This is a genomic window from Flexivirga oryzae (assembly GCF_014190805.1).
Lineage (GTDB): Bacteria > Actinomycetota > Actinomycetes > Actinomycetales > Dermatophilaceae > Flexivirga > Flexivirga oryzae.
In genome coordinates this window covers 57,672-114,984 of sequence record NZ_JACHVQ010000003.1, presented here as the reverse complement: position 1 = coordinate 114,984, position 57,313 = coordinate 57,672, and the positions used below count along the sequence as shown (strand labels likewise).

54 protein-coding genes (2 of these 54 only partly in view) are annotated in these 57,313 nt (G+C 69.7%); 46 read left to right on the top strand and 8 right to left on the bottom strand.

All coding sequences use genetic code 11. The features are described 5' to 3' along the window. The 10 genes from FHU39_RS17500 to FHU39_RS17455 all read left to right on the top strand — a co-directional run. Positions 1–1,022 carry the 3' portion of an acyl-CoA dehydrogenase family protein gene (locus FHU39_RS17500; RefSeq protein WP_183321992.1) on the top strand. It extends 232 nt beyond the left edge of the window, so 1,022 of the gene's 1,254 nt are visible here — the last part of the coding sequence; its start codon lies beyond the left edge, outside the window; the stop codon is at positions 1,020–1,022. 26 nt (positions 1,023–1,048) lie between these two features. After that, positions 1,049–1,789, top strand: coding sequence for an SDR family NAD(P)-dependent oxidoreductase (locus FHU39_RS17495; RefSeq protein WP_183321990.1), 741 nt, complete (start codon positions 1,049–1,051; stop codon positions 1,787–1,789). A 9-nt stretch (positions 1,790–1,798) separates the two neighbouring features. Further along, a complete protein-coding gene (locus FHU39_RS17490) occupies positions 1,799–3,424 on the top strand; it encodes an AMP-binding protein (RefSeq protein ID WP_183321988.1) in 1,626 nt (541 codons plus the stop codon). After that, positions 3,417–4,196 carry an enoyl-CoA hydratase/isomerase family protein gene (locus tag FHU39_RS17485; protein WP_183321986.1) on the top strand — a complete coding sequence of 260 codons (780 nt, stop codon included), beginning with the start codon at positions 3,417–3,419 and terminating at the stop codon, positions 4,194–4,196. The genes FHU39_RS17490 and FHU39_RS17485 overlap by 8 nt, the downstream gene beginning before the upstream one ends. Before the next feature lie 30 nt (positions 4,197–4,226). Beyond that, positions 4,227–5,411 carry an acyl-CoA dehydrogenase family protein gene (locus tag FHU39_RS17480; protein ID WP_183321984.1) on the top strand — a complete coding sequence of 395 codons (1,185 nt, stop codon included), beginning with the start codon at positions 4,227–4,229 and terminating at the stop codon, positions 5,409–5,411. 18 nt (positions 5,412–5,429) lie between these two features. Further along, positions 5,430–6,611, top strand: coding sequence for an acyl-CoA dehydrogenase family protein (locus FHU39_RS17475; protein WP_183321982.1), 1,182 nt, complete (start codon positions 5,430–5,432; stop codon positions 6,609–6,611). 177 nt (positions 6,612–6,788) lie between these two features. Continuing rightward, positions 6,789–7,502 (top strand): YcnI family copper-binding membrane protein, encoded by a 714-nt coding sequence (locus FHU39_RS17470; protein WP_183321980.1) that lies wholly within the window; start codon positions 6,789–6,791, stop codon positions 7,500–7,502. Between the two features lie 4 nt (positions 7,503–7,506). Then, positions 7,507–8,094, top strand: coding sequence for a copper resistance CopC family protein (locus FHU39_RS17465; RefSeq protein ID WP_246336696.1), 588 nt, complete (start codon positions 7,507–7,509; stop codon positions 8,092–8,094). 10 nt (positions 8,095–8,104) lie between these two features. Then, positions 8,105–9,154, top strand: coding sequence for a zinc-dependent alcohol dehydrogenase family protein (locus FHU39_RS17460; protein WP_183322309.1), 1,050 nt, complete (start codon positions 8,105–8,107; stop codon positions 9,152–9,154). 140 nt (positions 9,155–9,294) lie between these two features. Further along, on the top strand, positions 9,295–10,500 hold the full coding sequence (locus FHU39_RS17455) for an NAD(P)/FAD-dependent oxidoreductase (protein ID WP_183321976.1): 1,206 nt from the start codon (positions 9,295–9,297) through the stop codon (positions 10,498–10,500). A gap of 26 nt (positions 10,501–10,526) precedes the next feature. On the opposite strand, the gene FHU39_RS17450 is transcribed toward FHU39_RS17455, so the two are convergent. Next, positions 10,527–11,144 carry a TetR family transcriptional regulator gene (locus FHU39_RS17450; RefSeq protein ID WP_183321974.1) on the bottom strand — a complete coding sequence of 206 codons (618 nt, stop codon included), beginning with the start codon at positions 11,142–11,144 and terminating at the stop codon, positions 10,527–10,529. Positions 11,145–11,303: 159 nt separating this feature from the next. Here FHU39_RS17450 and FHU39_RS17445 point away from each other — a divergent pair, with 159 nt between their 5' ends. From FHU39_RS17445 to FHU39_RS17435, 3 genes are all read left to right on the top strand, one after another. Next, on the top strand, positions 11,304–11,834 hold the full coding sequence (locus FHU39_RS17445) for a helix-turn-helix transcriptional regulator (RefSeq protein ID WP_183321972.1): 531 nt from the start codon (positions 11,304–11,306) through the stop codon (positions 11,832–11,834). A 73-nt stretch (positions 11,835–11,907) separates the two neighbouring features. Then, positions 11,908–12,873, top strand: coding sequence for an extracellular solute-binding protein (locus FHU39_RS17440; RefSeq protein WP_183321970.1), 966 nt, complete (start codon positions 11,908–11,910; stop codon positions 12,871–12,873). Then, positions 12,873–14,762, top strand: coding sequence for an ATP-binding cassette domain-containing protein (locus FHU39_RS17435; RefSeq protein WP_183321968.1), 1,890 nt, complete (start codon positions 12,873–12,875; stop codon positions 14,760–14,762). The genes FHU39_RS17440 and FHU39_RS17435 overlap by 1 nt, the downstream gene beginning before the upstream one ends. Here FHU39_RS17435 and FHU39_RS17430 read toward each other — a convergent pair. Then, positions 14,694–15,362 (bottom strand): class I SAM-dependent methyltransferase, encoded by a 669-nt coding sequence (locus FHU39_RS17430; RefSeq protein ID WP_183321966.1) that lies wholly within the window; start codon positions 15,360–15,362, stop codon positions 14,694–14,696. The two genes, FHU39_RS17435 and FHU39_RS17430, sit on opposite strands and share 69 nt — an antisense overlap. A gap of 126 nt (positions 15,363–15,488) precedes the next feature. Here FHU39_RS17430 and FHU39_RS17425 point away from each other — a divergent pair, with 126 nt between their 5' ends. After that, positions 15,489–16,319: a TrmH family RNA methyltransferase gene (locus tag FHU39_RS17425; protein ID WP_343065968.1), complete on the top strand. Its 831-nt coding sequence runs from the start codon at positions 15,489–15,491 to the stop codon at positions 16,317–16,319. A 117-nt stretch (positions 16,320–16,436) separates the two neighbouring features. On the opposite strand, the gene FHU39_RS17420 is transcribed toward FHU39_RS17425, so the two are convergent. Further along, complete coding sequence (locus FHU39_RS17420; RefSeq protein WP_183321962.1) at positions 16,437–17,036, bottom strand: hypothetical protein; 600 nt, start codon at positions 17,034–17,036, stop codon at positions 16,437–16,439. 54 nt (positions 17,037–17,090) lie between these two features. Between FHU39_RS17420 and FHU39_RS25055 the strand changes: the two genes are divergently transcribed. Both FHU39_RS25055 and FHU39_RS17410 read left to right on the top strand, forming a co-directional pair. Continuing rightward, positions 17,091–19,016 carry an ATP-binding cassette domain-containing protein gene (locus FHU39_RS25055; protein WP_183321960.1) on the top strand — a complete coding sequence of 642 codons (1,926 nt, stop codon included), beginning with the start codon at positions 17,091–17,093 and terminating at the stop codon, positions 19,014–19,016. Continuing rightward, a complete protein-coding gene (locus FHU39_RS17410) occupies positions 19,016–20,851 on the top strand; it encodes an ABC transporter ATP-binding protein (RefSeq protein WP_183321958.1) in 1,836 nt (611 codons plus the stop codon). Before FHU39_RS25055 ends, FHU39_RS17410 begins: the two co-directional genes overlap by 1 nt. Before the next feature lie 120 nt (positions 20,852–20,971). Here FHU39_RS17410 and FHU39_RS17405 read toward each other — a convergent pair whose 3' ends face one another. After that, positions 20,972–21,586: a TetR/AcrR family transcriptional regulator gene (locus tag FHU39_RS17405; protein ID WP_183321956.1), complete on the bottom strand. Its 615-nt coding sequence runs from the start codon at positions 21,584–21,586 to the stop codon at positions 20,972–20,974. Positions 21,587–21,700: 114 nt separating this feature from the next. Between FHU39_RS17405 and FHU39_RS17400 the strand changes: the two genes are divergently transcribed. Together FHU39_RS17400 and FHU39_RS17395 are read left to right on the top strand one after the other, a co-directional pair. Further along, positions 21,701–23,254, top strand: coding sequence for an MFS transporter (locus FHU39_RS17400; protein WP_183321954.1), 1,554 nt, complete (start codon positions 21,701–21,703; stop codon positions 23,252–23,254). Positions 23,255–23,289: 35 nt separating this feature from the next. Continuing rightward, positions 23,290–24,375 (top strand): DmpA family aminopeptidase, encoded by a 1,086-nt coding sequence (locus tag FHU39_RS17395; protein WP_183321952.1) that lies wholly within the window; start codon positions 23,290–23,292, stop codon positions 24,373–24,375. Here FHU39_RS17395 and FHU39_RS17390 read toward each other — a convergent pair. After that, positions 24,365–24,943: an NAD(P)H-dependent oxidoreductase gene (locus FHU39_RS17390; protein ID WP_183321950.1), complete on the bottom strand. Its 579-nt coding sequence runs from the start codon at positions 24,941–24,943 to the stop codon at positions 24,365–24,367. The genes FHU39_RS17395 and FHU39_RS17390 overlap by 11 nt on opposite strands. Positions 24,944–25,128: 185 nt before the next feature. Between FHU39_RS17390 and FHU39_RS17385 the strand changes: the two genes are divergently transcribed. From FHU39_RS17385 to FHU39_RS17335, 11 genes are all read left to right on the top strand, one after another. After that, positions 25,129–26,532 carry a toxic anion resistance protein gene (locus FHU39_RS17385; RefSeq protein WP_246336695.1) on the top strand — a complete coding sequence of 468 codons (1,404 nt, stop codon included), beginning with the start codon at positions 25,129–25,131 and terminating at the stop codon, positions 26,530–26,532. A 2-nt stretch (positions 26,533–26,534) separates the two neighbouring features. Continuing rightward, the gene (locus FHU39_RS17380; protein WP_183321948.1) at positions 26,535–27,062 is read left to right on the top strand and encodes a hypothetical protein; all 528 of its coding nucleotides are present in this window, start codon (positions 26,535–26,537) and stop codon (positions 27,060–27,062) included. A gap of 179 nt (positions 27,063–27,241) precedes the next feature. Then, positions 27,242–27,796, top strand: coding sequence for a TerD family protein (locus FHU39_RS17375; RefSeq protein ID WP_183322307.1), 555 nt, complete (start codon positions 27,242–27,244; stop codon positions 27,794–27,796). A gap of 73 nt (positions 27,797–27,869) precedes the next feature. Continuing rightward, positions 27,870–28,862 carry a hypothetical protein gene (locus tag FHU39_RS17370; protein WP_183321946.1) on the top strand — a complete coding sequence of 331 codons (993 nt, stop codon included), beginning with the start codon at positions 27,870–27,872 and terminating at the stop codon, positions 28,860–28,862. 27 nt (positions 28,863–28,889) lie between these two features. After that, positions 28,890–29,477, top strand: a complete 588-nt coding sequence (locus FHU39_RS17365) for a TerD family protein (protein ID WP_183321944.1) — start codon at positions 28,890–28,892, stop codon at positions 29,475–29,477. Positions 29,478–29,613: 136 nt separating this feature from the next. After that, positions 29,614–30,747: a DUF475 domain-containing protein gene (locus FHU39_RS17360; protein WP_183321942.1), complete on the top strand. Its 1,134-nt coding sequence runs from the start codon at positions 29,614–29,616 to the stop codon at positions 30,745–30,747. After that, positions 30,744–31,334 (top strand): TerD family protein, encoded by a 591-nt coding sequence (locus tag FHU39_RS17355; RefSeq protein ID WP_183321940.1) that lies wholly within the window; start codon positions 30,744–30,746, stop codon positions 31,332–31,334. The genes FHU39_RS17360 and FHU39_RS17355 overlap by 4 nt, the downstream gene beginning before the upstream one ends. Positions 31,335–31,359: 25 nt before the next feature. Next, positions 31,360–32,049 carry an HAD family hydrolase gene (locus FHU39_RS17350; protein WP_183321937.1) on the top strand — a complete coding sequence of 230 codons (690 nt, stop codon included), beginning with the start codon at positions 31,360–31,362 and terminating at the stop codon, positions 32,047–32,049. Continuing rightward, the gene (locus tag FHU39_RS17345; RefSeq protein WP_183321935.1) at positions 32,046–32,900 is read left to right on the top strand and encodes a phosphoribosyltransferase family protein; all 855 of its coding nucleotides are present in this window, start codon (positions 32,046–32,048) and stop codon (positions 32,898–32,900) included. Before FHU39_RS17350 ends, FHU39_RS17345 begins: the two co-directional genes overlap by 4 nt. Then, positions 32,897–33,772 (top strand): phosphoribosyltransferase family protein, encoded by an 876-nt coding sequence (locus FHU39_RS17340; RefSeq protein ID WP_183321933.1) that lies wholly within the window; start codon positions 32,897–32,899, stop codon positions 33,770–33,772. Before FHU39_RS17345 ends, FHU39_RS17340 begins: the two co-directional genes overlap by 4 nt. A gap of 252 nt (positions 33,773–34,024) precedes the next feature. Beyond that, a complete protein-coding gene (locus FHU39_RS17335; protein ID WP_183321931.1) occupies positions 34,025–35,800 on the top strand; it encodes an ABC transporter substrate-binding protein in 1,776 nt (591 codons plus the stop codon). A gap of 168 nt (positions 35,801–35,968) precedes the next feature. Here the strand turns inward: FHU39_RS17335 and FHU39_RS17330 are convergent, their stop codons facing one another. Then, complete coding sequence (locus tag FHU39_RS17330) at positions 35,969–36,745, bottom strand: ABC transporter ATP-binding protein (protein ID WP_183321929.1); 777 nt, start codon at positions 36,743–36,745, stop codon at positions 35,969–35,971. A gap of 122 nt (positions 36,746–36,867) precedes the next feature. Here FHU39_RS17330 and FHU39_RS17325 point away from each other — a divergent pair, with 122 nt between their 5' ends. Then, entirely contained in the window at positions 36,868–38,289 is a 1,422-nt protein-coding gene (locus FHU39_RS17325; RefSeq protein WP_183321927.1) for an amidase, read from the top strand. Positions 38,290–38,299: 10 nt separating this feature from the next. Here FHU39_RS17325 and FHU39_RS17320 read toward each other — a convergent pair whose 3' ends face one another. Further along, positions 38,300–38,818, bottom strand: coding sequence for a hypothetical protein (locus FHU39_RS17320; RefSeq protein WP_183321925.1), 519 nt, complete (start codon positions 38,816–38,818; stop codon positions 38,300–38,302). Positions 38,819–39,040: 222 nt separating this feature from the next. Here FHU39_RS17320 and FHU39_RS17315 point away from each other — a divergent pair, with 222 nt between their 5' ends. Beyond that, positions 39,041–40,174: a sensor histidine kinase gene (locus FHU39_RS17315; protein ID WP_183321923.1), complete on the top strand. Its 1,134-nt coding sequence runs from the start codon at positions 39,041–39,043 to the stop codon at positions 40,172–40,174. Further along, positions 40,171–40,866, top strand: a complete 696-nt coding sequence (locus tag FHU39_RS17310; RefSeq protein ID WP_343065966.1) for a response regulator — start codon at positions 40,171–40,173, stop codon at positions 40,864–40,866. Before FHU39_RS17315 ends, FHU39_RS17310 begins: the two co-directional genes overlap by 4 nt. Before the next feature lie 177 nt (positions 40,867–41,043). On the opposite strand, the gene FHU39_RS17305 is transcribed toward FHU39_RS17310, so the two are convergent. Next, positions 41,044–42,633: an amidohydrolase gene (locus FHU39_RS17305; RefSeq protein ID WP_343065964.1), complete on the bottom strand. Its 1,590-nt coding sequence runs from the start codon at positions 42,631–42,633 to the stop codon at positions 41,044–41,046. 140 nt (positions 42,634–42,773) lie between these two features. Between FHU39_RS17305 and FHU39_RS17300 the strand changes: the two genes are divergently transcribed. The 14 genes from FHU39_RS17300 to FHU39_RS17235 all read left to right on the top strand — a co-directional run. Next, complete coding sequence (locus FHU39_RS17300) at positions 42,774–43,955, top strand: sunset domain-containing protein (protein WP_183321919.1); 1,182 nt, start codon at positions 42,774–42,776, stop codon at positions 43,953–43,955. A gap of 158 nt (positions 43,956–44,113) precedes the next feature. Beyond that, positions 44,114–44,917: a CPBP family intramembrane glutamic endopeptidase gene (locus FHU39_RS17295; RefSeq protein ID WP_343065963.1), complete on the top strand. Its 804-nt coding sequence runs from the start codon at positions 44,114–44,116 to the stop codon at positions 44,915–44,917. Between the two features lie 37 nt (positions 44,918–44,954). Beyond that, entirely contained in the window at positions 44,955–45,680 is a 726-nt protein-coding gene (locus FHU39_RS17290; protein ID WP_246336694.1) for an ABC transporter ATP-binding protein, read from the top strand. Further along, positions 45,680–47,014: a hypothetical protein gene (locus FHU39_RS17285; RefSeq protein WP_183321917.1), complete on the top strand. Its 1,335-nt coding sequence runs from the start codon at positions 45,680–45,682 to the stop codon at positions 47,012–47,014. Before FHU39_RS17290 ends, FHU39_RS17285 begins: the two co-directional genes overlap by 1 nt. An 84-nt stretch (positions 47,015–47,098) precedes the next feature. Continuing rightward, positions 47,099–47,779 carry an acetate uptake transporter gene (locus FHU39_RS17280; protein WP_343065962.1) on the top strand — a complete coding sequence of 227 codons (681 nt, stop codon included), beginning with the start codon at positions 47,099–47,101 and terminating at the stop codon, positions 47,777–47,779. 24 nt (positions 47,780–47,803) lie between these two features. Continuing rightward, positions 47,804–48,952, top strand: coding sequence for a GAF domain-containing protein (locus tag FHU39_RS17275; RefSeq protein WP_183321913.1), 1,149 nt, complete (start codon positions 47,804–47,806; stop codon positions 48,950–48,952). Then, positions 48,931–49,584 (top strand): response regulator, encoded by a 654-nt coding sequence (locus FHU39_RS17270; RefSeq protein WP_221185658.1) that lies wholly within the window; start codon positions 48,931–48,933, stop codon positions 49,582–49,584. Before FHU39_RS17275 ends, FHU39_RS17270 begins: the two co-directional genes overlap by 22 nt. 81 nt (positions 49,585–49,665) lie before the next feature. Further along, the gene (locus tag FHU39_RS17265) at positions 49,666–51,198 is read left to right on the top strand and encodes an AMP-binding protein (protein ID WP_183321911.1); all 1,533 of its coding nucleotides are present in this window, start codon (positions 49,666–49,668) and stop codon (positions 51,196–51,198) included. A gap of 423 nt (positions 51,199–51,621) precedes the next feature. After that, entirely contained in the window at positions 51,622–52,551 is a 930-nt protein-coding gene (locus FHU39_RS17260; protein WP_221185656.1) for a MurR/RpiR family transcriptional regulator, read from the top strand. Positions 52,552–52,553: 2 nt separating this feature from the next. Next, the gene (gene murQ, locus FHU39_RS17255) at positions 52,554–53,456 is read left to right on the top strand and encodes an N-acetylmuramic acid 6-phosphate etherase (RefSeq protein WP_183321907.1); all 903 of its coding nucleotides are present in this window, start codon (positions 52,554–52,556) and stop codon (positions 53,454–53,456) included. Positions 53,457–53,518: 62 nt separating this feature from the next. Then, entirely contained in the window at positions 53,519–55,006 is a 1,488-nt protein-coding gene (locus FHU39_RS17250; protein WP_183321905.1) for a long-chain-fatty-acid--CoA ligase, read from the top strand. A gap of 37 nt (positions 55,007–55,043) precedes the next feature. Continuing rightward, positions 55,044–55,484 (top strand): MarR family winged helix-turn-helix transcriptional regulator, encoded by a 441-nt coding sequence (locus FHU39_RS17245; protein ID WP_183321903.1) that lies wholly within the window; start codon positions 55,044–55,046, stop codon positions 55,482–55,484. A gap of 27 nt (positions 55,485–55,511) precedes the next feature. After that, positions 55,512–56,564 carry an App1 family protein phosphatidate phosphatase gene (locus FHU39_RS17240; protein WP_183321901.1) on the top strand — a complete coding sequence of 351 codons (1,053 nt, stop codon included), beginning with the start codon at positions 55,512–55,514 and terminating at the stop codon, positions 56,562–56,564. Beyond that, positions 56,557–57,313 carry the 5' portion of a DNA-formamidopyrimidine glycosylase family protein gene (locus tag FHU39_RS17235; protein WP_183321900.1) on the top strand. The gene runs 98 nt beyond the window's last position, so only the first 757 of its 855 coding nucleotides appear in the window; its start codon is at positions 56,557–56,559; the stop codon falls past the right edge of the window. Before FHU39_RS17240 ends, FHU39_RS17235 begins: the two co-directional genes overlap by 8 nt.

Genomic DNA, 57,313 nt, shown 5'->3' with positions numbered 1-57,313 from the left:
GGGCCGATTTCAACGCCGGGTATCTCATCATCAACACGGCGCTGATCAGCGACATCCTGGTCCGCAACTGCACCGACGAGCAGAAACAGGCGTGGTTGCCCGGCATCGCCGACGGCACCACCGTTCCGTGCATCATGATCACCGAGCCGGGCGCCGGCACCGACGCAGCGGCGTTGGCGCTCAAGGCGACCCCGGACACCTCGACAAGCTCGGCGAACGCCGGGGGGACAAGCTCGGCGAACGCCGGGGGGACAAGCTCGGCGACCGCGACAAGCTCGGCGAACTCCGGGGGGACAAGCTCGGCGGACACGGGTTGGCGGCTGGACGGCGAGAAGACCTCCATCACCCTTGGTATGGCGGCCGACCACGCCGTCGTGCTGGCCCGCACCGGCGGCCCCGGTGCACGCGGCGTCAGCGCGTTCTGGGTCGACCTGTCCGACCCGGGCATCACCCGATCGGCGTTCGACGATCTGGGCAGCCGGGCCATCGGCAGGGCATCGATCCACTTCGACGGCGTGCGGGTCGGTCCCGACGACCTCATCGGTGCCGAGGGCGCCGGATTCGTCTCGGTCATGCAGGGTTTCGACTACTCGCGAGCGATCATCGGTCTGCTGTGCCTGGGCGCCGCCGAGGAGTCGCTGGATGAGGCGGCCCAGTGGGCGCGCGACCGCAAGGCGTTCGATCGGCCGATCGGCACCTACCAGGGCGTGTCGTTCCCGCTGGCCGAATGCGCGACCTACATCACGGGTGCGAAACACGTGTGTTACGAGTCGCTTTGGCGCAATGACAACGGATTGGAGCACAACGCCGAAGCGGCGATGGCGAAGTTCTGGGCGCCGAAGCTGGCAGTTGACGTCATACATCAGTGCCTGCTGACCCTCGGACACGTCGGCTATTCGACCGAGCACAAGGTCGGGCAGCGTCTGCGTGACGTCATCGGGCTGGAGATCGGCGACGGCACCGCGCAGGTCTCGAAGCTCGTCATCTCCCGAAATCTGCTGGGCCGCGAATACGCGCCCTGACTCACCCGTTCGGACAAGGAGCAACCATGGGAAAGCTGGACGACAAGATCGCGTTCGTCACCGGTGCCGGTCAGGGCATCGGCGCGGGCATCGCCACCAAACTCGCCGCGGAGGGCGCGAGCGTGATCGTCACCGACCTCAACGGCGACACCGCGGCACAGACCGCTGCCGGTCTCGGCAACGACTCGATCGGGTTACAGGTCGACGTGACGGATCGTGAATCCGTCCGTGCCGCAGCCAATCACGTCATCGACAAGTTCGGACGCATCGACGTGTTGGTCAACAACGCCGGCTGGGACAAGGTGGAGCCGTTCCTCGACTCCGAGCCGGACACCTGGGACCGGGTGATGGCGATCAACCTCTACGGCGTCTTCAACACCTGCAAGACGATCCTGCCGCTCATGGTCGAGCGCGAGTCCGGCTCGGTCGTCAACCTCGGGTCCGATGCCGGGCGCGTCGGGTCGACCGGGGAAGCCGTCTACTCCGCGGCCAAGGGCGGTGTCATCTCCTTCAGCAAGACACTGGCCCGAGAGCTGGCTCGCGCGTCCATCAACGTCAACTGCGTCTGCCCGGGCCCGACCGACACACCGCTGTTCGCGTCGATCGGCGGCGAGAAGCTGCGCGGTGCGCTGCAGAAGGCCATCCCGATGCGCCGGCTGGGCCGCCCGGAGGACCTGGCCAACCTCGTCGCATTCCTCGCCTCCGACGAGGCGGCATTCATCACCGGACAGACCGTCAGCGTCAGCGGCGGCCTCACGATGAGCTGAGGAACAGCCATGTTCGAGACCCTGCTCGACGACGAGCGCATCGCCCGGGAGACCGGTGCGGGCTACTGGACCGGCCGGTTGATCACCGACTTCCTGGACGACTATGCGCAGCGCACCCCCGACAAGATCGCCTTCGTCGACGCCCACCGGGAGATCACGTTCGCACAGTTGCGGGTCGAGGTGGATCGGCTGGCCGCCGGATTCCTCGAGCACGGCATCCGCTCCGGCGACGTCGTCGCGTTCCAACTGCCGAACTGCATCGAATGGATCGTGATCCATTACGCGTTGACGCGGATCGGCGCGATCAGCACGCCGCTCATCCCGATCTACCGGGAGCGTGAGGTCGGCTTCATGGTCGGGCTCGCGAAGGCGGCGATGATCATCGTCCCCAAGGGGTTCCGCGGATACGACTACCCCGCGATGATCGAGCGGCTGCGTCCGCAATGGGGGCACGACCCACAGGTCGTCGTTGTCGGAGAGCAGTCCTGGGACGATCTCGCCGGTGCCGGGCAGCCGGACGCGGACGCGCTCACGCAGCACCGTCCCGACGCCGACGAGGTGACCCTGCTGATCTTCACCTCCGGCACCACCGGCGAACCCAAGGGCGTGATGCACACGCACAACACCATGTGCGCCGCGAACGCGCCGTTGCCGCAGCGGCTCGGGATCACCTCCGACAGCGTCATCCACATGGCGTCGACGCTGGCGCACCTGACGGGTTTCCTCTACGGCGCCCGCCTCAACGTCCAGAACGGTGCCACGTGTGTGCTCCAGGACGTCTGGGATTCCTCGCGATTCGTCGAGCTCGTCGAGCAGTACGGCATCACCTACACTTCGGCCGCGACGCCGTTCCTGCACGACCTGCTGACCGCTCCCAACCTGGCCGAGCACGACACCAGCTCACTGGTGCGGTTCTGCTGCATGGGTGCTCCGATTCCGCGCGTGATGGTGCGGCAGGCCAAGGACGAGCTGCCGCAGCTGTCGGTGCTCGGCGGTTGGGGACAGACCGAGGAGGGCCTGGTGACGCTCGGCATACCGGGCGATCCCGAGGACAAGATCATCGAAACCGACGGGTACCCCTGGCCGGGCATGGAGATCCGTGCGGTCGACCCGGCCACCGGTGAGCCGCTGCCGCCGAACGCCGAGGGCGCCCTGCAGGTCCGTGGCCCGTTCCTCTTCGTCGGGTATGCCGAGCGCCTCGGGCTGACCCGGCAGCAGATGCGTCCGGCCGACGACGGGAAGGGCGACTGGTTCGACACCGGCGACCTGGCGTACGTCGACGAGGACGGTTACCTGCGCATCTCCGGACGCACGAAGGACGTCATCATCCGCGGCGGCGAGAACATCCCGGTCGTGTATGTCGAGAACGTCCTCTACGAGCACCCGGACCTGGATCTGGTTGCGCTGGTGGCGATCCCGGACGATCGGCTGCAGGAGCGTGCGTGCGCGTGTGTGGTGATGCGCGACGGTGCCGAGGAGATCACCCTCACCGGCATGCAGGAGTTCCTCGCCGCCAAGGGCGTTGCCAAGCAGTACTGGCCGGAGAAGCTCATCGTGCTCGACGACTTCCCCAAGACGCCGAGCGGCAAGATCCAGAAGTTCCAGCTGCGCGCCACGGCGGCGGACGATGAGTGACTTCGACACCCTCGAGCTGGAGGTCGACGACCGCATCGCGCTCGTGCGGATCAACCGTCCCGAGGTGCGCAACGCGATCAACGCCCAGGTCCAGGCCGACCTGCGGGCGGTCCTGGGCCGGCTGCGCGAGGACGACTCGGTCGGGGTCGTGGTCCTGACCGGTGCGGGTGACAAGGCGTTCGCGGCCGGTGCGGACATCGGTCAGCTGCGCGGCTACGACCTGCACACGGGCCTCGCGGCACAGATGCAGCGGCTCTATGACGAGGTCGAGGCGTTCGAGAAGCCGACGATCGCCGCGGTCGGCGGTTATGCGCTCGGTGGCGGGTGCGAGCTGGCCATGGCGTGCGACATCCGGATCGCCTCCGACGACGCCCGGATCAGGCTGCCGGAGACGACGTTGTCGGTGCTGCCCGGCGCGGGCGGCACCCAGCGGATGGCACGGCTGGTCGGCGTCGGCCGGGCGATCGAGCTGATCCTCACCGGCCGGATGATGACGGCCGACGAGGCGCTGCGGGCCGGCTGGGCCACCGATGTCGTGCCGCGCGCGGAGTTGCTCGACCGGGCGCGTCATACCGCCGGGCAGATCCTGGCCAAGGGGCCGCTCGCGGTGCGACTGGCGAAGCTGGTCGTGCGCAGCGGCCTGGACGCCGACCAGCGGACCGGGCTGGTGATCGAGCAGCTCGCACAGTCGCTGCTCTACACGACCGAAGACAAGACCGAAGGCGCGGAAGCCTTTCTGGGCAAACGCGATCCGCAGTGGCGCGGCCGCTGACCTGCCGCCGCCCGACCGAAAGGCTGACCCATGGATTTCACACTGACCGAGGAGCAACGCTCCTTCCGCCAGGTTGCCCGCGACTTCCTCGACGCCGAGGTGGTGCCGCACCGCGCCGAGTGGGACCGGCGCGAGTCGGTGGACACCGCGATCATCCCCAAGCTCGGTGAGCTCGGCTTCTTCGGGCTGACCATCCCCGAGGAGTACGGCGGTCTCGGCGGCGACTACATCACCTACTGCATCGGAATGGAGGAGCTGGGCCGCGCCGACTCCGCGGTCCGCGGCATCGTCTCGGTGTCGATGGGGCTGTTCGGCAAGATCGTGCTGTCGCACGGCACCGAGGAGCAGAAGCAGCGCTGGCTGCCGGGTATCGCGAGCGGCCAACTGCTCGGCTGCTTCGGGCTCACCGAGCCGGACAACGGCTCGGACCCGGCGCACCTGAAGACCCGGGCCGTGCGGCGCACCTCGACAGGCTCGGCGGGCTCGGGCTCGGCGGACGCCGGCTGGGTGATCAACGGCAGCAAGATCTTCATCACCAACGGGACGTGGGCCGACGTGTGCGTCGTGTTCGCGCGCACCGGTGACGCCGGCGCCAAGGGGATCTCCGCGTTCCTGGTGCCGACCGACACCCCCGGCTTCGAGCGCACCGAGATCCACGGCAAGCTCGGTCTGCGCGGCCAGGCAACGGCCGAGCTGACCTTCACCGACGTGGAGGTCCCGGCCGACGCGATGCTCGGCGAGGAAGGTGACGGGTTCTCGATCGCGATGCATTCGCTGGACAAGGGCCGGGTCTCGGTCGGCGCCGGCTGCGTCGGCATCATCCAGGGCTGCCTGGAAGCTGCCGTCGAATACAGCACGCAGCGCAAGCAGTTCGGGCGGCAGATCGCGTCATACCAGCTCGTGCAGGACATGATCGCCGAGATCAGCACCGACTGCGACGCGGCACGCATGCTCACCTGGCGGGCCGCCGACCTGATCGAGCGCGGCCAGCAGTATGGCGTCGAGGCATCCAAGGCGAAGCTCTTCGCGTCCGAGGCGGCCGTCAGGGCGGCCAACCTCGCCGTCCAGGTCTTCGGCGGCTACGGCTACATCGACGAATATCCGGTGCAGAAGTACCTCCGGGACGCTCGGGTGATGACACTCTACCAAGGAACCAGTCAGATCCAGAAGCTGCTCATCGGGCGGGCCGAGACCGGCGTCTCTGCCTTCCTGTGACGAAGAACCGAGGAAGCCATGACCCAGACACCACTGGAACTGTTCGCCACCGACACCCTGATCGGTGAGGACGACCGCGAGCTGCGCGACGCGGTGCGGACCTTCGTCGAGGCGCAGATCAAGCCGCACATCGCCGACTGGTACGAGACCGGCGACATTCCGGGCCGCGAACTCGCGCGCCAGCTGGGCGAACTCGGCGTGCTCGGCATGCACCTGGAGGGTTACGGGTGCGCCGGCACGTCGGCGACGGCATACGGGCTGGCCTGTATGGAGCTGGAGGCGGCCGACTCCGGGCTGCGCTCGCTGGTCTCGGTGCAGGGGTCCCTCGCGATGTTCGCGATCCACCACTGGGGCAGCGAGGAGCAGAAGAACGAGTGGCTCCCGCGGATGGCCGCCGGTGAGGCGATCGGCTGCTTCGGGCTGACCGAGCCCGACTTCGGGTCCAACCCGGCCGGGATGCGCACCCGGGCCCGCCGCGATGGCGACGACTGGGTGCTGACCGGCAACAAGATGTGGATCACCAACGGCTCGATCGCCGACGTCGCCGTCGTCTGGGCGCAGACCGACGAAGCCGAGAACGGCCGTGGCATCAGAGGTTTCGTGGTGCCGACCGACACACCCGGGTTCTCCGCACCGAAGATCCAGCACAAGGTCTCGCTGCGCGCATCGGTGACCAGTGAGCTGGTGCTGGACGAGGTGCGGCTGCCCGAATCGGCGGTGTTCCCGGAGATCCGCGGGCTGCGCGGGCCGCTGTCCTGCCTGGACGAGGCGCGTTTCGGGATCGTCTTCGGTGTCCTCGGCGCTGCCCGGGACTGCCTGGAGACGACGATCGCGTATGCCGCGGACCGGCAGATCTTCGACAAGGCGCTGTCGTCATACCAACTCACCCAGGCCAAGCTCGCCGACATGACGCTCGAGCTCGGCAAGGGCATGCTCCTCGCGTTGCAGCTCGGCTGGCTGAAGGACGAGGGAACGCTGAAGGCACAACAGGTTTCGCTCGGCAAGCTCAACAACGTGCGCGAAGCGATCGCGATCGCCCGCGAGTGCCGCACCATCCTCGGCGCCGCCGGCATCACCCTGGAGTTCCCGGTCATGCGGCACGCCAACAACCTGGAGTCGGTGCTGACCTACGAGGGCACCAGCGAGGTGCACCAGCTGATCATCGGGCAGACGCTGACCGGCGAGTCGGCCTTCCGCTGACGGCGACGGTCGACTCGCCCTCACTCCTGTGCCCGCGACTCTGACGGCCGGATTCACGAATGACGGCCGAATTCGGCCGTCAGCGGTGAATCGGACCGTCAGAGTCGACTCCGGCGGCTGTCCCGGGCGCACGGGCTGCCAGGAAGCGCCAATACTACGTACCGTAGTGTTTGCCCCATGAGTCGTAATCGACTATCCCTCGTGCGTCGTGGCGCCGCCGTGGCCGCCGTCACCGGCCTGCTGCTGGCGGTCCCGGTCGCCGCGCAGGCCCACGTGACGGTCAACCCGAACACCGCGGTGGCCGGGTCCTACGCCACGCTGGTCTTCAAGGTGCCGACCGAGAAGGCGGACGCCTCCACGACCAAGCTCGAGGTCGACCTGCCGACCGATCACCCGTTCACCGCGGTGTCCTACCAGCCGGTCGCCGGCTGGACGGCGAAGGTCACCACGTCGAAGTTGGCGAAGCCGGTCAAGACCGAGGACGGCACCGTCACCGAGGCCCCGACCAAGATCGTCTGGACGGCGTCGAAGGGCGCCGAGATCGAACCCGGCCAGTTCCAGCAGTTCCCCGTGTCGGTCGGGGTCGTCCCCGACGTCCCATCGGTGAGTTTCAAGGCGATCCAGACCTATTCGGACGGCTCGGTCGTCAAGTGGGTGCAGCCGACCAAGGCTGGCCAGCCCGAGCCGGAGCACCCGGCGCCGGTGCTGACCATCGGCGCCGCCGCCCCCACGTCCGCTGCTGCGAACGACGCACCCTCGGTCGCCGCGGCACCGCAGCCGTCGAACGACAGCGATTCCAGCAGCGGGATCTGGTTCGGCGTCGGTGGCATCGCGGTGGGCGTGGTCGCGCTGCTGGTCGCGTTGTATGCCGTCACCCGGCGGACCCGGTGACCGGATGACGCTCCGCCGTGTGCTCCTCGCCGCCATCGCGTTCCTGGTCGCGGTGTGTGGCGTCATAGCCGCTGCGTGGGCGCACGACTACCTGGTGAGCAGCAACCCGACGGCGAACGGCACCGTCTCGGCCGCCCCGAAGACGGTCACCCTGACCTTCAACGACATCGTCCTGAGCAAGCCGGCCGCGCCGCAGGTCACGGTCAAGGGCCCGAACGGCCGCTATTACGAGACCGGTTGCGGCACGGTGAGCGATCGGGTCGTGACGACCCCCGTCGCGCTCGGCCCGGCCGGGAAGTACACCGTGACCTGGCGGATCGTCTCCGCCGACGGGCACCCGGTGTCCGACAGCATCTCCTTCAGCTACCAGGGCAAGGCGACCGGCGCGACCGGCGCAGCGGCAGCCAAGCAGTGCGCCGCGACCGCTGCCAGCACCGAAAAGTCTTCCGGCGGAGGCGTTCCCACCGCCGCGATCGTCGCCTTGGCGATCATCGTCGTCGTGGGCGTCGGTGGTGCGGCAGCCATCCTGCTGACCCGCGGACGCGACCGGCAGCCGGACGACGTGGACGACCTCGACGACGACGAGGAATGATCGTCGCGTGATGCGCGCGCTGCTGCTGGACCAGATCGCCGGACCGCTCCAGGTCCGCGAAGTGCCACCGCCGGAGGCCCCGGAGGGCGGCGTCGTGGTGCAGGTGCGTGCGACCGGCCTGTGCCGCAGCGACTGGCATGCCTGGGCCGGGCACGACGACATCGCCCTGCCGCACGTGCCCGGCCACGAGCTCGCCGGTGTGGTGTCGGCGGTCGGCGACGGCGTCGAGCGGTGGCAGGTGGGCGACCGGGTCACCGTGCCGTTCGTCGAGGGCTGTGGCCGCTGCGTGTGGTGTAAGTCGGGCAATGCCCAGGTCTGCCCCGACCAGGAACAACCCGGCTTCACGCACTGGGGCTCGTTCGCGGAGTATGTCGCCCTGCACGCTGCCGACACCAACCTCGTCGCGATCCCGGACGCGGTCTCGTTCGAGGCTGCCGCCGGCCTCGGGTGCCGCTTCGCCACCGCCTACCGCGCCCTCGTGGGACGAGCCCGACTGCAACCCGGCGAATGGGTCACCGTCGTCGGCGCCGGTGGTGTCGGCCTGTCCGCTGTGATGATCGCCAAATCCCTTGGCGCTCAGGTGATTGCGGTCGACCGGCACGAGGGGGCGTTGGCCAAGGCAGGTCAGCTCGGCGCGGACCGCCTGATGCTGTCGGAGGACGGTTGCGACATACCGGCCTGGGTCCACGGCCTCACCGGCGGCGCGCACGTGGCGGTGGACGCGGTCGGCACCGAGCAGACCTGCGCCGACGCGATCCACAGCCTGCGACGGCGTGGCCGGCACGCACAGGTGGGTCTACTGCCACCGGTCGCCGGGCACCCACGGGTGCCGATGGATCGCGTGATCGCCTGGGAGCTGGACGTGTTCGGCAGCCACGGCATGGCGGCCGCCGACTATCCGGGGATGCTCGAACTCATCGCATCCGGCGCGCTCACCCCGCAGGCCCTGATCGAGCGGGTCGTCGGCCTGGACGAGGCCGCGCAACTGCTGCCCGCGATGGACCGCGCCACCCCGGCCGGCATCACGATCATCGATCCGACCCTCACCTCGGTCTCGTAGGCCGCACCGAGAGTGCAGTAGTTGTCGTTCAGCGGCACCGATGGCGACAACAAGTGCACCCTCGGTGCGCACGTCGGTCGGCGGCATACGATCGGAGCAACCGGCGCAGTGCCGCCGGCGCACGCGATCCAAGGAGAGCCATGGCAGAGCTGGACGGCAAGAACTACGACTACGTGATCGTCGGAGGCGGGGTGGCGGCGGCCGCCGCGGTCGGCGGGATCCGCGAGCTGGACGAGACGGGTTCGATCCTCGTCCTCGGCGCCGAACCGGACGGCCCGGTCTATCGGCCGGACCTGTCCAAGAAGCTCTGGCTGGACAAGGACGCCAGCCTCGACAAGGCCTGGCTGCTCGACGGCCAGCAGGTCGACCTGGAGACGAGCACGCCGGCGACGGCGATCGACCCCGACGCGCACACCGTGCAGGTGGAGGGTGGCGCGACCGTGAGCTACGGCAAGCTGTTGCTCGCCACCGGTTCGAGCCCGCGCCGGCTCGACCTGCCCGACTCCGACCGGATCGTCTACTACCGCACCGCCGAGGACTATCGACGGCTGCGTGAGCTCACCGGCGAGGACACGCCGGTGACGACGATCGGCGGCGGCTACATCGGTGCCGAGGTCACCTCCGTGCTCACCCAGAACGGCGTGAAGGTCACCATGATCTTCGACGAGACCCTGGTCCAGCAGCGCCTCTTCCCGACGTCGATCGCGGAGCTGATCACCAAGGACTTCACCGACCGGGGCGTGCGACTGCTCACCGATGAGACGGTGTCCGGCGGGGAACTCGCCGACGACCGGGTCGGCATCCGGGTCGGCGACGGTTCGCTCATCGAGGCCGGTGCGGTCGTTGTCGGCGTCGGGGTCGCGCCCAACGTCGGGCTGGCCGAGGCCGTCGGCATCACCACCGACAACGGGATCGTCGTCGACGACAGGCTGCTCACGTCCGCCCCGGACGTGTATGCCGCAGGCGACGTCGCGCGCTACGACGATGCCCTGTTGGGACGGCGTCGCGTCGAGCACGTCGACAACGCCGAGGCGATGGGCAAGAAGGCCGGCCGCAACATGGCCGGCGCCGACGAGGCCTACGACTACACACCGATCGTCTGGTCCGACCTGTTCGACAACGGCTACGAGGCGGTCGGCGACCTGGACGCACGGCTGGACACCGTCGAGGCCTGGAACGACGACCACACCGCAGCGGTCGTCTACTACCTGGACGGCGACACGGTCCGCGGCGTGCTGCTCTGGAACACCTGGGACTCCACCGGCAAGGCGCGTGACGTCATCGCGCAGTCACGGGACGGCAAGATCGGTCGCGACCAGCTGGTCGGCACCATCCCGCCCGGGTAACGCTGCGAGGAGTCGGGCCAGAGAGCTCAGTGCACCTTGGGCAGGACCTGGAGCAGGTCGTGCCGAAGGTGCTCGGCGGTGCCCTCCAGGTCGGCACCGAGCAGCTCGTCGCGGACCGCGCGCTCGATCAGCGCGTCGACCTGCTCGGCGAGCAGCTCGAACGGCGGGTCGAAGCGCCAGCCCAGTGACTCGTAGCGGCCCTGCACCTCCTGCTGCCACTTCTCCCGGTCGTCCTCGACCTCCGCTGCGTAGTCGCGCAGGCTCGGCTCGAACTGGCTCTGGTTGCGCAGGTCGTAGCGGATCCGGTGCAGCCGGCGGTTGAGCCGGAAGCTCCCGCTCAGCGCATCGGCCAGCGTCCGCGAATAGTCCGTGACAGTGGCGGCGTCGGCACCGTCCGCGGCGAAGATGTGCGCGTCGGTGATCAGCCGCACACACTCCGCGACCAACGCGTCCTTGCTGTGGAAGTAGTAGTGCACCATCCCGTGCGAGAAGCGGGTTCGCTTCGCGACGTTGCGAACCGATACCTGCGAGTAGCCGTGCTCGCTCCACGTGTGCAGAGCAGCAACAGCCAGATCATGCCGGCGACCTTCGTGCATGTCGTCGTCGGCAGCACTGTTGTCGGTGTTGCGCAGTGGTTGTGTCACCCGTCAATGGTCCCACTGCAACGTGGTGCGGATGGTGTTGAAGCGGAACGAAATTCGGGTGGGCGCACAAGTCACCCGTCAAGTTTCAGCAGGTGGACATCCGGGTGCGCTCGTCCGGCGCGCCACGATCACCGCCGCCGTCCGCGGTAGCGTGCGACGGTGGACACCGTGGTCGCCGTCAGCACCGCCGGCTTCGGTGTGCTCGGAGTCGTCGCGGAAGGGCCGACCCATGGGTTCGCGGTGGCCGCGCTGTTCACCGCAGGCGGCGAGCTGGGTCGGGTATGGCGCATCCCGCGCCCCGTCGTCTATCGCGAACTGAGCCGGCTGACCGATGCCGCGCTGGTGCAGGCCGTCGGGGTGGAGACCGACGGGCCGGGACCGGACCGGACCATCGTGGAGGTCACCCCGGAGGGCCGGGACCGGTTGCACCAGTGGCTGAACGAACCGGTGACGCGTGCCCGCGATGCCCGCTCGGCGCTGCTGCTCAAGCTCGCGCTGCTCGATCGCAGCGACCGGGACACAACGCAGTTGGTGGCCGCCCAGCGTGACGTGTTCGAGGCGCGCCTGCAGGAGCTGCAGTCGCGGGTCAGCGCTGCCGAACCGGGCAGCTTCGAGCGGACGCTCGCCATCTGGCGGGTCAGCTCGACCCGCGCGATCCTCGACTTCCTGGAGACGCTGGCGTCGGACTGATCGGGTCACCCGCAGGTCTCGTGTCGTGGGAACTAGTCACACTGCGACTAGTTGACTGCTAACTTCGTGCTCCATGAGAGATATTTCGCGTCGCGGCCTACTGGCTCTCGGACTCGTCGGTGGTGCCTCGGCACTCGCGGCGTGTGGCTCCTCCGGTGGTGGCTCGGAAACTTCGTCCGGTGCGGGTGCCACCTCAGGGGGTGGCACCAGCTCGGGTGCTGCTCCCACCGGGTCCGGTTCCGGAGCGGCCGCCGCTCCCACCGGCTCGGGCACGGTCAACGTCCTCTACGCGGGCTCGTTGGTCGCGCTGATGGAGAAGCAACTCGGCCCGGCATACGAGAAGGCGACCGGCTACAAGTTCGCCGGCTTCTCCGCCGGCTCCACGGACCTCGCCGCACAGATCAAGGGCAAGGTCCGCAAGGCGGACGTCTTCATCAGCGCGAGCCCCAAGGCGGACGCCGAGCTGATGGGTGCGAAGAACGGCGACTGGGTGACCTGGTACATCAACTACGCCAGCTCGGCGCTCGTGCTCGGCTACAACGCGAAGAGCAAGTTCGCGGACAATATCAAGGCTGGCCCCTGGTATGACGTGATCACCGAGTCGGGCTTCCGCATCGGCACCACCGACCCCGAGGCCGACCCCAAGGGCAAGCTGGCGCACCAGGCGCTGCTCGACGCCGGCAAGCAGCACCCGAAGCTGCTCGACCTGGCCAAGAACGACAAGATCGTCTTCCCCGAGGAGACGCTGGTCGCCCAATTGCAGTCCGGGCAGTTGGACGCCGGCTTCTTCTACACCAGTGAGGCCAAGACGGCCGGCATACCCACGGTGGAGCTCACCGGCCAGGACCTCTCGGCTGCCTACACTGCAACCGTGGTGAAGAACGCTCCCAACCAGGCCGGTGCCGAGGCGTTCGTCGCCTACCTGCTCGGGCCGGACGGGCAGAAGTTCCTCAAGCAGGACGCCTTCAAACTCGTGACTCCGCCCACGATCACCGGATCGGGCGTTCCCGATACGGTCAAAAAGGTGCTGTCCAGCTAGTGATCGGGAGGCGACGCAGCGGCCCGATCGCCATGTTGGGGGCGCTGCTCGCCCTCTACCTGGCGATCCCGCTCGTCGCCTTCCTCATCCGGCTCGCCGGGTCGGACAACCGCGGCTTCACCGAATCCGGCCTGCTCGACGCCGCGCGGACGTCGGCGATCAGCGCCACCATCAGCGCCACGATCGTCACGGTCCTCGGGGTCCCGCTGGCACACTGGATGGCACACTCGCACGGAACCCTGCGCCGCGTGGTCAACGTGCTGGTGCAGCTACCGCTCGCTCTGCCACCGGTGATGAGCGGCATCGTGCTGGTCTACCTCGTCGGGCCCTACACCTGGCTGGGTGAGCGCTTCGACGGCCACCTCACCGAGTCGGTCGCGGGTGTGGTGATCGCGCAGACCTTCGTCGCGTCGCCGTTCCTCATCATCGCGGCGAGGTCCGCGTTCGAAGCGATCGACCCGCAGTTGGAGGACGTCGCGGCGACCCTCGGGCACCGGCCGCTGTCGCGCTTCATCCGGGTGGATCTGCGGATCGCCGCACCCGCCATCCGGGCCGGGCTGCTGCTGACCTGGCTGAGGGCGCTCGGGGAGTATGGCGCGACGGTGCTCCTCTCCTACCACCCCTACACGCTGCCGGTGTTCACCTACGTGCAGTTCTCCTCCACCGGGATTCCGACGACCCAGGCGCCGACCGCGATCGCACTCGGTGTCGCGGCGATCGTCCTGTTGCTGGCCGGCTTCCGGCTGCCCCGCACGGTGCGCGAGCGGCTCCGGCGAAGCGCGCCCGAGGTGGTTGCGACCCGTCCGTCGGCGGCGCAGGCGCATCCCGTCGCCTTCGACATCGACACGCACGTGGGCGGCTTCCACCTGCAGGTCGCGCACAGCGCGAAGAGTCCCCGCATCGCCGTGCTCGGCGCCTCCGGTGCCGGCAAGTCGATCCTGCTGCGGTCGCTGGCCGGCCTGCTCGGGTCGGGTGTCGGCTCGGTCCGGCTCGGGGACGTGGAACTGTCCGGGACAGCGGTCGAGGACCGGCAGCTGGGCTACGTCCCTCAGCAGCACGGCCTCTTCCCGGACCGGACGGCCTGGGAACAGGCGACTTTCGGCATCCACGCCGACCCCGGTGTCGCGGCGTGGTGGTTGCAGAGGCTCCAGCTGGACGGCCTGCAGGACCGGCTGCCGCAACAGCTGTCCGGTGGTCAGCGGCAACGCGTCGTCATCGCCGCGGCACTCGCGGGTGTGCCCCGCCTGCTCCTGCTGGACGAGCCGTTCTCCGCTCTCGACTACCCGGTGCGGCAGGAGCTCACCGCGCTGGTCCGCCGGTTGCAGCAACAGGATTCACTGGCGACCGTGCTGGTCACGCATGATCCGGTGGAGGCGGCGATGCTCGCCGACGAGCTCCTGGTCATCGCGGACGGGCGACTGGCGCAGGCCGGCACCGTGCGCGAGGTGTTCGACGCGCCCGCCTCGCCGGCCGTGGCTCGACTGATCGGCCTGACCAACGTCCGCGACGGTCTGATCGCCGACGACGGGTGTGTACTCAGCGACGGCGTACGGATCCGCACGGACGCGTCGCTGCCGGACGGCTCCGCGGTGACGTGGTGCGTGCGGCCGGAGTTCGTCCGTGCGAGCGCGAAGGGTGAGCACGAGGTGACCGTCACCGACGTCGCAGATCTCGGCAGCCGCCTGCTGCTCGATCTGGAATGGTCGTCAGGGCTGAACCTGCAGGCACATCAAGCGATTTCGTCAGCGGGTCCGTCGTGGCCGGAGGTGGGATCCACCCTGCGGGTCGACCTGGATCCTGCCGGGATCAGCGTGTGGCCGTCAGGCGGCACGCCGGCGGAAGACCGCCCGGTAGCGGATCCCTTCGGTGTCGTGCACGACCCGCTCTAAAGCCAGGTCGTCGGTCCCGAACGCCTCGATCTCCGCACGGGTGAGCCGCCACGGCGGACCGTAGTCGGGGTCCGGCTCCGGTGGCAGCACACCCCCGATCACCAGCAGCACCCCTCCGGGTGCGACGAGCGAGCGAACTGCGGCGGTGGCCCGGGTCCGCACGTCACGCGGCATCGACTGCACGGTCATCGCCTCGACGACCAGATCGAACGCGCCGCGCCACTCCTCGGGAAGGTCGAACAGGTTCGCGACGCGGTAGTCGACGGTGCTGCTCGGGTGCGCAGCGGTGATCCGGTCGATCGCGGTGTGCGAAATGTCGAACGCGGTGGTCCGGAAACCCAGTGATGCCAGCAGTTCCGCGTCGTGCCCCGGTCCGGCGCCCGGCACGACCGCGGTGCGCCCGGACCCGGTCGCCTCCTCGGGATACTGGGCGAACCACTCGCTGAGCAGCGGGTGCGGTCCACCGCGGTCCCACGGGATCTCGACCTCGCCGTGCGCTGCCGCGTCATACAGCTGCTCGAACCAGTCGGTGGGGCTTCCGGCCGCCAGCGATGCCTTCGCGAGCTCCTGCGAACGGTCGAAGCCTGGTGTCTCCGTCATGCACCCACCCTGCCACGTGCGCTGGTTGAGTAAGGGCGAGGAACGAGCCCGCATCGAAACCCGCCACCCCCGCGGGTCGAGTAGCGACGAAGGAGCGTATCGAGACCCAGGATGCACAATAGGCACGTGCCCTCACGCGTCCACCGAGTCTTGAGCCGCAACGCGACCTTCCAGCAGTGGCAGGCGCTGCTCGGCAACCGGACGAAGCGCCATCGGGCCGGTGAGTTCGTGGTGCAGGGTGTCCGGCCGATCTCGCTTGCGCTGCAGCATGATTGGGACTTCAGTGCCTTGTTGCGTCCGGTCGGCGCACGTGCGTCTGCGTGGGCGGAGGAGGTATGGCGCACGGCGCCCGGCCGGCGGTACGAGCTGGCCGACGACCTGCTCGCCGAACTGGCCGAACGTGACACCGATGAGCCGCCGGAGCTGGTCGCGATCGCGCGGATGCCGGCCGACGACCTCGACCGACTCGCCGACCCTGCGCGGGCGCCGCTGATCGCCGTCTTCGACCGGCCGTCCAGCCCGGGCAACCTGGGCACGGTGCTGCGCTCGCTGGACGCCTTCGGCGGCACCGGGCTGATCGTCTGCGGGCACGCTGCGGACCCCTACGATCCACGTGCCGTCCGTGCCTCGACCGGCTCGCTCTTCGCCGTGCCGGTCGTGCGGTCCGGATCGGCTGACGAGGCGTTGTCCTGGATCCGCGCACAACGTGGATTTGGTTTCGGATACACGGTTTTCGGCACCGACGAGGGCGGGGAGAGCGATCTGCGCCGCATCGACTTCACCGGGCCGTCGGTGATCGTCATCGGCAACGAGACACGAGGCATGAGTCGTGCCTGGCGGGACGCGAGCGACCGGGTGATCAGCATCGCGATGGTCGGCTCGGCGAGCTCGCTGAACGCCGCAACCGCCGCCTCGATCGTGCTGCACGAGGCGCTCCAGCAACGCCGCAACCGGTAACCGGGTGACCGGCCGCGAGCGCCGCCTCCCCTGATTGACCGGCATACCCCCGCATTGACCGGCAGGCCGATTTCCCCGGAATCCGTATGCCGCTCGATGCGCCGGTATGCCGCTCGATCAATCGGGCATGGGCGCCAGCGCGATGTCCAACTGATATCGCTCGAGATCCGACTCGTCCGCGCTTCGGGCGATCCACCGGTCGCGTAGGTCCCGGATCTCCTCAGCGAGTTCGCGCGCCTCGTCCTCGGTGATGCGCAGTGAGCAACCGCTCTGGTGTGTCACTGCCGCGAGCCCGGTCCCTTCCCGCAGGACCCGGTCCTGGCTGCCCCGCGTCGGTGACGACGCCGAGACACGAAAGTCCCCGCCGATCACCCACTCAGGCGCCGCGGCGGCGAGCGCGTCGATCATGTCCTCGTTGGACCGGCGCATCACTCCGGCGAAGTAGTCCTCCGGTAGTGCTTCTGCGGGCACCACGAATTCAGTTGCTATCGCGCGGTATCGCTTGATCGGTCGCCCTTTGCGCGGCTGCTCGGAGACCACGTGTAGCAGCCCGGCGTCACACAGACTGCGCACCCAGTAGTGCACCTTCGTCAGCGGTGTTCGCAGCAGTTCGGCGGCTTCGGAGACCGAGTGGTCCTCGTGCAGGAACGGCGCGAGGTAGTGCGCGGCGCCGTCCCGCAGTAGGGATCTGACCATGACCGGGTCGGTGATCTTCACCTATTCAGGATATGCAGTAGCAATCGAAGTAGCTTGGTGTTTACATTTCCTCTCGTGCGAACTCTCGATATATCGCGTCTCAGGGGATGGATGCTGCGCTGGCTGGGTGTCGAGCGACACTTCTGGCGGATGATGTGGCGCTCCAGCCCGCCGCTGGTCTGCGCACTCCTCGCCGTCATCGCGTTGCGCGGGGTCGCCATCTGGCTCATGGTCTACGCGAGTGGTCAGGCGTTGCAGGCCATCATGGTCGGATCGAGCGAGGTCTGGGGCTGGCTGACACTGACCGCGATCGGGCTGGCCGTCGAGCCGCTCGCGGAGGCCTGGCAGATGTCCGGTGCCGTGGCCCTGCAGCGGCGGTTCACCCGACAGCAGGTGCTGCTGGTCGCGGAAGCCGCGAACGCACCGCACGGTATCGAGCACCTCGAAAACCCGGCGACCAGAGCGCGATTCAGTGACATCGAGGACTACCTGCGCGGCATGTTCGGTGTCAACGCGATGTATGCGACCTGGAGCGTCCTCGGGTATGCCGCAGTCGGGCTCGGCGGCCTCGTGGCCGTCGCGCAGTGGTCCTGGCTCGCCGCGCTGTGGACACTGCTGTCGTTCCGGGTCCTGCACGTCACATGGACGGGCTATCTCGACGTGCTGCTGAAGGACCTGGTCGAGGACGGCAGCATCGGTCGGCGCCAGGCGGACTACCTGCGGTCGATCCCGTTGGAGCGGGCGGGTGGCAAGGAGCTGCGTCTCTTCGGTATGACGCCGTGGCTGCTGCGGCGCTACTCGCAGGTCTGGCAGGCGGCGTTCGTCGGCATCTGGCAACGCCGGTCACGGGCACTGCGCGGAGCGCTGATCGGGTGCACGATCTCGGCCACCATGCTGGTCGGCTCCTATGTCTGGGTGGGGCACGCCGCCTGGACGGGCGCGATCTCGGTCGGTACGACGGTCGCGGTCCTGCAGGGTCTGATGCAGATGGCCGCGCTGGGCGCGCTCGGCGACGTCAACGTGCAGGCCATCCGGGCCCGCTTCTACGAGAACGAGATCCGTCAGCTCCGTGCCGATCACGGCCTCGGGCACACCCTCGGTAGGTCGAACGTCGGCGATGCTGCGGGTCGAGTGGCGGGGGAGCGCAGCGGAGGAGGCGTATCGAGACCCGTGGCGGCCACTGTCGACGTCACGGATGTGACCTTCACCTACCCGTCGCGCACCGAGCCGGTCTTCCGGCACCTGGAGCTGCACATCCCGGCCGGCCAGTCGGTCGCCGTCGTGGGCGTCAACGGCGTCGGGAAGTCGACCCTGATCAAGCTGCTCTGCGGCCTCTACGCACCGGACGCCGGGACGGTCCGGGTGGACGGGCACGACCCCGCCGCCGACGACGGCACCCGGCGCCGGGTCGCGACCATCTTCCAGGACTTCGTGCGCTACCACCTGAGTCTCGAGGACAACGTCGCGTTGCCCCTGGTCGCACGCGGCGTGGAGTCCGGCGCACTGCGCCATACCGCAGAGGAGGCACTGCGCGATGCCGCCGGCACCGACGTGCTCATTCGGCTCGACGACAACTGGGACACGGTGCTCGAGCCCGGATACGCAGGCGGCACAGATCTTTCCGGTGGCCAGTGGCAACGGGTCGCGTTGGCCCGGGCACTCACCGCGGTCGCGGCCGGCGCAGGCGTGCTCGTGCTCGACGAGCCCACCGCTGCGCTGGACGTGCGCGCCGAGGCCGAGATCTTCAGCCGCTTCCTGCAGGTCACGCACGGCGTGACCACCATCCTGGTGAGCCACCGGCTGTCGAGCGTCCGGCACGCCGAGCGGATCGTGGTGCTCGGACCGGAGGGTGTCGTGCAGGACGGGTCACACGAGGAGCTGCTGGCGGCCGGCGGTCCGTACGCCGACATGTTCCGGCTGCAGGCGGCGCGCTTCGCGGCCGCGGGCGCCGACAGCGGTGAGCCGGTGTGGGTCGACGCCGAACTCGCAGGGGAGCGCTGATGATCCGCTATCACCTGCAGTCGATCGCGCTGGTCCTGCGGACTTCCTGGGGGATCAGCCGGAGCGCAACGGTCGTGGCGTTCCTCGAGGCGCTGGGCCGGGTGCTGCAATACCTGCGCCCGCTGTTCTTCGGCCTGATCGTCGCCGGGCTGACGACGCACGAACTCCACCTGCTCGTGGCCGGTCTCACCGGGTTCGCGTTCACCGAGTCGTTCGGTTTCGTCCTCGGCGTGTGCGGCGTGCAGGCCAGAGTCGGCCTGAACGAGCGCATCGGGCATCACTTCGACTCCGAGGTCGCCCGGATCAGCGGCACCGCGCCGACGCTCGATCACCTGCAGGACCCCCGGTACCGGGACCAGATGCACGCGTTGCGTGAGCGGATGGGCGCCCTTGGTATGGCGTACAACTCGCTGATCAACGCGGTCAACAACCTGGTGGCACCGGTCACCACGATCATCGTCGCCGCGGGCGCCGACCTTCGGCTGCTGCTGCTGTTGCTGATCGGCGCACCCGCGAGCTGGTGGGCGAGTTGCACCATGCGCTGGGAGCAGCAGGCCGAGGACAGCTCGGCGGCCGCCGGTCGCCGCAGCAAGCACTTCGCCAACCTGAGCGTCGACCCGGTCGCCGCCTCCGAGCTGCGCATTTTCGGCGCCCGTGGACGGCTGCTGCGGCTGCTCGGCCAGGAGGCGGATGAATGGCGGAAACCGTTCGTCCGTGCGGAAGCCCGCGGTGCCGCCTTCTCCAGCGTCATCACGCTGCTGTATGTCGTCGCCGCGATGGCGATCCTGGTCTGGATGGCGCACGACGCCCTGCACGGCCGGGTGTCACCCGCACGGTTCGCGACAGGGGTCCTGGTGGTCGGGCAGCTGCGCGATGTCGTCGGAAGTCTGCAGTCCACAGTGCATTTCCTCGGCCAGACGCTGCGCACGGTCAAGCGCTACCGCTGGCTGGAGGAGTATGGCGAGCACGCGGCGGCGGACCACCCGGGCGTCGCCGAAGCACCGGCCGCACTCCGCGACGGGCTGACGCTCGAAGGCGTGAGCTTCCGCTACCCGGGCGCCGATCGCGAGGCGCTGCACGACGTCGACCTGCACCTACCGGCCGGTGAAGTGGTCGCCGTCGTGGGCGAGAACGGTGCCGGGAAGTCGACCCTGATCGGCCTGCTCACCGGAATGTATGACGTCAGCGGCGGCCGGGTCCTGGTGGATTCGACGGATTTGCAGGAGCTTTCGCTGGACGACTGGCGCCGGCACTGCGCCGGTGCCTTCCAGGACCACCTCAAGCTGGAACTCACCGCCCGCGAGGCCATCGGCGTCGGTGGCCTGGAGGACACCGCTGGTCGAGTAGCGAGGAACGAGCGTATCGAGACCGAGCCCCTCGCCATACCGCCCGACGATCGCATCCTCCGGGCGCTCGACGACGCGGCCGCCTCGGACGTGCTCGCCGCGCTGCCGGACGGCCTGGACACCCACCTCGGACCGTCGTGGCCCGGCGGTGTGGATCTGTCCGGCGGGCAGTGGCAGCGGCTGGCGATCGGCCGGGCGATGGTGCGGCAGGCGCCGTTGCTGCTCGTGCTGGACGAGCCGACGTCGGCACTCGACCCAGCGACCGAGCACGCGCTCTTCGACCGGTATGCCGCCGCGGCCCGGGAGACCTCGCGAGCCGGAGGGGTGACCCTGATCGTGACGCACCGCTTCTCCACCGTCGCCTCGGCGGACCGGGTCGTCGTCCTCGCCGACGGCACGGTCGCCGAGCAGGGGACGCACGCGGAGCTGATGGCGGCGGGCGGGCACTACGCCCAGCTGTACGGTCTGCAGGCCGCGGGCTACCGGTGACGGTGACCCTGCACGATTGACCGGCATACCCCTGCAACGAGCGGCATGGCGATTTCCGCGGAATCGGTATGCCGGTCGATGCAGAGGTATGCCGCTCAATGAATGGGTCGGTGCGGCGCGTCAACCGGCGGCCGGGGTCGTCCACGCACGTGCCATGGACCTCAGCTGCTCGTCGATGTCGGGCCACGCGAAATGGCTCATCGGAGTGCGCAGCACGACGAGCCCGTGGATGCCGCACCACAACTGGGTGGCGCGCAGTCGCGCGTCCTCCTTGCTCGAGCTGACGTCGGCCAGCGCGTCCACGAGCAGGTCGAACTGTGCCTCGCCGACGAAGCTGTGCCCGTCGATCAGCGGGAGGTTCCAGGTCTTGGTGAACAGTTGCCGGAACGCGCCGGGGTGCTGCTGGGCGAAGGAGACGTAGGCCCGGCCGAAGCCGATGACCTGCTCGTATGGCGTCGGCCCGCTCTCCTCGGCCGAGGCGATCATCGACGCGCCGAACTCCCGCCAGAGCTTCTGCTTGACCGCCATCAGCAGCGCGTCGATCGAGTCGAAGTGCAGATAGATCGAGGTCGGCGTGATGCCCACCTTCCGGGCGACGGCACGCAGCGACAGCTTCCACGGATCGTCCAGCTCCTCGCAGAGCGCGATCGCAGCGTCGAGGATCTCCTCGCGCAGGCGGGCGCCCTCGCCGCGTGCCGCGACCGTGCGACGCCTGCTGGTCCGCTGTGCCGTCATACCGCCGATCCTCTCAGATCAAGTCACTTGACGCATGTAGGGCTACGGGTGTTCACTAAATTCGTTGGTTAACACCCGTAGCCCTAATTGATCCCAGCGGAACGAGGCACCCCGATGACCGCCAGCACTCTCCAGCACGCCGACAGCGGCGCGCCACCCGCGCCTCGGCGACCCGGGGTCGCCCTCGCGCTGATCTGCGTCGCGATGTTCATGCTCATGCTCGACATGACGATCGTCGCGGTCGCGCTGCCCGACATCCAGGCCGATCTGCACGCCGACCTGGGCGACCTGCAGTGGGTGGTCGACGCCTACACGCTGCCGCTCGCGGCGCTGCTGCTCACGGCCGCGACCCTTGGTGACCGCTTCGGGCGGCGTCGCCTCTTCTCCACGGGTATGGCGGTCTTCACGCTCGGCTCCCTGGCGTGCGCGCTCGCGGTGAACCCGTTGATGCTCAACACGATGCGCGCCCTGCAGGGCATCGGTGCGGCCATGCTGTTCGGCACGGCGATGCCGATCCTGGGACACGCCTACCCGGACCTGAAGGCACGCGCCAAGGCGATCGGTGCCTTCGGTGCCACGCTGGCGGGCGCGACCGCGGTCGGCCCGCTGCTCGGCGGCCTCATCGTCGACAACGCCGGCTGGCAGTGGATCTTCGCGATCAACGTGCCGATCGGCGCGCTCGCGTTCGTCGGCGCCCGGCTCGGGCTGCCCGAGTCGAAGGCGGAGAAGCCGCGCCGGGTCGACCTCGGCGGCACCATCCTGCTCACGGTCTCGTTGGCAGCGTTGGTGTTCGGGCTCATCCGCGGCCAGTCGCAGGGCTGGGGTTCTGCCGTCATCGTCACCTCGTTCGTGGTCGCGGCCGCGGCACTGGCGGCGTTCCTGGTGCGCTCCGCGCGCGCCGCCGAGCCGATGGTCGACCTCGAGTTGTTCCGGCGGCCGGCCTACGTGGGCATCGGCCTCACCGGCTTCGTCATCGCCGGAACCCTCGTCGCTGCAACGAATTACGTCGGGCTCTACTTCGTCAACACGCTCGGCTACACACCGTTCGAGGCCGGTCTGCGCTTCCTGCCGCTCACCGTCACGTCGTTCGTCGCCGCGCCGGTCTTCGCGCAGCTGAGTCACCGCATCCCCAACGTGGTGACGATCGCCGGCAGCCTGCTGATCGTCACGGTCGGTCTGGTGTGGGCGTCCCGTGTCGACGCGTCGTCGGACTGGACCGCGCTCGCACCCGGGTTCGTGCTCGCCGGGATCGGCCTCGGCGCCTCCAGCGCGGTCCTGTCCGGTGCGGCGCTCGCCAGCGTCGAGCCGGACCGTGCCGGTATGGCGACCGGCGTCGTCAACACGCTGCGACAGGTCGGCACTGCGGCCGGAGTCGCAGCACTGGGAGCGGTTTTCGCGGGTCGCACCGGATCCCGGATGGCCTCCGACGTCGCGCCGGCGCACCTGCCGGGAGCCCAACTGCAGCAACTCCAGGACGCCATCGCCTCCGGTGCCGGCCGGCTCGTCGTGGGGCACGCACCGCAGCAGTTCCGGGCCCAGCTGACCCACGCCGCGGTCGACAGCACGGCATACGGCATCCACGTGGTGCTGCTGATCAGCGCCGTGCTCGCCGGTGTCGCCACCGCTGTCGTCGCACTGCTGCTCGCGCGGGGGCGCCGGGCTGGTTGAGTGGACTCCGGACATCGTTCGACCCTGGAGGAAACATGGCCCGCGCCCGCGACTACGTCGACTTCGATGGCACCCCCGGCCCGTGGAACGCCATCACGGACGTGCCGGGCGTCGAGGTGGGCTACGCGACGCTGATCGAGGGTGAGGGACCGCTCGTCCCCGGCGAGGGTCCGGTCCGCACCGGTGTGACCGCGATCCTGCCGCTGGGCCGCGAGCGCGTCGGCACCGCCGTGGCGGCCGGAATGTTCTCCTTCAACGGCAACGGCGAGCTGACCGGCAGCCACTGGGTCGAGGAGAGCGGCTCGCTCGCCCTCCCGGTGGCGATCACCAACACGCACGCGGTCGGCCCGGTCCACCGCGGGGTGCTCGAGTGGTCGCTCGCGCGCAACCCGGCACTGGAGCCCGGGTGGTACCTCCCGGTCGTGGGCGAGACGTTCGACGGTTACCTCAACGACATCAACGGCCGTCACGTACGCGAGGAGACCGCGGTCGCGGCGCTCGACGCGGCAACCACCGGCCCGCTCGCCGAGGGCAGCGTCGGCGGCGGCACCGGGATGAACTGCTACGCCTTCAAGGGCGGCACCGGCACCGCGTCACGTCAGGTGGACGTCGTCGGGGAGTCGTATGCCGTGGGCGTCCTCACCCAGGCCAACTTCGGCTCCCGCCGCGAGTTGACCGTCCGCGGCCGCCGCCTCGGCATACAACTGGCCGACGACAACCCGATGGAGGAGCATCGTTCGGCGCCACCGCCCGGCGCCGGGTCGTGCATCACCGTGGTGGCGACGAACGCGCCGCTGCTGCCGCTGCAGTGCAAGGCGCTCGCCCGACGAGTGACGCTCGGACTGGCGCGCACCGGCACCACCGGCAGCCACTTCTCCGGTGACGTCTTCCTGGCCTTCTCCACCGCCAACCCGGGCGCACTCGACAGCGGGGTCGCCACTCGACCGGACACCCTGCAGCGTCTCGATCTCGTCCCGTGGCCGCGGATGAACCCGCTGTATGACGCCGTCGTGCAGGCGACGGAGGAGGCCGTGATCAACGCCCTGGTCGCGGCCGACACGATGATCGGCCGTGACGGGCACCGCAGCCCCGGCTTCCCGAACGACGTCCTCAGGGACTGACCAGCCCGGCCCGCAGCGCCCGCAGCGCGGCCGCCCAGCGCAGCAACGAGTCGAGCATGGCATCCAGGTTGCCGACCTGGTAGTCGCGCGGCGCGAGCTGCACGAAGTCGACCATGTCGTCGTAGATCGACAGCGACACCTGCGCGCGGACGGTCGCGATCTGCACCTCGCCGAGCGTCGACTTCAGCTGCTCCCCGGCCCGCAACCCGCCGCTGGACCCGTAACAGATCAGCCCGGCCGCCTTGTCGTTCCACTCCGCGTAGAGGTAGTCGATGGAGTTCTTCAGCGCCGCCGAGACGCCGCGGTTGTACTCGGGAGCGACGAAGACGAAGCCGTCATACGAGTCGATCAGGCGGGACCAGCGCTTCGTGTGCTCGTGCCGGTAGTGGTGCGCGGCCGCCGGCTCCGGCTCGTCCAGCAGCGGCAGGCCGACGTGGGCCAGATCGATCAGGTCGTATGCCGCGTCGCCGCGGCCCGTCGCGTGGTCGAACGCCCATTCGGCGATCGTGGGTCCCACCCGGTCCGGGCGGGTGCTGCCGATGATGAACGCGATGCGCAGGGAACTCACCGCTGCGACCCTAGCGCCCCCGAACTCAGCGCGGCGCTCGCGCGTTGGACGGGAGGGGAGTGGAACGCAACCGGCTCGCGTGCGTCGTATGACGTGCGGGCTGCGAGGCCGGCGCGTGAGTACATAAGGTAAGAGGATCACTCGGGGATCCGCGGAGATGCCGCGGCAGCTAGGAGGCTTGCAACATGTCCAACCTCGATCTGAGCGGTGGGCTCGGTGACCAGTTCCAGCAGCAGAACGCCGGTGCGGGGCAGCAGCAGCCGTCGCCGGCTCCGCAGCAGCAACCGGTCGCGCCCCAGCAGCCGGCAGCCGCCCCGCCCACGCAGACCGCACCGGCACCCGCGCCGGCGATGCCGCCTGTCGCGGCACCCTCGGCCGGTGCGCTGGTGCTCGAGGCCCCGGCGGCCGTCCCGGTGATCCAGGACCAGCAGGCGGTCCAGGCGGTGCCGGTCGCGCCCGAGGCGCAGACCGAGCTGCAGAAGAAGGCCCAGGCGTTCGTCACCGAGCTGACCGCCATGGACATGAAGGCGCCCGCCTTCACCGAGAAGGTCAACTCGATCGTCAACATGGGCGACACCGAGATCCGCAAGTCCTCGGACGTGTCCAACCGGATGCTGCAGCGCCCGGCCGCGCAGGCGGGCAAGGACTCCGCACAGTCCAAGGTCGGCGGCACGCTGATCGACCTGCGCCGCACCATCACGGATCTCGACCCCAACCGGGCGGACCTCAAGGGTCCCAAGAAGCTGCTGAAGTTCCTGCCGGGCGGCAACAAGATCGAGAACTACTTCATGAAGTACCAGTCGGCGCAGAGCCACCTGGACGCGATCATCCGCTCGCTGTCCGCGGGCCAGGACGAGCTGCGCAAGGACAACGCCTCGATCGAGGTCGAGCGCAACAACATGTGGCAGGCCATGCAGAAGCTGGGCGAGTACAACCAGCTGGCCACGGCGCTCGACGCCGCGGTGGAGGGCAAGATCTCCGAGCTGCAGAACTCCGGCCGCACCGAGGACGCCGACATCATGAAGTCGGATGTGCTCTTCGCGGTCCGCCAGCGGCGGCAGGACATCATGACCCAGATGGCGGTGTCGGTGCAGGGCTACCTGGCCCTCGACCTGGTCCGCAAGAACAACCAGGAGCTGATCCGCGGTGTCGACCGCGCCCAGACCACCACGGTCGCGGCCCTGCGCACCGCCGTCATCGTCAGCCAGGCGCTGGCGCAGCAGAAGGTCGTGCTCGACCAGATCACCGCGCTGAACAGCACCACCTCGACGATGATCGAGCAGACCTCGCAGCAGCTGCGCACCCAGGGTGCGGAGATCAACCAGCAGGCGGCGTCCAGCACGATCGAGATCGACAAGCTGCAGGCCGCGTTCGACAACGTCTTCGCCACCATGGACGCGATCGACCAGTTCCGGTCGCAGGCGACGCAGTCGATGGCGCAGACGATCGGCGCCCTGGAGGGCCAGGTGCAGCGCGCCAAGCCCTACCTGGAGCGGTCGATGCGGCAGCAGGGCATGGACGTGGCCGGGGCCTCCGCGATCCAGCCGCCGAGCGGTCCGGCTCAGCAGCTGCCGGGCGGTAACCAGTAGCCGTGGGATTGCTGTCACGCCTGTTCGACCCGGAGGGTTCGTCGGGGCGCCTGCGGGTGCAGGCGCAGGCGCGGTTCGATGCGGTCAGCCAGGCGGTCACCGACCCGTCCGGCGACTCGGTGGAGGCATTGCTGCGCAAGAACCAGTCGCTGATCCTGGAGATCAACAGCAGCGCCGGTGACCTGCCGACGATCGGGGTGGTGCTGGCCCGGGCGGTGACCGACACCGTCCGCGAGGTGCTCACCTCCGGCGACGCCGACCGGCTGGACATCGGGGTGCGCGTTGCGATCAACGGCACGCTGACTGACTACCTGCCCGGCTCGATCAGGGCGTACGTCGGGGCGGTGCGCGCCTCCACCTCGGCGACGAACGAGGAGGCCGCCACCGATTCGCTCGTGGAGCAGCTGACCACGCTGCGGCGCAGCGTCGAGCAGTTGGCCGAGGCGAGCCGCGCGCGTGACATGCAGGCGTTGCAGGTGCACGGCCGATTCCTGGAGGACAAGTTCGGCGAGTCCGAGCTGGACCTGTGAGACTGAGTCTCGAACGTCGCGAGAAAATGGCATCGACCCGGACCAGTGCGTGCCGAAGTGACGACGGTCGTGACGTGAGGACCGGTTTCCGGCCAGGTCGCGTGCCGAAGTGACGACGGTCGCGACAACGGCACGGCGAGGGTGGAGCTGCGAGTGAGAAGGAGTAGACCGTGAGCCCGATGGCCAAGGGAGCCAACATCGCGCTGCAGCGGGAGCTGCCCGACCTCAAGGGCGTGGTGTTCGGGGTCGACTGGGACACCGGCGGCGAGCGGGTGCTCGATGACAACCTCACGCTGCTCACGATCCTCGTCGGCGAGAACGGTGCGGCGCTCTCACCCGAGCATGTCGTCTACTTCAACCAGCTGGTGTCCTCCGACCTGTCGACCGCCCAGCTGCAGCAGGCGCTCGGCGGCGACGACGAACAGGTCGAGGTCGAGCTGACCGGCGTGCCCGACGAGGTCGCCAAGGTCGTCTTCCTGCTCTACCTGTCCGAGGGGAGCGGCAGCAGCCGCACGCTCGGGCAGCTCAAACGCCTGGTGGTCCGGCTGCTCAACCTGGACGGCGGCGCCTCGATCATCTCCTCGGTCGACCTCGCCGAGGGCCTGTCGGGGGAGACCGCGCTCAAGCTTGCCGAGCTCTACCGGCACAGCGGCCAGTGGAAGCTGCGTGTTCTCGGGATGGGGTATTCCTCCGGGCTGCAGGGTGTCGCGAAGGAATACGGGGTTCCCTTGTGACGACACACCGAGGTGGCCGAGCCCGTCGAGTTGGCCGAGCTTGTGGAGTCGGCCGAGCTTGTCGAGGTCACGCATGAGCACCCGAACAGACCTGCCCTACCTGCGCGGCCGCAGCCTGCGGTCGGCTTCCGCGAATCCAGTGCCGGAGACCCCTGCCTCGCCGGTGAGTTCGTCGCTGAACCTGAGTGCGCCCGCGGCGCCGCCGGTCAGCTCCTCGCTGGATCTCGGTGGGGCCGCCGGTTTCGATACGTCCTCCGCCGCTCCGTCACCCCACGAAGTTTCTCCCCCGCTTCGCTCCTCCGAATACTTCGCGGGGACCCCGACCGAGCGCCCCCGGACTACTCAACCCGCGAGTGGCGGCACGTCGCTCAACCTGTTCGACGAGGAGCCCGCAGCACCGACGACGCCGCCCAGTGGGACGTCGCTGGATCTCGATGCACCTTCCTCCGCTTCGCTCCCCCAGGCACTCGACCCGCGATCCCGGCACACCCGGCCGCTGCGGCACGACCTGGGCCTGCCGTCGATCAACGCGGGCGAGCGGCGCCTGTTCACCGAGCACGATCCCGTGGTCGAGCTGACCCGCATGCAGTCCGCGGCGGGCGCGATCGAGGCCAAGGTGGCGGTGTCCAACCCCACCGAGGTCGTGCTCGGCATCGTCTTCGAGACGGCCGACGACCGCGAATCCCTCGTGCTGCCCGGGCTTTCCCAGCAGGGGCCGGACCCGCGGCGCCCCATCTTCCGCGCCACCTCCGGCGGGGTGGCCGTCAACCTGCGGCGCATCACCGACATACATCGGCTGCTGCTGTTCGCCGTACCCACCCGGCCCAGCAAACAGATGCCCGGCGGCACCGTCACCGTCACGACGTACGGCGGGTCGCGGCTGGAAGTGCCGCTCGTCGCCGGCCCGACCCTCGGTGCCCAGGCGCTCGTCACCGCCTACGTGGTGGAGGGCCGGCTGGTCCTGCGCGCCGAACACGACCCCTACTCCGGCACGCTGCAGCAGGTCTGCGCTGCCTACGGTTATCGCGAGATCTCGTGGCGCGATCCCTACACCCCGCTCGTCTGACGAGCATCGACAGGAAAGGAAATCACCATGGCAGTGAGCCTCAGCAAGGGCGGCAACATTTCGTTGGAGAAGGCCGCGCCCGGTATGACGAACGCCGTCATCGGTCTCGGGTGGGACCCTCGCACGACGGACGGAGCACCGTTCGACCTGGACGCCTCGGTGCTGTTGCTCGCCGAGAGCGGCAAGGTCCGCGGAGACGCCGACTTCGTCTTCTACAACAACCTGACCGGCGACAACGGCGCCGTCCAGCACCAGGGCGACAACCGCACCGGTGAGGGCGAGGGCGACGACGAGGAGATCCACGTCGCGCTCGGCCAGGTCTCGGCCGACGTGCAGCGCATCGTCGTGGTCGCCTCCATCGACCAGGCCGATGCCCGCGGCCAGAACTTCGGCCAGGTCGCCGACGCCTACATCCGCATCTACGACGGCGACGACCCGCACAACAGCACCAAGGGCGTGCGTTTCGACCTCGGCGAGGACGCCTCCACCGAGACCGCGCTGATCTTCGGCGAGCTCTACCGGCACGGCGGGGAGTGGAAGTTCCGCGCCATCGGGCAGGGGTATGCCGGGGGCCTGGCCAACGTCATCACCCAGTTCGGTCTCCAGGTCGGCTAGTCGCGGTCCGACCGAGCCGGCGGAACCCCCGGCCGCCTTCCCTCGTTGCATCCAGACGGCGGGGAACTCGCGGGCCGGGGGCTGTCGTCATACAAGAACACACCGCTGACCCGTCACGTCGAGAAGAGCAGACCTCTTGCAAGCCCTGAAGCATTTCCGCATCGACTTCGTCATCACGGCTGCCGTGCTGGTCGTCGCGTTCCTCTACAACAACTGGACCGGCGTCGGCCTGACCGCGATCCTGATCGTGGTCGAGATCGTCTTCTCGTTCGACAACGCGGCGGTCAACGCCAAGTACCTCGACCGGCTCAACCACTTCTGGCAGAACATCTTCCTGACCGTCGGCGTGCTGGTCGCCGTGTTCGGCATGCGGCTGGTCTTCCCGTTCGTCATCGTCTGCCTGTCGGGGTCGATCAGCCCGTGGCGCGCACTCCATCTCGCCCTGGAGAAGGGTGACCCGCACACGCCCGGCACCTACGGCTACATCCTCACCGAGGCGCACCCGGCCATCGCGGCGTTCGGCGGGATGTTCCTGCTGCTGCTGTTCCTGGACTTCATGTTCGACGAGGACCGCGAGATCAGCTGGCTGAGCTGGATCGAGAAGCCGCTGCAGAAACTCGGCAAGCTCGACGTGCTGTCGGTCGTCATCGCCGGCCTGTTCCTGCTGGTCGCCAGCGAGACGCTGGTGCACGAGACGCACGTGCACACCGCGGTCCAGATGCGCTCGATCGTGCTGTTCTCCGGTCTGCTCGGCATCATCGGTTACCTCGCGGTGAGCGGCCTGTCGACCATGATGGAGGAGCGTGAGGAGACCAAGGATCACGAGTTCGAGGAGGCCGATTCGCACTCCTCGACCGGCCAGAAGGTGCTGTTGGCCGGCAAGGCGGCGTTCTCGATGTTCCTCTTCCTCGAGGTGCTCGACGCGACGTTCTCCTTCGACGGTGTCATCGGTGCGTTCGCGATCACCCCGGACCCGATCATCATCATGATGGGCCTCGGTGTCGGGGCGATGTACGTGCGGTCGATGACCATCTACCTGGTCCGGCAGGGCACGCTCGCCGAATACCGCTTCCTGGAGAACGGCGCCCACTGGGCGATCGGCGCACTCGCGGTCATGCTGGTGATCAGCATCCGCTACGACCTGGGGGAGTTCGTGATCGGCGGCGTCGGCATCGCGTTCATCCTCGCCGCCTGGGCCAGTTCGGTCGTGGCCAACAAACGAGACGAGGCCGCCGAACTCGCGGCGGACAACGAAGGAGCGAAGGTATGAGCATCAGCCTGTCCAAGGGTCAGACGGTCGACCTGCGAAAGCAGGACGGCGGCAACCTCAGCCGGGTCCGCATGGGCCTGGGGTGGGACGTCAAAGTGGTCACCAAGAAGAGCTTCTTCGGTGGCACCAAGCAGGTCCAGCGCGCCATCGACCTGGACGCCTCCGCGCTCGTCATCGGTGGTGAACGCGTGCTCGACACCGTCTACTTCGGCAAGCTGCGCTCCAGCGACGGAGCGATCCAGCACACCGGTGACAACCTGACCGGTGAGGGGGACGGCGACGACGAGTCGATCAACGTCGACCTGGGTGCCGTGCACAGCTCGGTCGAGCACATCGTCTTCGTCGTCAACTCCTACAGCGGCGAGAACTTCAGCGAGATCGACAACGCGGTCGTGCGCGTCGTCGACTCGATGGCGAACGACACCGAGCTGGCCCGTTTCCAGCTGACCGGCTCCGGCACGCACACCGCGCTGGTGATGGCGCGCGTCTCGCGCACCCCCGCCGGCTGGAACTTCACCGCCATCGGCGCACCCGGCAACGGTCGCACCGCGCGTGACCTGGAGCCGTTGGCGCTCGGCGTCCTCTGAGCGCCGACCGAGGCGAGGGGGAGGTATGCCGACAGCGCGACCGGCCGCGGTCAGCCTCGACATCTGGGGCACGCTGCTGGCCAGCGACCCCGACTTCAAGCCGGCCCGCAACGAGATGTTGCGGGTCGCGCTGGCGCCGGGGGTGGCGGCCGACGTCTTCGACGCCGCCATGCGGCAGGCCGACCGTGACGTCGACGACCGGTGCGTCCGGGACGGCATCGACATCGGTTTCACCGGACGCATCGAGGCGACCCTGCGGGCCCTCGAGCTGCCCGTGTCGCCGCTCGTCGAGCGAACCCCCGAGTTGTATGACGCGCAGCAGCGCCTCGCGCTGGCGCACCCGCCGCGGCCGTTGCACGTGGAACTTCCCGCGGCGGTCGCCGCGCTCCGGGTGCCCGTGGTGCTGACCAGCAACACCGGGATGCTGCCCGGCGAACTGATGCGAAAACTGCTGGTGCTGGCGGGTTTCGGCGGATATCCCGGTGTCTTCTCCAACGAGTTGGGGGTCGCCAAGCCGCACCCGCGAATGTTCGAGGAGGCGTGCGCGACGCTCGGTGTACCGGCCGCGGACGTGCTGCACATCGGCGACAACCCGGACGCCGACGTTGCGGGAGCGCGGGCCGCGGGACTGCAGGCGGAGCTGATCCGACCCGACGGTGTGTCGACGCTCGCCGTCCTCGACTCCATCGTCCGGGCGTGTGGAGCGAGCGCATGAGTGCGCCGGTCACCCAGGTCGTGGCGCACCCGCTGACCGGCACCGCGGACCACCCGGTGGACGCCCGCACCGGGGAGCCGTTCGACACCCGCAGCTACTCCCTGATGAAGCACGGCGACCTGCCCGCGATGCACCGGCTCGCGGACGAGGTCGCCGACGCGTTGCTCGCCGAGTGCCCGTGGCTGGCGACCGAGCCGCGCCCGGTCATCCTCCCGGTCGCCTACCTGGTCGCGCCGCCGGCCTGCCGCTATCTGGCCGACCGGGTCGCGGCCCGGCTGACCCAGGTGCGGACGGAGGCCGCGCGCGTCATACATGTCCGCAAGGACGCCGTCACGCACATCGACTACGCCGCGTCGTCGGAGCAGGACCGCCGCAACGACCTGTCCCGTATCGGTTTCCGGCTCACCGAGCCGGTGCGTGACGCGGTCGCGGTCGTCGTCGACGACGTGCGGGTCACCGGGCTGGCGGAGCAGGTCATGCTGGACCTGCTGCAGGAGGCCGGCATCGGGCACATCGTGACGGCATACGTCGCGGCCTGCGACCCGGCGCTCGCGGCCGACCCCAGCGTTGAGGCGGCCCTCAACCACGCGGCCGTCCGCACGGTCCACGACATGATCCCGTCGGTGCGCCGCGGCGACTTCGTGCCCACCATCCGGTTCCTGAAGCGGCTGCTGGCCGACCCGCGGGCGGCGGGCTTCCTCACCCGGTGCCCCACCGAGTTGGTCCAGCGCTTCCGCGCGGACGCCGAGGCCACCGGCCCCGACTTCCTCGCCGGCTATCCGGCGGGAACCGCCGCGCTGTTCGCGGAGTCGGACCGGAGGTCCAACGCGACAGAGGGGGTAGCCACATGAGCGAACGCAACCGGATCTGTTTGACCGCACTGGCATCCGCCGACGGTCTGCCGGACGCCGCCTCCTTCGATACGCCCTCCGCAGGCTCCGGGCTACTCAGGACAACGCTTGTCGACGCCATCAGCTATTCACGGTTCAAGCACGGTGACGCTGCGGTCGCGCGCCGCTTCGCCAGTGCGCTCGCCGTGCTCGCGGCCCAACGGCTGCCGAGCCGCCCCGTCCTGGTGACGACGTCCGCCTTCGCGAAGGTCCCGCCGGCGGCATACAGCCTGCTGCCGCCGTTCGTGCAGCAACTACGCATGCTGCGGCCCGACCTGGAGGTCGGCGCGTTCCGCATCATCCGCAACGGGGTGAGCAACGGCGACTACTCGCGGATGACGATCGCCGACCGGCGCGGCGCGATCGACGCCGGCGACCTGACGCCGGAGCGCGACATCGAGGGCGCGTTCGTGCTCGCACTCGACGACATCCGGGTCACCGGCAACCACGAACTGGCCATGGACCGGTGCCTCGTCGAGGCGGGCGTCGACGAGCTGTGGCACCTGTATGTCGTGGACGCCGGGGGGTTCGCCGGCGCCCCGCAGGTCGAGTCGACGCTCAACGAGGCGGCGATCGACGGCGCGGGCGACCTGCTTGACATCGCCGCGAGCCGCCGCTTCATCCCCAACGCCCGGCTCTGCCGGCGGGTGCTGTCGCTGCCGGTCGACGAGCTGCGCGACTTCGTGGAGCGGGCGACGCCGTCCCTGCTCGGCTGGCTGGACGCTGCCGTCATACATGACCGGTTGCACCAGGTGCCGGCGTATGCCGGCCGAGCACTCGTCTGGGACGAGGTCCGGGCAGCGATGTCGGACGCCGGGGCGGACGTCAGCTGAGAAACGGCTGAGTAGCCGCCGCACGTCCCGAGCGCAAGGGTGCGCTCATTACGACTTTGCATCGAACTCGGAGCGTCCAGGAAGCGTCCAGAGAGCTCCAATTTCCCGGGGTTACGTTGCGCGCATGTCGGCTCCACATCCTGACCACGTGGCCTGAACGCGGGTACCACGTGGTGCGGACCGGGGCTGGGGTGGAGTGATGCCGACTCTTCCTGGCAACCCCAGGAAGTGACGATCAAAAGGAGAATCACCATGCGCTGGACGAAACTGGTCGTGCTGACGGCCACGGGCGCCACTGCCGTGTCGTTGGCCGCCTGCAGCAGCGGCGGGCCATCGGGCAGCGGAAGTTCGAACGGGGGCAGCAGCAACAACACCGCCGCTGCGCAACAGACCACGGCCGCGGTCGCGGCGACCGACCCGACCCTCACGGGCCCGGCACCGGCGATCAAGGGCGCCAAGACCGGCGGCACGCTCTACATCGACGACGGGTCGAACCCGCCCACGATGGACCCGGCCGGCATCTACTACATCGACTCGAACGCATACGCGACGCAGTACCTGTACCGCACGCTGACCCAGTACAAGATCGTCGACGGCAAGCCCGTGCTGGTGCCCGACCTGGCGACCAACGTCGGCACCCCGTCCAAGGACGGCCTGACCTGGACGTTCAAGATCAAGCCCGGCCTGAAGTACTCCGACGGGTCTCCGGTCAAGATCCAGGACTTCGTCTACGGCATGGAGCGCACCTTCGACACCAAGGGCGTCGGTGCCAACGGGACGAACTACCAGATGGAATTCCTCAAGGGCGGCAGCACCTACAAGGGCCCGTACGCCCAGCCGAACGTGAAGTTCCCGGGTGTCACCACCAAGGGCAACGACACGCTCATCTTCCACCTGACCAAGCCGATGCCGTCGTTCAACTACTTCGCCTCGTTCCCGGAGTTCAGCCCGGTGCCGAAGGCCAAGGACACCAAGGGCAACTACCAGAGCAACCCGGTCACCACCGGCCCCTACAAGGTGCAGTCGTTCACCAAGGGCCAGAAGATGATCCTGGTGCGCAACACCAACTGGAACGCCAAGACCGACCCCGTGCGGCACGCCTACCCGGACAAGATCCAGATCAACTTCTCCGTCGAGGACCTCCCGTCGCAGCAGCGGATCCTGGCCAACAGCGGTGTCGGCGCCAACACGGTCAACATCGACCCGATCGACTCCTCGCTGGCCTCGAAGGTCACCGGCGCGCAGAAGAACCAGTTCGCGCTCGGCCCGTCGTCCTGCGTGTACTACATCGAGATGGACAGCCGGAAGATCCCGCTCGACATCCGCAAGGCGATCGGTTATGCGTGGCCGTACAACCAGATGCGCAAGGCCGCCGGCCTCTCCTCGTTGAGCTACCAGCCGGCCACCACGTTCGCGGCGCCCAGCCTGCAGGGCTTCAAGAAGTACCCGGCGCTGCCGTACGCGACCGGCACCGGCAACGGTGACCCGGCCAAGGCCAAGGCGATCCTGAAGAAGGACCACAAGCTCGGCTTCCAGCTGTCGTACTACTACCAGAGCGACAAGCCGACCGCGGTGAACGCCAACAACGCCAAGAAGGCGGCGCTGAAGGCGGCGGGCTTCACGGTCAAGGACATCCCGGTCTCCACCGCGGAGATCGAGAAGAAGATCGCCGACCCGAATGCTCCGGTCAACATGGGTCAGGGCACGCCGGGCTGGTGCTACGACTGGCCGACCGGTGACTCGGTCTACCCGGTGCTGTTCAACGGTGCGGGAATCCCGAGCGGTCTGTCGGTGGGTCAGTTCAAGAACGCCGCCGTCAACAAGGAGATGGACGCGATCGGCGCCATGGACCCGTCCAAGGCGGCCTCGAAGTGGGCGGCTCTGGACAAGGAGCTGCTGACGAAGTACGTCCCGTCGATCCCCGACCGGTACGCGATGAACTCGGCGACGTTCGGCAAGAACGTGCACAACGTCACCATGAACCCGTTGATCAGCATGCCGAGCCTGACCGACCTCTGGGTGAGCTGACCCCGACTCGTCCATAAGCCAGGTGGCCGGGGGAGGCAACTCCCCTGGTCGCCTGTCGGGTCACCATTCTCCCAAATCGATGGCCCCACGACGCGGCCGCGGATCCGGCCAGACACTGCCAAGTGCTGGTTCCGCGGTCGCGTTGCCATGTGCGTGCGTCTGTGCCCGTCAGCCGGCGATCGCGCTCCACCGCCCGCGCCGGCGGAGCACCTCGATCGGATGGTCGAAACACTCCGACACCCGCTCGGTCGTGAGCACCCCGTCCACCGCCCCCGCCGCCACCAGCCGTCCCTTGCGCAACAGCGCAGCGTGGGTGGTGGAGGGCGGCAACTCCTCGAAGTGATGCGTCACCATCACGCTGGTCAGCTCCGGATGCGACTCGGGCAGCTCGGCGATGGTGCGGATCATCTGCTCCCGCGCCGCCACGTCCAGGCCGGTCGACGGCTCGTCGAGCAGCAGCAGCGGCGGATCGGTCATCAGCGCCCGCGCGATCAGGGCACGGCCACGCTCACCCTGGGACATCGTGTGCCATCGCAACTCGTCGTCGATCCCCATTGTTTTCACCAGGATTCGCGCGCGGTCGAGTGCGTCGTCGTCGGGCTGCCAGCGCGGCACCAGCTCGATCGACCCCGTCTCCCCGGTGAGCACGACGTCCTGTGCGCTCAGGTTGGAGCGCAGCGGGTGCCGCGGGTTGACGAACCCGATCGACCGGCGCAGTTCGCGCAGATCGATCCGGCCCAGCTGGGCGCCCAGGATCTGTGCGGTGCCGCGGCTGGGGAACGTCACCGCACCGCAGATGTTCAGCAGGGTGCTCTTGCCGGCGCCGTTCGGGCCGATGAGCGCCCAGTGCTCTCCGCGTGCCACCTCCAGACCGATGCCGTCCAGGATCCGCCTGCCGCCGCGGATGAAGGCCACGTCGTGCAGCTCGAGCGCGTTGCCGGTCATGTCCCCGACTCTCCCACCGACCCGCAATGCCGGCAGCAGTGTCTCAGGCGGCGGGCGTCATACCGGCGCAGTCGCGGCGGTGGGGCTGACGCGCAACGCTACTGGAGGGTAAGTTGGCCGTTGTGACGACTTCGGACACCAGGACCCGAGTCCATGCCTTCACCGACGACGCGCTGGGGGACCTCGACGCGACGGGAGTCGCCGAGCGTATCCGCTCCGGCCAGATCAGTGCCGCCGAGGCCGTCGACGCGGCGATTGCGCGGGCCGAGCGGGTGGAGGCGTCGCTACAGGCGCTCGCGCACCCCGACTTCGATCGGGCGCGCGAGCGCGCGAAGCAGCCCGGCGACGCCGAACTCGCCGGCGTGCCTGCGGCGTTCAAGGACAACATCAAGGTCGGTGGCATGCCGATGACGGAGGGATCGGCGGCGCTGTCACCGGTCCCGCAGCCCCGGGACGGCCGTATCGCCGCGCAGTTCCGGCAGACCGGGATCATCCCGATCGGCACGACCACCATGCCCGAGTTCGGCTGGACCGCGACCACCGAGACGCTCACCCGGCAGACGCACAACCCATGGCACCTGGACTACTCCAGCGGGGGCAGCTCCGGCGGGTCGGCGTCCTGGGTGGCCGCAGGCGTCGTGCCCATCGCGCACGGCAACGACGGCGGCGGCTCGATCCGCATCCCGGCCGCGGCGTGCGGCCTGGTCGGGCTCAAACCCACCCGTGGCCGGTTGCGCCTCACCGACGGTGGCGAGGCGATGCCGGTGCGCGTCGTCACCGACTCGGTGCTCGCCCGCTCCGTGCGTGATGTCGCGGGCTTCTACCTGGCCGCCCAGCGCGTGCACCGCAACCGTCTGCTGCCACCGATCGAGGGGGTCGACCGGCCGATCGACCGCCGGCTGCGCATCGGCCTGCTGCTCGACTCGCCGGTCAGCGCACCCACCGACGGGCCGACCCGTGCCGCGGTCGAGGAGACCGCGCGACTGCTGGAGTCGCTCGGGCACCAGGTCGAGCCCTACGACCTGCCGGTGCCGGACTTCTTCCGTGACGACTTCGTCGACTACTGGCGCTTCCTCGCGATGGCGGTGACGTCGTCCGGTCCGCGCATGTTCGGCGCGGACTTCGACAAGGACCGGCTCGAGCCCCTCACCCTCGGGCTCGCCGAGCAGGGGCGACGCCGGCTGTGGAAGGCACCGATCTTCATCAGCCGGTTGCTGGCCTCCTCGGTCGCCTCCCGGGTCGCGTTCGCCCGCGGTCCGGACGTCGTGCTCACCCCGGTCCTCAGCCACACCACTCCGAAGCTGGGCTACCTCGCCGCGGACCTGCCCGCCGACGAGCACTTCCGCCGGCTGGTGGACTACGCCGGCTTCACCCCGTTGCACAACGCGACGGGCGGTCCCGCGCTGTCCATACCGGCCGGTGCGACCGACGAGGGGCTGCCGATCGGCGCCATGCTCTCGTCGAACCACGGCACCGAGTCGTTGTTGCTGCGGCTGGCGCTGCAGATCGAGCAGGCGCGGCCCTGGCGGCGGATCCAGGACTGACCGGCCCGGATCAGCTGAGCGAGACCGTGCCGGTCAGGAGGACGTCGTCGGTCTCCATGCGCGGGTCCACACCGGAGTCGGGGCCCTGGCACGCACCCTTGATGCGGGTCCCGTGGATCCTCCGGGTGCCGGTGAAGGTGCCGTCGCCGGTGGCGGCGGCATACGCGCCCGTGCCGTGATCGATGGACCAGCTGCCGGACTGCGCGAGATCCATCGTGCAGGCGGTCGGGCGGAAGCCGGGGACCTCGGCGGCGATGGCGACGTCGATGACGACGGAGCCGTCTGCGAAGGTGACGATCGCCTGACCACCCGTGTCGCCGAAGTTCTCTACCTCGGCGCCGACGCCGGCGATCGGGCCGTGGGCGACCGCTTGGCTGACCTGGTCGGAAACCGCCGAGTTGTAGTGCAATCGGATGGTCTGTGCAGTGTTGGCGGCGGGCGTCGCGTGGGCGATGCCGGTCGAGCCTGCGGCGGTGAGCAGTCCGGCGATCGCGGTCGCCGCCAGGGTGCTGCGAGTCAATGCGCGCATGATGAATCTCCTTGTCGTTGAGTCGTGTTCGGTCGGTTTCGACCGACTCGTCATACCGTGGCGTGCGGGCTGCGAGCGTGCGTCTGCCTGGGGGAGGAAACCGCACTGCCCGCGGGTATGACGCCGCACGCGTCCCGTCTCCACCCACGGGTGGACGCGGGTCAACCGGAAACCGATGCACGCAGCGACCGGCGGCGGGACCATGTCGGAATGGACCGACCGATGCGACCGTCGCGCTTCGACCTGGCGCTGAGCGGGCTGCTCACCGCGTGGGCCGTTGCCGAGGTGCTGCTGACGCCCGCCCTGGAGCCGAAAGCCGTTGCGCTCACGGCGGAAGTGGCGATGGCGGCGGCGCTCACGTTCCGGCGGGTCAGGCCGCTCCCCACGGTCACGGTGGTTGCTGCGGCCGGCTGCCTCGACACGCTCGGCGGAGTCCCGCTGGACCAGGGGATGATGGTGATCGTCGCGCCGATCGTGGCGCTCTACACGGTGTGTGCGTGGGCGTCGACGCGTGACGCCTTCGTCGCGGTGGCCATCTTCCTCACGGCGTTCGGGATCCAGACCTGGTCCTTCCGCAACGGGATCGGCAACTTCCTCTTCGGCCTGGTCTTCGTCGTCGCAACACTGGTCGCCGGACTCACCATCCGGGCGCGGACCCGCGAGGCGGAGCAGACACGCGAGGCGGCCGTTCGCCGGGAGACACAGTTGGAGTTGGAGGCGCGCGACGCGGCGGATCGTGAGCGCACCCGGATCGCCCGCGAATTGCACGACGTCATCTCGCACTCGGTCACCGTCATGGTGGTCCAGGCGGGTGCGGCCGAACGGGTGAGCGGGGCGAACCCGGCGGCGATGGAGGCGATGCGGAACATCCAGCACGTCGGCCGGCAGGCGCTCGGCGAGCTGTCCGGATTGCTCGGCGTGCTGCGTGACGGCGACGAATCCGTCGGGATGGGACCGCAACCCGGGCTCGACGCGCTGCCGGAGCTCTTCGACCGTTCCGCGGCCGCAGGGGTGACGGTGGCTGCGTCCATCGGGCCCGAGCTGGCGCGCCGGCTGCCGGTCGGGCCGCAGCTTGCCACCTTCCGGATCCTGCAGGAGGCTCTGACCAACGTGCGCAAGCACTCCCTGGCCACGTCGGCGCGGGCGGAGGTGCGGCTCGTCGACGGAGTGCTGCGGTTGACCGTCGCCGACGACGGGCCGGCACGCAGCGACGGCCCTCCCGCACCCGGCGGCGGCTTCGGGCTTCGGGGGGCGGTCGAGCGCGCCAAGGTGTACGGCGGGACGGTCGACGCCGGGTGCACCCCGACCGGCGGCTTCCGGGTGTGCGCAGCCATTCCCGTGCAGGAGTCCCGGTGACGGCCGGCGGCGCGCTGCGAGTGGTCATCGCCGACGACCAGGCGCTGGTGCGTGCCGGTTTCCGGATGATCCTGGACAGTGATCCCGGCATCGAGGTGGTGGCGGAGGCCGAGGACGGTCGTGCGGCGGTGGCGGCGTGCAGCGACCACGGTCCGGACGTGGTGCTGATGGATCTGCGGATGCCGGGGATGGACGGGGTCGAGGCGACGCGGACGTTGCACGCTGCGGGCTCACCGGTGCGGGTGCTGGCGCTCACGACCTTCGACACCGATCGCCACGTCTATGCCGCGCTGCGCGCCGGCGCGGCCGGATTCCTGCTCAAGACGGCGCCTCCGGACCGGTTGATCGACGCCGTCCGGCAGGTCGCCGCCGGCGACGCGTTGCTGGCGCCCAGCATCACGCGCCGGCTGATCGAGGACTTCACCCGTCGCCCGCCTCCGGGTGACGAGGCGGCGAGCGGTGCGCTCGCGGCTCTCACCACCCGTGAGCGGGAAGTGCTCCGAGAGGTGGCGCACGGACGGTCGAACGCGCAGATCGCCCAGCTGCTCTTCGTCTCCGAGGGCACGGTGAAGACGCACCTCAACCGCATCCTCGCCAAGCTCGACGCACGGGACCGCGCGCAGGCGGTGATCGCGGCATACGAAGCAGGGCTGGTGCGCCCCGGCGACCACCCCCACCCCTCCCGCGAGTGACGGCTCCCTCGCCGGTTGACGGTGCGATATCACCGTCAACCGGCGAACTGACCGTCGCTCGGCGCGGCCGGCGACGAGTTCATCCGGGCCGCCTGACCGGGCCCGGTCGACCAACGGACCGGGGACCAGGTCCCCTGGACGCACTGGACGGCACCACCGACGCCCATCCGGTGGGAACTAATCGCGCTGCCAGCGGGTTTCGCCGCCCACGACGGACTGCAGCACCTGCGTGTTGCGGATGCGCAGCGGCTCGTCCGTGAGGATCGCGGGGTCGGTGATGTCGGTGTCGACGGCGATGAAGTCCGCGAGCTTCCCGGGAGTGAGGGTGCCCCGGTCGTCGGCGGTCCCGGTGAGCTTGGCGGCACCCGTGGTGAACGCGGCGATCGCCTCGGCGACGGTGATCCGCTCGGCGGGCTGGAAACCGCCCTCGGGCGATCCGTCATCGCGCTGGCGGGTCACTGCGGCATGGATGCCGTGGAACGGATTTGCTTCCTCGACAGGCGCATCCGAGCCGAACGCCAGGTCGGCGCCGGAGTCCAGCACGCTGCGCCAGCCGTACCCGACCAGGTCGTGCCCGGACAGCAACGCGTTGACCAGGTCGATGTCGCTCGTGCAGTGCGTCGGTTGCATCGAGGCGGTGACCTGCAACCGGCGCAGCCGCGCCACGTCGGCCGGCTGCAGGAACTGGGTGTGCTCGATGGACAGCGGCAGGGTCGTGCCGGTGTCCCGCCGGACCTCCTCGAACACGTCCAGCACCGTGTGGTTCGCCTGGTCGCCGATCGCGTGGATCGCCACCGCGATACCGGCATCCACGGCCGCGCGCGCGGCGTCATACAACTGCTCGTGGGTCAGCACCGCCATCCCGAGGTTGGCGGGGTCGTCGGCGTACCCCTGGCTGAGATGTGCGCTGCGTGACCCGAGCGCGCCATCGCTGAAGAGCTTCACCGGGCCGCAGCGCAGCCAGTCGTCGCCGTCGCCGGTGTGCCGCCCCTCGGCGATCGCCGACTCGAGCGCATACATCGGGATCCCTTTGACGACACGGATCTTCAGCTTCCCCGCGTCCTTGATGGACAGGTATGCCGCCCGCGCCTCCTCCCCGTTGAGGTCGGTCACCGCCGTCAGCCCGATCGACAGGAAATGCTCCTGGGCGGCGAGCAACGCGCTGGCCAGGTCCTCCTCGTCGTCCCCGTCGATGCTGTCGATCGGCTGCTGTGCCGTCTCACGCAGGATGCCGGTCGGGTTGCCGGCCGCGTCGCGCACCGCCATACCGCCCGGCGGGTCCGGCCAGGCCGCATCGATCCCGGCCCGGCGCATCGCTTCGGAGTTGGCCCACATGGTGTGGCCGTCGATGCTGTCCAGGGCGATCGGGTGATCACCGCTGACGGTGTCCAGGTCGGCCGCGGTCGGCTGCACCGGCTCGGCCCACTTGTTGCTGTCCCACCGACCGCCGAAAACCCATGCGCCGGAAGGCAGTGCGCTCACGTGTTCCTTGACCGTCGCCAGCGCGTCCGCGAGCGACCGCGCACCGCGCAGATCGACCGCAGCCAGTGCGCGCGCCACACCGGCGGTGTGGATGTGGGCGTCGTGCAGTCCGGGCATCACCAGTGCGCCGGGCAGGTCGATCGTCGCCGACGGAGAGTGGGTGGCGACGAGATCGCCATACGTGCCGATGGCCGTGATGTGGTCGCCCTCGACCAGGAGACCCGTGACGAACGGCTGCTCCGCGCTGCCGGTGTAGATGCGCGGGTGACGGAAGAGTGTTGACACGGCGGCCAGCATAGGGAGGGACCAGCCCCGGCGGTGTGCTTACCCGGCCGTAACGCCGTCTACCCGTAGTGTGATCACCGGCGGCGGTCGGGCTCGGTCGGCGTTCGCCGGTGTTCTTCAGGAAAAGGGGTCGGTCGGAAATGGTTTGGATCTGGATCATCGTCGCGATCGTCGTGATCGCACTGATCGTGTGGTTCCTGCTGTCGCGCAGGAAGGGCGCACAGGTGGCTGCCGGGCAGGCGCCCGTGGGGCGTCACATCGCGGCGAGCCACCGTGCCACGGAGACGAGCGAAGCCGGGACGAAGGCCGCGGACGAGCAACCGGTGTTCGACCAGGAGGCCGGGGGCGACGCCGCGACGGCGGCCGACCCGCACGAGGCCGCGACCCAGGCGATACCGGTGACCGGCGGCGACGACGCCGATGGCGAAGGTGCCGGTGAGCCGGAGCCCGTGCTGCACACCACCGGGTCGACCGGTGAGGAGCAGGTGGTCGCCAGTGGCAGCGCCGCCGCCGATGCCGACGCCGCGGACCGGGCGGCCACCGACGCGGAGATCGCGGCCGAGAACGACGACCCCGTCGCGCGCCCGGCGGATGCCCCGCCGGAGAGCGCCGCAGCGGCGGCCCATCACGAGGACACCGAGTTCGCGGACACTCCCGTGGAGCATCCGGTGGAGGGCGAGGTCGCCTCGGCGCAGTCCGACGACGAGGGCACCCCTGCCTCCGCGGAGGATGAGGACGAGGACCTCGGTCGGCCCGCGGACGCCGGGGAGGAGGCGGACGCCGAGCAGGCCGACGCGGAGACCACGGATACGGAAGCCACGGATGCGGGAGCCGCCGACGACAGCCCGGTGGAGACTCCGGCGGATGAGGAGCCGGTCGCTGCCGAGGCGGACGAGCAATCGGACGCACCAGGCGAGGACACACCCGACCAGGACGAAGCCGGCGAAGAGGCGCCCGGCGAAGAGGCGCCGGCCGAAGCCGCATCCGACGACGACGCACCGGTGAGTGCCTCGGCCGGCCAGGCCGCCGGGTATGCCGTCGCTCGCGCCGACGACAGCGCGCCCACCCCCGGGGCCGACCCGATGACGGAGCGGTTCGGCGCCGGGGCCGTGTCGCCGCGGCCGGACGGATCCGCACCGGAGGGCCACCCCATCAAGGGCAACGCCGACTCGATGCTCTTCCACACACCGGACAGCCCCCGGTATGACGCGACGAATCCGGCCGTGTGGTTCGCCGACGAGGCCGCGGCGACCTCCGCCGGCTTCGCGCACTGGGACCGCACGAAGCGTGGCGGCGCCATACCCGCAGCGACCACGGAGTAGCCGTTGACGGCCGAACCGGCCGTTGACTGCGATATTGCGCCGTCAGCCGGTGGTTCGAGCGTCAACGGGCGCGACACGCCGAGCCCGCGGAGCCGCGCTCAGCGGAGCCGCACCTGCGCCCACCCAGCCTCAGGTGGTTATATGGCCGGGTGACGGCCGTGACGCGTGAAGTTCGCACGCTCTGGCGCGGACCGCTCGCGGTGCCGTCCACCACGCTGCGCCGCCCCGTGCTGGTCTCCGAGACGGCCCTGGTGTTGCTGCTCAGCCTCGGCGCGTCCGCGATCTACTCGATCCTGTCGATCATCCGTGACCTGCAGTCCCACGTCGCGCTCAACCAGCAGACGTCGTCGCTGAACAGTTCGCAGGCGACGCAGTCCTGGCTCGACCTGACCTACCAGCTGGTCGGTGTCGCGCTCGGCGTGGTGCCGGCGCTGCTCGCCATCCACCTGCTGGCCCGCGAGATCCCGCGCGCGAAGCGCTACCTCGGCATCGACGCCACCCGGTGGCGCTCCGATCTCGCCTGGGGCGCCGGGATGGCGGCGCTGCTCGGCATACCCGGCCTGGGCCTGTATGTCGCCGCACGTGATCTCGGTTTCAACACGACCGTCGTCGCGGCGGATCTGGGCAGCCACTGGTGGGTCACCCCCGTCCTGCTGCTGTCCGCGGCGCAGAACGCGATCGTCGAAGAGGTCGTCATGATCGGCTACCTCTACACGCGCTGGACGCAGGCCGGGTGGGCGTTGCCCGTGGTGATGGTCTGCTCGGCGGTCATCCGCGGCAGCTACCACCTCTACCAGGGGTTCGGCGGTTTCGCCGGGAACATCGTGATGGGGCTGGTCCTCGGCACCGTCTACCTACGCACCAGGAGAGTGCTTCCGTTGATCATCACCCATACGATCCTGGACTCCGTCGCGTTCGTCGGCTACGCGCTGCTGGTGAACCACGTGGGGTGGCTGCAATGAGCGCCGGCCGGGGCGAGGGAGAGGCGCGGCGGCGAGCATGAGCAAACGCAAGGGCTCGAAGCCACCGGCGAGCAAACAGCCGAGGACACCGGCACCCGAGCAGCCGGCGGCGCCGGTCAAGGGAGCGCTGTTCCGGCAGATCAAGGCCGACAAGGTCACCTGCGTCCAGGGCGAGGTGACGATGCTGCCGCCCACCTCGCTGACCGTGAGACCCGGTGAGAACGTCGCCATCCTGGGCGCCAACGGTGCCGGTAAGACGACGTTCCTGCGCGTGCTGACCGGCAACCTGCAGCCCACCGGTGGCACGGTCACCATGGACGACCTGCCGATCGACGAGCGTGATCCGGCGACCCGTCGGGTGATCGCGCCACTGATCGGGCCGGTCGCCGGTTACCGGGACCTGACCGTCGCCGACCACCTGATCCTGATCGACCAGACCTGGGGCGGTGACCGGGACGGTGCCGGTGAACGCATCGCAGCGGTGCTCAACCGGTTGGACATCCTGCAGTTCGGCAACCGCTATCTGGCCGAACTGTCCTCGGGCCAGCGGCAACTCGTCGAGCTGGCGATGGTGCTGCTGCGACCGTCCGGGCTGCTGGTGCTCGACGAGCCGGAGCAGCGCCTGGACGAGGAGCGCCGAGCCCTGCTCGGTGAGGTCCTGCAGGAGCGCGCCGCCGCCGGCGGCGCCGTCGTGTGGGTGTGTCACGACAAGACGCTCGCGGAGACCGCGACCCGCACCGTGCGTTTCCCGCAGGGCAAGTGATGGCGGCCAAGGCGACCCCGGCGGAGCGCGAAAGGCTCTCGGACGCCTACGAATTGCGCTACCGCGGCGAGGGCGGCCCGATGTCCTCCTCGCTGTTCGGCGCCTACCTCGCGGCGCTGGTCGGCACGGTCTACGGGTCGATGCTCGCGCACTACGTCTTCGGCGAATGGCCGGGGATCACGCGCTTCTTCGAGCAGCAGCCGTTCGCCACGATCGGCATCGCCGTCCTCGTGGTGCTGGTGATCGCCGCCGTCGCCTTCAAGGTCGGCTCCGCGCGCGGGCCGGTGCTCCCCGAGCCCGGGCACATCGAATTCGTGGTGGCCACGGACCTGCCCAGGCGACTGACCCTGCGCGACTCCTGGTGGGGCAGCCAGCTGATGGTGATGACCGCGTGCCTGTGTCTCGGCGTGGCCGTCCCGATCGGGTTCGCCATGTCGCAGGGCAACCCGCTGGCGCTGGCGATCGGTGCGGTCATCGGGCTGCTCGGCGGCCTGCTGATCGTGCAGTCCTGGCTGCGCGGTCAGGCGCGTGGGCACGCGCCGATCGGGGGTATGGCGAGCTGGCCGCTCGTCGAGGCGCTGCCCGCCCCGGTGCTGCTGCGCCAGTCGCTGCTGTCCGAGGCGGTGACCTCCTCGCTCATCGTCTCCGACACCCGGCGGGCCCGGGCGCAGGCGTTCTCGCTGAAGCTGCGTCACACGCCCGAGCGCATCCGGATCGCCGGACCGAACGTCACGGTGATCCTGGCCGACGTCTACGGCATCCTGCGGACCTGGACCTCCTCGCTCGGCTGGGCGGTGCTCGAGGTGATCGCGCTCGTCCTCGTCGGGCTGCACGCCGTGCAGAACGCCGACTCACCGCTGCTGCTGCCGATCCTGCTGGTCGCCGCGCACATCGCGACGACCGGCCTCACCCGGGGCCTGCAGGGACAGGCCGCCGCCGCTGGCGACCAGTCGCTGCTCGGGCTGTCCTGGATGCACGAGGCGATCCTGCACCTGGCACCGGTGGCCGTCCTGCAGTTCGTCGTCGTGACCGTCGTCGGCGCGGCGACCGGGTCCGGGTCGAGCGCCGCGGCATACGGCCTCGGCGCCGCCCTGCTGGTCAGCGGCGGCCAGCTGCTCTACGCGCACAAGGGCCCGGCACCTGGCGGGCTGATGGGCACCGGACCCGGCCGAGGCATGGGCGTCCTGTGGACGATGCACCCCGGGATCGTGGTGCTGGCAGGCGGTTTCGCCGCGACCCTGTCGCCCAGCACCGCCGTGATCGCGGGCGCGGTCGCGCTGGCCATCGGCTACGCCCGTAGCTCGGCGGCGTTCGCGCCGGCGCGGATCCACTGACCCGCCATACCCCTGCCGCAACGGTCTCTTCCGCGTCTCACCTCCATCTGGAGGTAGTGGGGGTGACGTGGCGCACGTCACAGTGTGCCCGTCACATCCCCGGAGAACGGAAGTTCGCATGACCACTCTGACCGAACGCGAGGCCGTCGAGCAGCTGGCACCAGCGCCCCTGCCCGACCCGCGATGGCCGATCCCGGAGCCTGGGCGGTCCTCGCCTTCTCCACCAACTCGTTCATGCTCGGCCTCTACAACGCGCAGCTCGTCGACGCGAACGGCGCCGCGATCGTCATCCCGATGGCGTTCCTCTTCGGCGGCCTGGTGCAGGTGGTCGTCGCCGTCCTGGAGGTGATCCGCGGCAACCTGTTCGGCGCGGTCGTCTTCGGCAGCTACGGACCGTTCTGGATCATCTACGGGCTGATCGAGGAGCGGTATGCCGGCAAGGTGGCCTCCGCCGGCGCCGCGGTGAAGGACCAGCTCGCGGTCAGCAGCGCGCTCACCGTGTTCCTGGCGATGTTCGCGATCCTGACGTTCTTCTTCCTCATCGCCTCGCTCAGGACCGACATGGTGCTGGTGGCGGTCTTCGCGCTGCTGCTGGCGGCGTTCGTGCTGCTGGCGCTCGGCATCCACTCCGGCAACACCGGCCTGGAGAAGACGTCCGGCTGGTTGACGCTGATCTTCGCCGTGCTCGGCTGGTACCACGGAGCCGGTGGTCTCATCGCAGCGACCTTTGGGCGCAAAGTCCTGCCCGTGGGCCCGCTTTCCTAGGACCGGCACCGGATACTGAGCGTCGTGGGCGAACCCAGCCAGGAGGCCGCGTGGCGTGCTGACGCCATGCGGGACCTCCTGCTCTCCTACCGGGAGCTGGTGCTGTCCCTGGACCAGGACCGGATCCTGCACGCGGCCGTCGAGCGGGCCCGCTCCGGCCTCGGCACGGCCATCGCGCTCGGTGGCCGGGTCGAGGACGGTGACCTGCTCGTGCTGCGGCACTGGTCCGGCACCGAGACCCCCAGCCTGCACGACCTGGTCGTCCCGGTCGGTCTCGGGCTGGGCGGCAAGGCGAGCGCGACCGGCCGCCCCCAGGTGGTCGCGCACTACGTCAAGTCCTCCCGGATCACCCACCACTTCGACGCGCCCGTCGCCGACGAGGGCGTGCACACCATGGCGGCCGTCCCGATCGAGGCCGCCGACGGCACCCGGTCCGTGGTGTATGTCGGCCACCGCGACCGGTTGACCGCCACCGACCGGCTGATGGGGCAGTTCGAACAGCTCGGCACGGCGACCTCGCTCGCGCTCGACGTCGCGCAGCAGGTGCGCACCGAGCGGACCAAGGCGGTCAGCGGCACCCGGCAGGAGCTGGCCCTCGACCTGCACGACAGCGTCGGCGCGTTGCTGTTCCGGATCGGCGTGGAGATCCGCGACCTGGCCGGCAGCCCGGGCTGCTCCGAGCAGGTCAGCGACCGGCTGAAGGACATGGAGAACCGCATCGGCGAGGCGGCGATGGGGTTGCGGGAGTGCGTGGCCGGGCTGCGCCGGGACCGCGACGACTCCTCCGCCGACCTGCGCACGGCGCTGTCGGCGGACTGCGCCGCCTACCAGGAGCGCTGCGGGGTGACGACCCGGCTGGTGGCGCTGTCCGCCATACCGCCGCTCGACGACCTGCGCGCCGCGTGCCTGCGCCGGTGCGTGCGCGAGTCGCTGCTCAACGTGGAGAAGCACGCCGACGCGTCCTGCGTGGTGGTCAGCCTCGCGGCACAGGACGACGGGGTGCTGATCGCGGTGTCCGACGACGGGGCCGACCCGCCGTCGGACACCCGGCAGCCGGGGATCGGGATCGCCTCGCTGACAGAGGAATTCGGCCGCCTCGGCGGCTGGTTCGAGTTCGTCCACGAGGCGGGTGAAGGCGGCACCGCACGCGGTTGGCTGCCGCAGGACACGTGACCGGCGGCACGGTCACGGTGTATGTCGTCGACGACCACCCGCTGGTCAGCGGCGGCGTCGAGACGCTCTTCGCGCACGCACCCGACCTGCAGGTGGTGGGCCGTGCGGCGACCTCCGACGCCGCGATCCCGGAGGTGGGCCGGCTGCGGCCGCAGGTCGTGCTGCTCGACCTGAGCATGCCCGGCACGACCGGCTCGGAGGCGGTACGCCCGCTGCTCGCCGCATCGCCGGGCAGTCACGTGGTCATCTTCACGGCATACAGCGACCATCCGGCGGTCGGCAGGGCGCTCGCGGCCGGTGCGCACGGCGCGCTGCTCAAGGACGCCGCCTCTGGTGACCTGGTGTCGGGGCTGCGCCGCATCTGTGCCGGTGAGGTGGTCCTCGACCCCCGGCTGGACCCGACCGGGAGCGTCGGCGAACTGCAGGAGGCGCTGCGTGCCGCGGGAATCACCGAGCGGGAGTACGACGTGCTGCTGCAGGTCGCCCGGGGCCGGACCAACCCGGAGATCGGGGAGGTGCTCGGCATCACCCGCAACACGGTCAAGGCCTACCTGCAGAGCTGCATGCGCAAGCTCGGTGCCCGCAACCGCATCGAGGTCATCACCCGCGCCAGCGAGAAACGGCTGCTCTGACCTACCCAGATGGGGGTGCCGCGCGGCGCGCAGGACCGGTGTAATCCACCTCACACCCATGCAAGTCCGTTGGAGGTTCTGGTGTTCTACCCGCTGACCGTGCGCGATTTCCTCGACCGCGCCGCCCATGTCTACCCCGACCGGATCGGCGTCGTCGACGAACCGGACCAGCCGGCCCCCTCGCTCGGTTCGCTGACCTACCGGCAGCTGGCCGCCGACGCGGCCGCGCAGGCGGCCCGGCTCGACGAGCTCGGCGTGCCGGTCGGTGGCCGGGTGGCCGTCATCTCGCAGAACTCCGCCCGGCTGATGACCTCGTTCTTCGGCGTGAGCGGCTGGGGCCGGGTGCTGGTGCCGGTGAACTTCCGGCTGGCGCAGCCGGAGCTGGACTACATCGTCGCGCACAGCGGGGCGCAGGTCGTGTATGCCGACCCCGAGCTCGCGGACAAGCTGGCCGCGATCGACGCGCCGCACAAGTTCGTGCTCGGCGAGGACGACGGGGACCTGTACTCCCGCGGCGCCGAACCCCGCCCGTGGGAGGCACCGGACGAGGCGGCGACCGCGACGATCAACTACACCTCCGGCACCACGGCCCGGCCCAAGGGCGTCCAGCTCACCCACCGCAGCCTGTGGCTGAACGCCACCACCTTCGCGCTGCACTCGACCGTCACCGACCGCGACGTCTACCTGCACACACTGCCGCAGTTCCACGTCAACGGCTGGGGTATGCCGTACGCGGTGACCGGGCTCGGCGGCCGGCACATCATGCTGCGCAAGGTCGACGGCCCGGAGATCCTGCGGCGCGTCGAGGAGCACGGCGTGACGTTGATGTGCGCCGCACCCGCGGTGATCAACGCGGTCCTCGACGCCGCGCAGGACTGGGACGGTCCCGTCCCGGGGCGGGACCGGGTGCGCGTCATCTGTGCCGGCGCGCCGCCGCCGTCCCGGACCATCGAGCGGGTCATGAACGAGCTGGGCTGGGAGTTCCTGCAGATCTACGGGCTCACCGAGACCTCCCCGGTGATCACCATCAACCGGGCCCGCGCCGAGTGGGACGACCTGCCGACGACCGAGCGCGCCCGGCGGCTGATGCGGGCCGGCGTCCCGGCGCTCGGCTGCCGGATGGCCATCGACACCGACGGCGAGGTGCTGTCGGCGTCCAACCACAACCTGGACGGCTACTGGGAGCAGCCGGACGCCACCGCGAAGGCGCAGGAGGGCGGCTGGTTCCACACCGGGGACGGCGGCTACCTGGACGAGGACGGCTACCTGGTCATCTCCGACCGGAAGAAGGACGTCATCGTCTCCGGTGGCGAGAACGTCTCCTCGATCGAGGTCGAGGACGCGTTGACGTCGCACGACGCCGTCCGCGAGGTGGCCGTGATCGGCATACCCGACGCGAAGTGGGGTGAACGCGTCATCGCGCTGGTCGTCACCGACGACGACGAGCTGACCGGCGAGGCCCTGATCGCGCACTGCCGGGACCGCCTCGCCGGCTACAAGTGCCCCAAGCAGATCGACTTCGTCGCCGAACTGCCGCGCACCGCGACCGGGAAGCTGCAGAAGTTCAAGCTGCGGGAGCCGTACTGGGCGGGCCGCGAACGCGCCGTGAGCTGAGCACGGCGACAACGAGGGACCCAGCCGGGTGCAGTGGCCCGGCTGGGTCCCTTGCTGTCCGGATCCGGGCAGGGTAGTCGTTTTCAGGGATTTCCCAGAGTGCGGTGAATTTTGCAATTTCGTGCCGGGACGCGCGACGGAGCATGCACTATTGGTCATGCGTTTGACGCTGGCGCCCGACCCGGGGTTGTCGTCCGCTGTTGCCGATCGCACGCCCCGACCGATCGCATCGAATGAACAGGCATGGACCAACCACCGCACACACCGACCTATGTGAATCATTTTCATTTCCTGGCACACTGCTGGCATAAGGTTTCCGTACGGTGACTACAGTGACGAGCAACAACGGCAGGAGGTTCGGGGCTACCACAGACCGCAGAGCGCACCTCGCCACGTCGCGCGCCGATGCTCGAAAGGGACGTCATGGCCAAGGATTCCAGTGACCTGAAGGCAGACCCCACCCGTGACGTCCTCGTGCGCATGAGGTCGTCGCTCCCGCAGTTGCAGCCTGCCGAGCACCGCGTCGCCGAGGTGGTGCTGAAGGATCCGGCGGCCGCCGCTCAACTGTCGATCACCGAGCTGGCGTCCCGTGCGGACACCTCCGTCGCGACGGTGGCCCGGTTCAGCCACAGTGTCGGTTTCGGCGGGTACCCGCAGCTGCGGCTGGCGCTCGCCGGCGCGGCCGCCCGCGAGTCGGCGCTCGGCGGCCCCGCCCGCAAACCGCCCGCCGACCTGGACGAGGCGGAGTCGACCGAGGACATCGTCGCCGCGATCGTGCACCACGAGGTGCGTGCCCTGCAGGAGACCGCCGAGCACCTGGACCTGACGGCCCTCGACGCGGCGATCGCGGCGGTGGCCGCGGCGGACCGGGTCGAGATCTTCGGTGTCCAGGCGAGCGGCCTGGTCGCCACGGACCTGCAGTACAAGCTGATCCGGGCGGGCCGGATCGCCTTCGCCTGGACCGAGTTCCACAGCGCGATGACGTCGGCGGTGCTGCTCGGCGCGGGCGACGTCGCGATCGGCATCTCGCACTCCGGCGCCACCCTGGACGTGATCGAGACGCTGGCCGCAGCCAAGGAGGCGGGCGCGACGACGATCGCCATCACCAACTTCTCCGGCGCCCCCATCGTCGACCACGCCGACATCGTGCTGACCACCGCCGCGCGCGAGACGGCGTTCCGGTCCGGCGCCCTGGCCAGCCGCACCGCCCAGCTGGCCGTTGTCGACTTCCTCTTCGTCGGCGTCGCGCGGACCTCGCTGGAGGCGACCACCGAGGCGCTGACCCGCACCTACCAGGCGGTCCGGGACGGCAAGTCGTTCAAGCGGCGCCGGTCGGCCGGGAGGGGCAAGTAGCGATGAACCTCGGGGACCTGGGCACCGAGGCGCGCAATCCGCGCAGCGTCGGCCTGGACGCGATGGACACCGTGCAGGTGCTCGAGCTGATGAACGACGAGGACCGGACCGTCGCCGTTGCGGTCCGGCACGCGCTGCCGGAGATCGCCAAGGCGGTTGACCTGATTGCTGACTCGCTGGGTTCGGGCGGCCGGCTGATCTACCTGGGCGCAGGCACCAGCGGCCGGCTCGGGTTGCTGGACGCCGTCGAGTGCCCGCCGACCTTCGACACCGACCCCGGCCAGGTGACGGCGCTGCTCGCCGGCGGCGAAGGCGCCTTCGTCGAGGCCGTCGAGGGCGCCGAGGACGACGTCGAGACAGCGGCCGCCGACGTCGACGGCCTGGGGGTGGGGCCGCACGACACGGTGGTCGGGATCGCGGCGAGCGGGCGCACGCCATACGTCATCGGCGGCCTGCGCCGAGCCCGCGAACGCGGCGCGCACACCGTCGCGCTCGCCTGCAACACCGGCTCGCTGATCGGCCGGGAGGCACGGGTCGCGATCGAGGTGGCCACGGGTCCCGAGGTGCTCACCGGCTCCACCCGGCTGAAGGCCGGCACGGCCCAGAAGATGGTCTGCAACATGCTGTCGACGGCCGCCATGGTGCGGATCGGCAAGACCTACGGCAACTTCATGGTCGACATGCGCCCGACCAACGCCAAACTGGTCGACCGCGCCCGCCGGATCGTCGCGGCGGCCACCGAGGTGGACGAGATCACCGCCGCCACCGCGCTGGAGCGCGCGGGCGGCCGGACCAAGGTCGCGGTCGTCATGCTGCTGGCCGGGGTGGACGTGGATCGCGCCGAGCGGCTGCTGGAGGTGGGCGGCGGGAGTGTGTCGACGGCCGTCGCGGACCGCGCCAGCTGAACGCCCGCCCATTTGTGGCACATCCTGTGACCGGCGTCACGTCCGCGTTCTACAGTTGCGGCATGACGAACCTCGCGGCCAATCTCGCCACTACCGCCGAGCAGCACCCGGACGCGCTCGCGGTCAAGCTCGACGACTTCGAGCTCACCTACGCCCAGTTGCGGGACGCGGCCGCGAAGTTCGCCGGCAAGCTGGCCGCGCGCGGCGTACGGCCCGGTGACCGCATCGCACTGTCCCAGCCCAACCTGCCGACCTTCCCGGTGATCTTCTACGGCGCCCTGTGGGCGGGCGCGACCGTCGTGCCGATGAACCCGCTGCTCAAGCCCCGCGAGGTCGCCTACTACCTGTCCGACTCCGGTGCCTCGGTGATGTTCGGTATGCCGGGCGACGGCCAGGCGGGCGCGCAGGAGGCGGGCACCGACTACGAGGTGGTTGACGGGAGCAGTGGCGGTGGGGCCGGGCTGCTCGGTGACGCCGACCCGCTGCCCGAGCCGGTCGAGCGCGCCGACGACGACACCGCGGTCATCCTCTACACCTCCGGCACGACGGGCCTCCCGAAGGGCGCCGAGCTCACGCACCACAACTTGGACGACAACGCCCGGATGGTCGCGGCGCAGTTGGTGCCGATCGCGCCGGGTGACATCGTGATGGGCTGCCTGCCGCTGTTCCACGTCTTCGGTCTCACCTGCGGACTCAACACCGCCGTGGTCTCCGGCGCCGCGATCACCCTGATCCCGCGCTTCGATCCGGCGAAGGTGCTGGAGATCATGCAGCGCGACCGGACCACGGTCTTCCAGGGTGTGCCGACGATGTACAACGCGATGCTTGCGGCGGCCGCCGACCGGGACGTCGACCTGTCGTCGCTGCAGACCTGCTGCTCCGGCGGGGCGTCGCTGCCCGGCGAGGTGATGCGCAAGTTCGAGGACCGCTTCGGCGCCAAGATCCTGGAGGGGTACGGACTGTCCGAGACCTCGCCGGTCGCGTCGTTCAACCTGCCGGACCGGCCGCGCAAGGTCGGCTCGATCGGGGTGCCGCTCAAGGGTGTCGAGATGCGGCTCGCCGAGTCCGACGGCTCGGACACCCCGGAGGGTGGGATCGGCGAGATCGCGATCCGGGGCGACCTGATCATGAAGGGCTACTGGGGCCGGCCGGAGGCGACGGCGTCCGCGATCCGCGACGGGTGGTTCTACTCCGGCGACCTGGCCAAACAGGACGAGGACGGCTACTTCTTCATCGTCGACCGCGCCAAGGACATGATCATCCGCGGCGGCTACAACGTCTATCCGCGCGAGGTCGAGGAGGTGCTCTACGAGCATCCGGACGTGGTCGAGGCCGCAGTCGTCGGGGTGCCGCACGAGCACTACGGCGAAGAGGTTGCGGCCTATGTCGTGCGGGCTCCGGGATCAACACTCGACGCCGAGACGTTGATCGATTACGCGAAGGAGCGCGTGGCGGCATACAAGTATCCGCGGACGATCAGCTTCCTGGATGCGCTGCCCAAGGGCGCGACCGGCAAGATCCTCAAGCGCGAACTGCGCGACCCGGCCTAGGTTGACGCAACATAGCTTAGCTATGTAAACTACGCCCATGCACTCCGAAGGCGCCATTCCCGAGGGCGCGCGACTGCTCGCCGCGGTCGCCCGGCTGAACCGCTGGGCCACCCGCCACGCCGAGCTGGCCATCCCGCCCGCACAGGCCCGCCTGCTGTCGCTGATCGACGAGCTCGGCCCGGCGCGGATCGGCGAGCTGGCCAACGCCGACCACTGCAGCCAGCCCACCATGACCACCCAGGTGCAGCGTCTCGAGGCCGCCGGCTGGGCGAGCCGGTCGGCCGACTCCAGCGACGCCCGAGTCGCGCTGATCGAGCTCACCGTCGAGGGCCGGGAGCAGCTGGAGCGGCTGCGCGCCTCGCGTGCCGAGGCGCTGGCGCCCGAGGTCGCCCGCCTCAGCGAGCAGGAGCGGGACGCGCTGCGCAGTGCGACCGAGATCATCCTGCGGATCGTTCATCCCGGTGGGGCTGACCAGTAGTCACCCACGACCCGTAATCTGAGCGGTATGGCGAAAGTCCACCCTGCAGCGCGCGCCGAGGACGCGCTCAACGCCGTCGTCGCGCGGCGGTTGCGCAAGCGCGGGTGGCAGCGCCAGGTGCTGCCCTACATCGGGTATGCCGGGGAGGGTTTCGCCCGGGTGCTGGCGCGGGTCGTGCTGGGCCGGGACGGTCAGCCGACCACCGCCCCGAGTGCCGAGGAGGCCCCGATCCGGCGCGGTTTCAAGGTGTTCTTCACCGCGCCGCTCGCCGAGGTCGACGTGGTGGTGCGGTTCGGCTCCGCGAGTGCGACCGCGACGACCGACCGCGGCGGCTACCTCGACGTCGAGTTGGGCGCGCACGGTCTCGACCCCGGCTGGCACACCGCGACGATCGGCGTCGGCGACCTCGTCGTGGAGGCGCCGGTCCAGGTCGTGTCGCCGCAGACGCGCTTCGGCATCGTCAGCGACGTCGACGACACCTGCCTGGTGACCGCGCTGCCGCGGCCGATGATCGCGGCGTGGAACAGCTTCGTGCTGGAGGAGACCGCCCGCAAGGTGGTGCCGGGGATGCCGGCGATGTACCGCTCGCTGCTGGCGGCCCACCCGGGCGCGCCGATCATCTACCTGTCCACCGGCGCCTGGAACACCCAGCCGATCCTCACCCGCTTCCTGCGGCGGCACGGATTCCCTTCCGGCCCGGCGCTGCTCACCGACTGGGGCCCGACCGACGACAGCATCTTCCGCAGCGGGCAGGCGCACAAACGCGAGTCGCTGCGCCGGCTGGCCCGCGAGTTCCCGCACATCCAGTGGCTGCTGGTCGGCGACGACGGACAGCACGACCCGGTGATCTACGAGGAGTTCGCCGTCGAGCACCCGGACAACGTCTCCTGCATCGCGATCCGGCAGCTCACGGTGACCCAGCAGCTGCTGTCCCACGGTCACCCGCTGGTGCGTGACGAGCTGCGCGGCCGGCCGCTGCGGATGATGGTGTGCGAGGGCCCCGACGGCTTCACCCTGCACCGGCTGGTGCGCCGGGTGCTGGCCGACTTCGGCAGTGCGAGGAGTGATGCCGGTGCCTGAGCTGCCCGAGGTCCAGGGCCTGGTCGACTTCTTGGCGTCCCGTGTCGTCGGGCTGCCCGTCGCCCGGGTCGAGCTGGGCTCCTTCTCGGTGCTGAAAACCTATGATCCGCCGGTGGATTCGCTCGGTGGCCTGTCGGTGACGAACGTGACCCGGCACGGCAAGTGGGTCGACATCGACGTCGACGGCATCCACCTGGTCTTCCACCTGTCGCGCGCCGGCTGGCTGCGCTGGTCCGACGCGCTGCCGCAGACGGTCGTGCGGCCGGGCAAGTCACCGATCGCCCTGCGGATGCGGTTCGCCGACGACTCCGGCTTCGACCTGACCGAGGCCGGCACCCAGAAGCGGCTGGCCGTGCACGTCGTGCGCGACCCGTCGCAGGTGCCGGGCATCGCCTCGCTCGGGCCGGACCCGTTGTCGATCTCGCGGTCCGACTTCGCCGCGCTGCTCGCGGGTTCCCGGAGCCAGGTCAAGGGTCTGCTGCGGGACCAGTCGGTGCTCGCCGGGGTCGGCAACGCCTACTCCGACGAGGTGCTGCACGCCGCGAAGCTCTCGCCATACACCATCGCCGGGAAGCTGGACGAGGACCAGATCGACCGGCTGTATGCCGCGCTGCGCGACATCCTCACCGAGGCCATCGCGGCGGCGTCCGGCAAACCGGCGAAGGACCTGAAGGACGCCAAACGCGCCGGCATGCGGGTGCACGGGCGTACCGGCGAGAAGTGCCCGGTGTGCGGCGACGTGATCCGTG

Bases quoted from the DNA above. Each gene is read 5' to 3' on its own strand.
- FHU39_RS17495 (WP_183321990.1), top strand. From the start codon at position 1,049: ATGGGAAAGCTGGACGACAAGATCGCGTTCGTCACCGGTGCCGGTCAG.
- FHU39_RS17490 (WP_183321988.1), top strand. From the start codon at position 1,799: ATGTTCGAGACCCTGCTCGACGACGAGCGCATCGCCCGGGAGACCGGT.
- FHU39_RS17485 (WP_183321986.1), top strand. From the start codon at position 3,417: ATGAGTGACTTCGACACCCTCGAGCTGGAGGTCGACGACCGCATCGCG.
- FHU39_RS17480 (WP_183321984.1), top strand. From the start codon at position 4,227: ATGGATTTCACACTGACCGAGGAGCAACGCTCCTTCCGCCAGGTTGCC.
- FHU39_RS17475 (WP_183321982.1), top strand. From the start codon at position 5,430: ATGACCCAGACACCACTGGAACTGTTCGCCACCGACACCCTGATCGGT.
- FHU39_RS17470 (WP_183321980.1), top strand. From the start codon at position 6,789: ATGAGTCGTAATCGACTATCCCTCGTGCGTCGTGGCGCCGCCGTGGCC.
- FHU39_RS17465 (WP_246336696.1), top strand. From the start codon at position 7,507: ATGACGCTCCGCCGTGTGCTCCTCGCCGCCATCGCGTTCCTGGTCGCG.
- FHU39_RS17460 (WP_183322309.1), top strand. From the start codon at position 8,105: ATGCGCGCGCTGCTGCTGGACCAGATCGCCGGACCGCTCCAGGTCCGC.
- FHU39_RS17455 (WP_183321976.1), top strand. From the start codon at position 9,295: ATGGCAGAGCTGGACGGCAAGAACTACGACTACGTGATCGTCGGAGGC.
- FHU39_RS17440 (WP_183321970.1), top strand. From the start codon at position 11,908: ATGAGAGATATTTCGCGTCGCGGCCTACTGGCTCTCGGACTCGTCGGT.
- FHU39_RS17430 (WP_183321966.1), bottom strand. From the start codon at position 15,362: ATGACGGAGACACCAGGCTTCGACCGTTCGCAGGAGCTCGCGAAGGCA.
- FHU39_RS17410 (WP_183321958.1), top strand. From the start codon at position 19,016: ATGATCCGCTATCACCTGCAGTCGATCGCGCTGGTCCTGCGGACTTCC.
- FHU39_RS17405 (WP_183321956.1), bottom strand. From the start codon at position 21,586: ATGACGGCACAGCGGACCAGCAGGCGTCGCACGGTCGCGGCACGCGGC.
- FHU39_RS17400 (WP_183321954.1), top strand. From the start codon at position 21,701: ATGACCGCCAGCACTCTCCAGCACGCCGACAGCGGCGCGCCACCCGCG.
- FHU39_RS17395 (WP_183321952.1), top strand. From the start codon at position 23,290: ATGGCCCGCGCCCGCGACTACGTCGACTTCGATGGCACCCCCGGCCCG.
- FHU39_RS17385 (WP_246336695.1), top strand. From the start codon at position 25,129: ATGTCCAACCTCGATCTGAGCGGTGGGCTCGGTGACCAGTTCCAGCAG.
- FHU39_RS17375 (WP_183322307.1), top strand. From the start codon at position 27,242: ATGGCCAAGGGAGCCAACATCGCGCTGCAGCGGGAGCTGCCCGACCTC.
- FHU39_RS17370 (WP_183321946.1), top strand. From the start codon at position 27,870: ATGAGCACCCGAACAGACCTGCCCTACCTGCGCGGCCGCAGCCTGCGG.
- FHU39_RS17365 (WP_183321944.1), top strand. From the start codon at position 28,890: ATGGCAGTGAGCCTCAGCAAGGGCGGCAACATTTCGTTGGAGAAGGCC.
- FHU39_RS17355 (WP_183321940.1), top strand. From the start codon at position 30,744: ATGAGCATCAGCCTGTCCAAGGGTCAGACGGTCGACCTGCGAAAGCAG.
- FHU39_RS17350 (WP_183321937.1), top strand. From the start codon at position 31,360: ATGCCGACAGCGCGACCGGCCGCGGTCAGCCTCGACATCTGGGGCACG.
- FHU39_RS17345 (WP_183321935.1), top strand. From the start codon at position 32,046: ATGAGTGCGCCGGTCACCCAGGTCGTGGCGCACCCGCTGACCGGCACC.
- FHU39_RS17340 (WP_183321933.1), top strand. From the start codon at position 32,897: ATGAGCGAACGCAACCGGATCTGTTTGACCGCACTGGCATCCGCCGAC.
- FHU39_RS17335 (WP_183321931.1), top strand. From the start codon at position 34,025: ATGCGCTGGACGAAACTGGTCGTGCTGACGGCCACGGGCGCCACTGCC.
- FHU39_RS17330 (WP_183321929.1), bottom strand. From the start codon at position 36,745: ATGACCGGCAACGCGCTCGAGCTGCACGACGTGGCCTTCATCCGCGGC.
- FHU39_RS17320 (WP_183321925.1), bottom strand. From the start codon at position 38,818: ATGCGCGCATTGACTCGCAGCACCCTGGCGGCGACCGCGATCGCCGGA.
- FHU39_RS17315 (WP_183321923.1), top strand. From the start codon at position 39,041: ATGCGACCGTCGCGCTTCGACCTGGCGCTGAGCGGGCTGCTCACCGCG.
- FHU39_RS17300 (WP_183321919.1), top strand. From the start codon at position 42,774: ATGGTTTGGATCTGGATCATCGTCGCGATCGTCGTGATCGCACTGATC.
- FHU39_RS17290 (WP_246336694.1), top strand. From the start codon at position 44,955: ATGAGCAAACGCAAGGGCTCGAAGCCACCGGCGAGCAAACAGCCGAGG.
- FHU39_RS17285 (WP_183321917.1), top strand. From the start codon at position 45,680: ATGGCGGCCAAGGCGACCCCGGCGGAGCGCGAAAGGCTCTCGGACGCC.
- FHU39_RS17260 (WP_221185656.1), top strand. From the start codon at position 51,622: ATGGCCAAGGATTCCAGTGACCTGAAGGCAGACCCCACCCGTGACGTC.
- murQ (WP_183321907.1), top strand. From the start codon at position 52,554: ATGAACCTCGGGGACCTGGGCACCGAGGCGCGCAATCCGCGCAGCGTC.
- FHU39_RS17250 (WP_183321905.1), top strand. From the start codon at position 53,519: ATGACGAACCTCGCGGCCAATCTCGCCACTACCGCCGAGCAGCACCCG.
- FHU39_RS17245 (WP_183321903.1), top strand. From the start codon at position 55,044: ATGCACTCCGAAGGCGCCATTCCCGAGGGCGCGCGACTGCTCGCCGCG.
- FHU39_RS17240 (WP_183321901.1), top strand. From the start codon at position 55,512: ATGGCGAAAGTCCACCCTGCAGCGCGCGCCGAGGACGCGCTCAACGCC.